Below are 56505 nucleotides of genomic sequence, written 5' to 3'. Positions count from 1 at the left end.
CTGGGGCAGCAGCACGTTCCAGTAGATCTGCGGCAGTTTGAAACCCATGGCGCGAGCGGCGGCTTCCTGGCCACGAGGCAGCGCCTGGATGCCGGTACGCACTTGTTCGCATACACGAGCAGCGGTGAACAGGCCCAGGCAAACGACGACGCTGAGGAAAGCCGAGGTGGTCGGGTTCAGGTCCTGTTTGTACCAGTCCTGCAGGTTTTGCGGCAGCAGATCGGGCACCAGGAAGTACCAGATGAACAGCTGAACCAGCAGCGGCACATTACGGAAGAGTTCGACGTAGCAGGTCGCGATGCCCGATACGATGCGATTCGGCACGGTGCGCATGACACCCAGAATCGAGCCCAACAGCAGCGCGATGATCCAGGCGGCGACGGCGATGGCAATGGTCCAGCCCAAACCGGAGAGGTACCAGTCGAGATAAATCTCACTGCCCACGCCGGTGGACTTGAAGAACACGCTCCAGTCCCAGTTGTAATTCATTAGGGTCTCCCCTCAGATCGTTCGATGTACAAGTGCCCGCCTGGGGAAGCTCCGTTCCCGCCCGACTCTGGTGGTCAGGCACACACGAGCGGCTCGACAACCACCGGTTCGAGTGTTTCCAGAAATGCCAGCAGGGAGTGACTATCCCCTGAAAGGGCAGTGGCCCTCTCAGGAGATAAGGTTAGTCAGAATTCAGGACTTTTTTTCTACAGGCTTGTCGTCAGCCGCTTTATCGGTCGGATTGGCGATCAGGGCCTTGAGCTCGTCGCTCATCGGGAAGTTCAGGTTCAGGCCTTTAGGCGGGATTGGCTGCATGAACCATTTTTCGTAGATCTTGTTGATCTCGCCCGAAGCGTAGGTTGCCTTGATGGCGTCATCCACCGCCTTCTTGAACGGCTCGTCGCCTTTGCGAACCATGCAGCCGTAGATCTCGTAGGACTGTGGAGTACCGGTCACGGCCCAGTCATCCGCCTTCTTGGCTTTGGCTGCTTCACCGGCCAGCAAGGCGTCGTCCATCATGAAAGCCACGGCGCGGCCGGTTTCCAGCATCTGGAAGGATTCGCCATGGTCTTTGGCGGAGATGACGTTCATGCCCATCTGCTTGTCGGCGTTCATCGACTTGAGGATGCGCTCGGACGTGGTGCCCGCGGTAGTCACGACATTTTTGCCTTTCAGGTCGCCGAAGTCCTTGTACGCGGAGTCTTTCTTGGAGAGAAGACGCGTACCGATTTCGAAAATGCCGACGGAGAAGGCAACTTGCTGCTGACGTTCCACGTTGTTGGTGGTGGAACCGCACTCGACGTCCACGGTGCCGTTCTGCACCAGCGGGATACGGGTTTGCGAGGTCACGAGGTTGTATTTGACCTGGAGGTTGGGCATGTCCAGGTCTTTCTTGATGGCTTCGACGATTTTCAGCTGGATATCGTGGGAGTAGCCGACCGGTTTGCCGGAAGCATCAGCGATATAGGAAAACGGGATGGAAGCGTCACGATGCCCGAGGGTGATCACACCGGACTCTTTGATCTTCTTCAGTGTGCCGGTGAGTTCGGCAGCGAAAACTGGAGTGCTAATCAGAGCGGCAGCAATGGCTGCGCCCAGGATATGGGGAACGATGCGCATCAAATTTTCCTCGACATTGTTTTTTTTATGGAGCCAGTTCATCGGCCCTTTTGTGCTTCGAATGCCTGACGGCTCCTGAAGTGGGTGCACAAGAGACATTCGTCCAAGAGTGTAGAGCATGACTCGTGCCAGGCCAGGTGAGTCAAGTTAACTTATTGATTTAGAAAGGGATTAAATATTTATGGCGTTCTTTTTTTGTGAAGGATAATCCGGTTAACCGAATCGACCGACAGGTCGTGTTCGGAAAACCGAATAGTGTTTGGGGCTGCCAGCTGATTATCGAAAATCAACTTTCCTGGCTTAGCGGCGTTTCATGCAGGTAGATCCACTGGGCGTTGTGGTGATGCAGGCCAATGATCGCCACCGAAACCCTTGAGCTTTCGCGCTGGTCGAGGCGATGGGTTTCCTTGTAGCGGATCGCCACGCTGTGGCCTTCCTGCCAGACCGTTTGCAGGTCGCTGATGATGATCTCCAGACCTGGCTTGGCGCCGATTGCACCTTTGAACATCTGTTCGACCGTCGCCCGGCTGACGATGGCGGCCGAGGTGGTGACCATGCTGAAGTGCTCGGCGAATGCCGACATCAGCGGCTCGAGCATGGCCTGTCCCTGACCGTTTGCATCGGAGAACAGGGTTTGAATCAACTCGTGCACGTGATGAACGCTGTGGTGCGCCTGTTCAACTATTTTGTTGTGCATGACAGTCCTTTTGAGTGTTCAACTGACTCAGTTGAAAGAGTGGAAACAGACCCGCCAGCGCGGCGATGGCGAAGGTCGCGTGATAGGCCTGGGTGGTATCGAAGTGCTTCAAGAGCAGGTTGAAAACCATCAGGAACAGGGCGGCACCGATGCTGAATGACATCTGTCGGTTGATGTTCCAGATGACACTGGCCTTGTGCGTGTCATTGCCCTCGAAGTCCATCAGCGATGTGGTTTGTGCGGTGTTGGCACCGATGCCACCGCCAATCCCCATCAAGCTGTAGGCGATGACTATTACCCAGAGGTCCGAGGGATCGTTGACCAATAACAGGGTGGCGATGCCGGCGCTGTGCAACAGCATGCCGAGGGCAAACAACCGCTTGGCGCCCATCCGGTTGTAGGTCCGGCCACAGATCAGCATCGCGATGAACGCGCCGATGGCGTAGAGGATCATGAACATCCCTGTCAGTCGGGCGCTGAAGTGCAGGGTGTTTTGCAGGAAGAAGATGCTCATCAGGTTGACCCCCGTGAACACACCGGGAATCGCGTAATAGATAAAGATGGAGGTGCTGAGTTTTTTGCTTTTGAGCAGGCTCAGTTCAATGATCGGGTTTTTGCAGCGGCGGTAGTGCAGCCCGTACAGCAGGACAAACGTAACGCCGGCCGTGACGAAGAGGGCGGCCACCCAGGCCGGAGCGTCGCCGCCATACAACGACATGCCCATCAACAGGCTGCCGAGTGCGGCGCTGACCAGCAGCAAACCCTTGATGTCGGGCCGGGGCAAACTTGTCGGCCGCGCTTCATTGATCCAGAACCAGGACAGCAAAGCCGCGATCAGCGAGAACGGGATGTTGCTGTAGAACACCCAGCGCCAGGAACTGCTGTCGACGATGATGCCGCCGATGGTCGGTGAAATGGCGGGCGCTATCAGGGCAACAGCCATGACCAACGTGGATATTTTCGCCCGCTGCTCACCCTTGAACAGGTTGAATGTCAGTGCCTGGCCGACTGGAATCAACAGACCGCCGCCCATCCCCTGGACGAAGCGCCAGATCACCAGCTCGTTGAAACTGTCGGCCAGCCCGCACATCCACACGGAGGCTGTGAACACGATCATCGAGGCGGTGAGGATTTCCCGACTGCCAAAACGACCGGCCAGCCAAGTGCTGACCGGGATGATCAGTGTCAGCCCCAGAATATAAGCGTTAGCCACCCAGGCAACGTCTGAAGTACTAACGTGCAGCGCCGCCGATAGAGTCGGTAGTGCGACCGCCGATATAAAGATGTTAATGCAGTCTATAAAAAAGCCGATGAGAAATATCAGTGCAACTTTGTAGCGATAGGTCATGTTGTTTCCCCTTTGTCGCACAGCATAGGGGCGATGGACTTGAACTGTCGATACGACTATCCTTGAAACAATGTTTGACGGGATTGAACAGTGAACTCAATTGCTATGCACACTCATCTTAATCGGGTACAGACATTTCTGGCGGTGGTCGATTTTGGTTCTTACACCAAGGCCGCCAATTACCTGAATATCAGCAAGGCCATGGCCAGCCTGCATGTCAAGGCGCTGGAGGATGTGCTGTCCGCGACGTTGTTGATTCGAAATACCCGAAATATCTCCCTCACGGAAATAGGTCAGGATTTTTATGAATCGTTCAAAGGTATTGTCGCGGACATCGATAGTGCCTTCGATAATGTATTGAAAGGTCATAACCGTGTCACCGGCAAGTTGCGGTTCAGTTCCACCATAGAATACGGCGAGGCTTATATCCTTCCGTTGATGCCGCAATTTATAGAGCGCTATCCGGAAATAAAACTCTGCTATGACTTTAACTCTTCACTCAATGATCTGGTGGCGGAAAAGTTAGACCTGGTTATTCGTCTGGGCAACTTGGCAGACTCGGCTTTCAAGAGCCGTAAGCTGGCGGATTATGAAATTGTCCTGGTGGCTACGCAGACGTTTCTTGCCCGTCACCCGGTGCAAACGCCTCAGGACCTGAACTCGGTGCCGTGGATCGCCAACAGCAACCTGCAGGCACCGACCCAGTGGACGTTGCGTCATCCGCAATCAGGGGCTGTCGAGATCAACGGGATCAATCAGTTTGAATCCAACTCTTCCACGGCCATTCGCTCCATGACGTTGTCGTCGCTGGGCGTCTCGGTGCTGCCCGCCTGGGTGGTCAAGGACGACATCGCCAGCGAGCGGCTGATTCGCCTGTTGCCCGACTATTCGCTGCCTTCGCAGTCCGTCAACGTGGTGTTTCCCAACAGCCCGCATTTGCCCCACAAAACGAGGGCGTTCATTGATTTCCTGTTGCTGCATCTGGCGCAATGAGCGCCTGCAAAAAAGCCCCTGAATCGTCGGATTCAGGGGCTTTCATTTAAACGGATGGCGATCAGGCCGCTTCGATCTTGCTGCGGTTCTGCTCGACCTTGCTCAGGTAATCCACCAGTTTCTGCTGTTCCGCCGGGGTAGTGAACAAGCCCAATTTGCTGCGGCGCCACAGAATGTCATGGGCGGTGGTTGCCCACTCTTCGCTGCACAGGTAATCGACTTCGCGGGTGTAGAGACCGCCGCCGATGTGGTCGCCCAGGTCGTTGAGGTTCTGCACGCCTTCCATCATGCGCCAGGTGCGGCTGCCATAGGTGGTTGCCCAGCGGCGTGAGATTTCAGTCGGAACCCAGTCGAACTTGTCGCGAATCAGCGAGCTCAGCGCCTGCGGGGTGGTCATGTCTTCGCCGCCCGGCAGGGTGGCGCTGGCAGTCCAGCTTGGCTTGATGTGCGTGAAGTACGGCGCCAATTGTGCCAGCGCCGACTCGGCCAGTTTGCGGTAGGTGGTCAACTTGCCGCCGAACACCGACAGCAACGGCGCTTCTTCGCCAGTGCCCGAGAGCGCCAGGGTGTAGTCGCGGGTGACGGCTGACGGGTTGTCGGATTCGTCGTTGCACAGCGGACGGACGCCGGAATAGCTGTGCAGGATATCGTCGCGGCTGATCTGCTTCTTGAAGTGGGCGTTGACCACTTTCAGCAGGTAATCGGTTTCGCTTTCGGTGATCGCCACTTTGGCCGGATCGCCGGTGTACTCGCGGTCGGTGGTGCCGATCAGGGTGAAGTGATTGAGGTACGGAATGGTGAAGACGATGCGCTGATCTTCGTTTTGCAGAATGTGCGCGTGTTCGCCTTCATACAGTTTTGGCACGATCAGGTGGCTGCCCTGAATCAGGCGAATGCCGTAGGGCGATTCCATCTTCAGGTCATCACGAATGAACTTGGCGACCCAAGGGCCGGCGGCGTTCACCAGCGCTTTGGCGCGGATCGAAAACAGGCTGCCGTCGGCGCGCTCCAGGTGCAGATGCCACAGGCCCTTGGTACGACGGGCACTGACGCAGCGGGTCTGGGTGTGAACGTGGGCGCCTTTCTCGCGGGCGGCCATGGCGTTCAGCACCACCAGGCGCGCATCGTCGACCCAGCAATCGGAGTATTCGAAGCCTTTGGTGATTTCGCTTTTCAGCGGGCTGTCCGGACCGAACTTCAGGCTTTTCGAGCCTTCGAGTTTTTCCCGCTTGCCGAGGTTGTCATACAGGAACAGGCCGGCGCGGATCATCCAGGCTGGACGCAGGTGCGGACGGTGCGGCAACACGAAGCGCATTTGCTTGACGATGTGCGGCGCCTTGGCCAGCAGCACTTCGCGTTCGGCGAGGGCTTCGCGTACCAGGCGGAATTCGTAATGTTCGAGGTAGCGCAAGCCGCCGTGGATCAGCTTGCTGCTGGCCGACGAAGTGTGGCTGGCCAGGTCATCTTTTTCGCAAAGGAACACCGAAAGGCCGCGACCGGCGGCATCCGCTGCGATCCCAACGCCATTGATCCCACCACCGATGACGGCGATGTCGTAGACCTCAGCGAGAGGGGGCGTAGGCAAGGTAGAAGTGGGCATCGGCTGGCCTCGGGCTCTTTTGATTTTCTGTATTGGAATTCGAACATTAATGTTCATTTGCGAAAATGGTAGCCCATAAAGCCGCCCACAGCCAGTCAACTTCGATTGAAAATACTGATCGAAGGACCGAAAAAGGAAAATATACGAACATTAAATGAGGGGGGGTGGAGGCTTTTGTGGCGAGGGAGCTTGCTCAGCAGACGCAAATCAGTCGACACGCTCTTCCTGAAATACAACGATTACCGGTTTCAGGGCTGCTTCGCAGCCCACCGGGAGCAAGCTCCCTCGCCACAAGGGAGCGCGCTGTTTGGAGAGGGTTAAACGACTTCCAGCCGAATCTTGTGCTGACTCAGCAGTTGCGCCAGCGCCGGCGAAGGTTGTTGGTCGGTGACCAGGCAATCAATCAGGCTGATCGGCCCAAGGCGAATCATGGCGTTGCGCCCGAATTTGCTGGAGTCAGCCGCCAGAATGACCTTCCGGGCGTTGGCGATGATCGCCTGTGATACCCGCACTTCCTGATAATCGAAGTCCAGCAGGCTGCCGTCTTCATCGATACCGCTGATGCCGACCAAGGCAAAGTCGACTTTGAACTGGTTGATGAAATCGACACTCGCCTGGCCGACCACGCCACCGTCGCGCCGCACATTGCCGCCCGTCAGCAGAACGTCGAAGTCGTCCTTGGCGCTGAGCATCGAGGCCACGTGCAGGTTGTTGGTGATGATTTTCAAGTGGTTGTGGTTGAGCAGCGCCCGGGCAATCGATTCGGTGGTAGTACCGATATTGATGAACAGCGAGGCGTGATCCGGGATCTGAGCCGCAATGGCTTCACCGATACGCTGCTTCTCATCGCGCATCTGGTCGGCGCGCATGGCGTAGGCGGTGTTCTCGACACTGGAATCGTAGGCTGCGCCGCCATGGTAGCGACGCAACAAATTGGCTTCCGCGAGCTGATTGATATCGCGGCGGATGGTTTGCGGTGTAACGACGAACAGCGTAGCCATTTCCTCGATGCTGACATAGCCGCGTTCGCGGACCAGTTCGAGGATTTGCTGCTGACGGGGAGGCAGATTCATGGGGCTTCCTTTGGCTGCCGTGCAAAATTTGCCCATGATGCCGCAGGAATCTGCTCCCTACCAGTTACATACCGATACGAGTACTCAGGTTGGCTTATTCAGCGCCTTCATGTGGTTCCCAGTCGCGGGTGCGGCTGACGGCTTTTTTCCAGCCGGCGTAGAGTTTTTCCTTGGCGGTTTCGTCCAGGGTCGGTTCGAATTCGCGTTCGATCACCGCCTTGCCGCGCAGCTCATCCAGGCTGCCCCAGAAGCCACACGCCAGGCCGGCCAGGTAAGCGGCGCCCAGTGCAGTGGTTTCGCGCATTTGCGGACGCTCGACCTGAGTGCCGAGGATGTCGGCCTGGAACTGCATCAGGAAGTTGTTCGCAACCGCGCCGCCGTCCACGCGCAGGGATTTCAGACGTTCGCCGGAATCCTGTTGCATGGCGTCCAGCACGTCGCGGGTCTGGTAGGCAATCGACTCCAGGGCTGCACGAATAATGTGATCCACACGCACGCCGCGGGTCAGACCGAACAGGGCGCCACGGGCATACGGGTCCCAGTAAGGCGCGCCGAGGCCGGTGAAGGCTGGCACCAGGTACACGCCGTTGCTGTCCTTGACCTTGTTGGCGAAGTATTCGGTGTCGTGGGCGTCGTTGATGATCTTCAGTTCGTCACGCAACCACTGAACGGTCGAACCACCGTTGAACACTGCGCCTTCGAGCGCGTAAGCCACTTCGCCACGTGGGCCGCAGGCGATGGTGGTGAGCATGCCGTGCTTGGACTTCACGGCTTTGTCGCCCGTGTTCATCAGCAGGAAGCAGCCGGTGCCGTAGGTGTTTTTCGCCTGGCCCGGCTCGACGCACATCTGGCCGAACAGGGCGGCCTGCTGGTCGCCAGCGATGCCGCCGATGGCGATGCCGCTTTTGGTGTGGCCGTAGATTTCGGACGAAGATTTAACTTCCGGCAGCATCTCGCGCGGAATATCCAGTATCTCCAGCATCTTCGTGTCCCACTCAAGCGTGTGGATGTTGAAGAGCATGGTGCGCGAGGCGTTGGTGTAGTCGGTGACGTGGACCTTGCCGCCGGTAAATTTCCAGATCAGCCAGCTGTCGACGGTGCCGAACAGCAGTTCGCCGTTGCGCGCACGCTCGCGGCTGCCTTCGACGTTGTCGAGGATCCACTTGAGCTTGGTGCCGGAGAAGTACGGGTCGGTGACCAGGCCGGTGGTCTCGCTGATGTATTGCTCGTGGCCGTCGCGTTTGAGCTGCTGGCAAATCTCGGTGCTGCGGCGGCACTGCCAGACGATCGCGTTGTAGATCGGGCGGCCGGTGGTCTTGTCCCAGACCACGGTGGTTTCGCGCTGGTTGGTGATGCCGATGGCCGCGACCTGGTCGTGATGCAGGCCGGCTTGAGCCAGGGCTTCGACCATCACGGCGCTTTGGGTGGCGAAGATTTCCATCGGGTCGTGTTCGACCCAACCGGCTTGCGGGTAATGCTGGACGAATTCGCGCTGGGCGGTGCAGACCACGTTCGCGTCGCGGTCGAAAATGATCGCGCGGGAGCTGGTCGTACCCTGATCGAGGGCAATGATGTAGTTCTTATTCTGAATGTCGGTCATGTCGATTGCCTTGGACGAAAAAAGGAAGAGAGGTCCGGCGCGTGATCTTATGGGCAGGATCACGCGCCTACGGTATCAAGAAGTTCTTGGTTTGCCGTCAATGGCCGGTGTTGCGTCCTGTGTAGCAGGTGTGGCGCTGGGCAGATGACGGGCAATCAGCCCGCGATACGCGGCAGCGCCGAGGCAGGCACCGACAATCGGTGCAAAAATCGGAATCAGGAAATACGGGATATCGCGGCCGCCGGTGAGGGAAATTTCACCCCAGCCGGTGAAGAAAGTCATCAGCTTCGGACCGAAATCACGCGCCGGGTTCATCGCGAAACCGGTCAGCGGGCCCATCGAGCTGCCAATCACGGCGATCAGCAAGCCAATCAGCAGCGGTGCCAGCGGCCCTTTTGGCAGGCCATTGTTGTCATCGGTCAGGGACATGATCACGCCCATCAGGATGGCGGTGATGATGACTTCAACCAGGAAAGCCTGGGCGGTGGACAGGGCCGGGTTAGGGAAGGTGGAGAACACCGACGCCAATTCGAGGCTCGCCTGGGTGCCACGGACCATATGGTGAGTTTGTTCGAAATCGAAGAATAGATTGCTGTACAGCGTGTAGACCAAAAATGCGCCGCAGAACGCGCCAGCAATTTGAGCGAGGATATAGAACGGCAGTTTGCGTTTTTCGAAGTCGGCGAAAATGCTCAGTGCGATGCTCACGGCGGGATTGAGGTGAGCTCCGGAAACCCCGGCGGTCAGGTAGATCGCCATGCTCACGCCGACGCCCCAGATGATGCTGATTTCCCACAGGCCAAAGCTGGCACCCGCGACCTTGAGAGCGGCAACACAACCGGTGCCGAAAAAGATAAGCAGTGCAGTGCCCAGAAACTCGGCCATGCATTGGCTTGAGAGCGACGGTTGTTGTAAAGCAGTTGTCATTGAAAACCTCGTTTTTGTTGTTGTCTGGCGCTTCTTTCATCATGGCCAAAGCGCGTTTTCCACCGAGGCAGAATCCCCATCCTGTTCTCGGCCTGCTACTGGGGTGCTGCGATGACACATTCGTACAGTATTCAGATTCGAAAAAATATAGACAAGAAACGCTGCTGTCAAAGGTCGAAAGTGAACTGTCGGTCACAATTCAACTATTAGTCATGTGAATGATCGTATTGTTCACGCGACCGGCCAGGCACGGACGAACGGTAGCCTGTGCCGTCAAGCCGCTGAAACAGTGGCGCAATAGAGCCTTTTGCCGACCAATGTCCTAGAATCCAGCGCAGGATTTTTCTACTGCCGCCCACTCTGGAGCTGCCATGACCCCCGCATTGGATTTGTTGAAAAAAGTTCGAGCCGAACATCGCGTGCACAGTTATGAACATGATCCAAAGGCTGCGTCCTATGGGCTGGAGGCCGCGGAGAAACTGGGGCTGAACCCGGCGCAGGTGTTCAAGACATTGCTGGCAGCCAGTGAGAAAGGTGAGTTGCTGGTAGCGGTGGTGCCGGTCGTCGGAACTTTGGACTTGAAGCATCTGGCTCACGCGGCGGGCGTGAAAAAAGCCGAAATGGCCGATCCTGCCGCTGCGCAACGCGCGACGGGTTATCTGTTGGGCGGGATCAGTCCGTTAGGGCAGAAGAAGCGCTTGCGCACGTTTATCGATAACTCCGCTCAGCCCTTTGCGACCATCTTCGTCAGCGCCGGCCGGCGCGGTCTTGAGGTTGAATTGGCGCCGGCGGTGCTGGCCGAACACACTCAGGCCAAGTTTGCCGATATCGGCCGCGCCTGAATCAGGGAGAAGGTTATGCAGCTTGAATTTCATCAAGTCGATGCGTTCAGTGATCGTCCGTTCAGTGGTAACCCGGCCATGGTGTATCGGCTCGAGGCGTGGCTAGCCGATGAGTTGATGCAGAAGATTGCCGCCGAACATAACCTCGCCGAAACCGCCTTCGTGGTGCGTGAAGGGCAGGGTTGGCACATTCGCTGGTTTACCCCGACGACCGAAGTGCCATTGTGCGGCCATGCGACCCTGGCCAGCGCGCATGTGTTGTTTGACATCTATAAGGAGCCGGTCGAGCGCCTGGACTTCATCTGCAAGTCCGGCCCGTTGAGCGTAAGCCGCGAGGACGGGCGCTTGTGGCTGGATTTTCCGGCCGTCGTGCCATCTGAAGTGGGCGTGACCCTGGATGTCGAGCGCGCCTTGGGCGTCGAAGTGGTCGATGTTCTGGGTTCCAACGAGTTGTTCGTGGTGTTGGAGTCCGAGCAGGCCGTGCTCAACTGCCAGCCAGACATGATCGCCCTGGCCAAGCTGCCGTGGCCGGGTGCAATCGTCACCGCCAAGGGGAGTCAGCATGATTTCGTGTCCCGGTACTTTGCCCCGGCAATCGGCATCAATGAAGACCCGGTGACCGGTTCGACCCATTGCAGCTTGATTCCATATTGGTCGAAGCGGTTGGGCAAGACGAGTCTCAGCGCTTATCAGTGCTCGAAGCGAGGCGGGGCGTTGTTCTGCCGACTGGAAGGGGACCGGGTGAAGATTGGCGGGAATGCGACGCTGGTTGCGAGCGGAACACTCATTCTCGGTTAACCCAAATTTGATGTGGGAGTGAGCAGCCACGCTCCCACATTTTTTGTCCGTGTGTATTAGCTGGCGGTGCTGTAGCGCCGGACACCGGACTCTACCACCGGAATCTGCGCAGCCGTGCTGCCCGATGCCTGGAACAGCACCAGGTGTTCAGCCGCGACTCGAATACCCACTTCGGCACCGACTTGATGATCGGCATGGCTCGGGAAAATCGACTCCAGTTGCGCCCCGGTCGGCAGCTGCAAACGGTACAACGTCGAGGCCCCCTGGAACGACTTGCCGACAATCCGCGCCTTTAAGCCGCTGTCGGGTGCATAAACGATATCGTCCGGACGCAGCAACACATCCACCGCACCGCCCACGGGCCAGGTGTAGGCCCGATTGCCGCGCAACTCACCCAATTCGGTCTGCACCGACTCGGGGCTGCTCAGCTGGCCGCGAATGAAATAACCCTGGCCAATGAAGCTGGCCACAAACGGCGTCAGTGGCTCGTGGTACAGGTTGTAGGGCGTGTCCCATTGTTCCAGCCGACCTTCCTTGAACACCCCGACATGATCGCTCACCGCGAAGGCTTCTTCCTGGTCGTGGGTCACCAGAATCGCGCTGGTGCCACGGGCCTTGAGAATGTCGCGCACCTCATGGCTGAGCTTGCGTCGCAGTTCGCCATCGAGGTTGGAGAATGGTTCGTCGAGCAACAGCAATTGCGGTTCCGGTGCCAGTGCGCGGGCCAGTGCGACACGCTGCTGCTGACCACCGGACAACTCGTGCGGAAAGCGCTTGCCGAGGTTTTTCAGGTTGACCAGCTCCAGCAACTCTTCGGTGACACGATCCTTTTGCGGGTGCTTGCGGATCCCGAAGGCGATGTTCTCGGCCACGCTCAAATGCGGAAACAGCGCGTAGTCCTGGAACACCATGCCGATCCGGCGTTTCTCCGGGGCAAGGGTGAAGCCGGCGCGGGAGATGGTCTCGCCTGCGAGGGTTATTTCACCTTCCTGCACCGGTTCGAAACCGGCAATCGCCCGTAGCGTGGTGGTCTTGCCGCAGCCCGAGGAGCCCAACAGGCAACCGATGTCACCGGCATTCAAATGCAAGTTGAGGTTCTGCACGACGCGCTGGTCTTGATAGCCGCAGGCGAGGTTGCGCAGGTTAAGCAGTAATGGAGGGCTCATGCGTGGTGATACGCCGGCTCGACGAGGAACTCGAGCAGGGCCTTTTGTGCGTGAAGGCGGTTTTCCGCCTGGTCCCAGGCGACCGAGCGCTTGTCATCGAGCACGTCGAGGCTGATTTCCTCGCCGCGGTGGGCCGGCAGGCAGTGCATGAACAGCACATCCTCGGCCGCCAGGTCGAGCAGGGCGCGAGTCACCTGGAACGGCGCGAACAGCTTCAGGCGCTTGGCGGTTTCTTCTTCCTGGCCCATGGAGGTCCAGACATCGGTGCTCACCAGGTGGGCGCCGCGCACGGCATCCTTCGGATCGCGGACGATGGTCACGCGATCGCCGGCCATGGCCACGAACTGCGGGTTGGGTTCAAACCCTTCAGGGCAGGCGATGCGCAACTGGAAGTCGAACTGGATCGCCGCTTCTATATAGCTGTTGCACATGTTGTTGCCGTCGCCGATCCAGGCCACGGTCTTACCCTGAATCGAGCCGCGATGTTCGAGGAACGTCTGCATGTCGGCCAGCAACTGGCACGGATGCAGGTCATCGGACAGGCCGTTGATCACGGGAACGCGGGAATTGGCGGCGAATTCGGTCAGGGTGCTGTGGGCAAAGGTGCGGATCATCACGGCGTCGAGCATGCTCGACATCACGATGGCGCAGTCGCCGATCGGCTCGCCACGGCCCAGTTGCGTGTCGCGCGGCGACAGGAAGATGGCCTGGCCGCCGAGCTGGATCATGCCGGCTTCGAACGAAATACGGGTACGGGTCGAGGACTTCTCGAAAATCATCCCGAGCACGCGGTTTTTCAGAGGCTCGAACAGTACGCCGCGGTTACGCAGGTCTTTGAGCTCAACGCCTCGACGGATCACGCTGACCAGCTCTTCGGGCGTGCAATCCATCAGGGAGAGAAAGTGCCTTGCGCTCATCATTGACTACCTTTTTGCAACAGACCGCAGATACTCAAAGCCTTGTTTAACTGAAAAACGGGCGAGACCTGCGGCGTAAGCCGCACGGGGCGACGAAATAGGGGGAGGCGCGATATTGACATTAAATGTCGCGTTTTTCCAATAGGAGGCTTTTTTTACGGTTTCCAACATGTTTCAAGCGATACAACGCGATCCGCGTTGCGAGTTTGTGAGCAGCATTTGTACACGGTGCCGAAGCTCGATTGCAATAACTGCCGTGATCTGGCTCGATATCCGGCGAAGAATGGAAGACCCGCTGAACAGCGCCCTCCGGGCCCCTTACAAGCTCGCGGAGTTGTTTGCTGTTACGTTTTCAGGTGCCGGGTTTCGGATTGCGCTCAGGTATTATCCGCCTCATTGCGGATTCTCGACTGCGTAAAGTCAAACACTCCCAGGGAGGGAGCGCTGTATGGCGATCAATAAACCCGGACACACTGGTCTGACGCGCCTTCGTCGTGTTTCGCCGGCCTTCGATATGGCTGTCATTTCTACGGTCATGGGCTTCGCGATTATCGCAAGCACGATTTATCCAGGCGTTCCGAGCGCAGTGGTGGGCGCCATCGTCGGCGCTTTTATCGGCGTGAAGAATTTCAGGGATGACGCGATTGCAGATTGATTCGACCCAGTTTTTGGTAGTGGGAGGATTGGTCGCAATTGGAATCTACCTGGGAGCTTCGCTACTCGCGCGATCAACGCCGGACCTGAAGCATGGAGCTGCCCTGGTGGTCGCGTGGTTCACAGTGGTGAGCGTCATTGATATCGCGTTGCAGGTCTATCAAGCCGAGCCTCATCAGCTGGGCATCCTGGCAAACCAGAAAGCTATCATCCTGATCGGGTCCGGCGTGATGCTTTGGCTGGCGGTCGGCGGAATCTGGACGGCCTTGGCCTCACCGCTCAAAAAGAAGGCGTCGAAGATTTCTCAGCCTCAGTGAGCCTGTCTGTGTGGTCGAACGCAGGTTTTGACGAGGTCGTTTCGTGTCTTGTCTGTTGTTCAAGGCACCGGTTGTCACCGTGTTCTGGATGAAACGTTTGCTAATACAAAGTGCTGGGTTATAACTAACTCACGAGTGACGCAGGAAGCCTTCGGAATGGAATCGAAAGAACAGCTTTTAATGGATTTACTCGGCCTCACGGCCCGCTCCTTGACCCACCTCACCGCTTCCATGACGTCGATGTCCTTCGAATTGATGCGCAGTGAAGACGAAGTGACCAAAGCGGCCGGTCGACGCATGATCGATCGCATGGCAACCATTAGTACCGGGCTCGACGAACACTGGCGACTGATCGGCGAGCTCACCGGCGTACATATCGCCCAGGAACAGATCGAAACCATTCAGGAGATCCAGTTGCAGGCGCCGCCGCCCAGGTTGCCGCCGAATTGATCGTGCACGGCCATCGGCTAGCCTGATGGTCGTCGATTCACAAGACGAACGTCGCTGGCGCAGTCGCGGGTCAGGCGCCATAGTTTTGTTCCCGCGGCTGATATTGCCCGCCCAGAACAAAACAGAGACTGGCCATGACCAAGACTCTCCATCACCGTGCCTGCCACCTGTGTGAAGCCATCTGCGGCCTGACCATCGAGACCTCCGAGGTCGAAGGCAATGGCGTGCAGATCACCTCAATCAAGGGTGACCCGCTGGATACGTTCAGTCGTGGGCACATCTGCCCCAAGGCGGTTGCCCTGCAAGACATTCAGAACGATCCGGATCGCCTGCGTCAGCCGATGTTGCGAGTGGGCAGCGAATGGCAGCCTATCGAGTGGCAAGACGCTTTCAGCCTGGTCGCCGAACGCCTGGCGGCGATTCAGGAGCATCACGGGCAGAATGCGGTGGCGGTTTATCAAGGCAACCCCAGCGTGCACAACTATGGCTTGATGACCCACAGCAATTATTTCCTGGGCCTGCTGAAAACCCGCAACCGGTTTTCCGCGACCTCGGTCGATCAGTTGCCTCATCACTTGACCAGCCATTTGATGTACGGCCATGGCTTGCTGCTGCCGATTCCGGACATCGACCACACCGATTTCATGTTGATCCTCGGGGGCAATCCCCTGGCCTCCAACGGCAGCATCATGACCGTGCCGGATGTGGAGAAGCGTCTGAAGGCGATTCAGGCCAGGGGCGGCAAAGTGGTGGTGGTCGATCCGCGCCGCAGCGAAACGGCAGCGATAGCCGATCAGCATCTGTTCGTGCGCCCCGGTGGCGATGCGGCGCTGTTGTTCGGGTTGCTCAATACCTTGTTCGCAGAAGGTCTGACTCGCGACAGCCATTTGCCGGTCGACGGTCTGGATGAAGTCCGTCAGGCGATCAGCACATTCACTGCCGACACGATGAGCCCCTTGTGCGCGGTGCCGGCAGAACAGATTCGTCAGTTGGCCCGGGATTTCGCGGCGGCGCCGACAGCGGTCTGCTATGGCCGGATGGGCGTCTCGACCCAAGCCTTCGGCACGCTGTGTCATTGGCTGGTGCAACTGATCAACCTGGTCACCGGCAACCTCGACCGCGTCGGCGGTGCCTTGTGCACTGAACCTGCGGTGGATCTGGTGGCTTCGACGTCGGGTGGGCATTTCAATCTGTGGCAGAGCCGGGTGTCCGGGCGTCCCGAGTACGGCGGTGAGTTGCCGGTGTCGGCCCTGGCGGAAGAGATGCTGACGGGCGGGGAAGGGCAGGTTCGTGCGCTGATCACCGTGGCCGGCAATCCGGTGCTGTCCACACCCAATGGCCGGCAACTGGAACAGGCGCTGGACGGTCTGGAGTTCATGGTCAGCATCGACCTGTACATCAATGAAACCACGCGCTATGCCGACCTGATCCTGCCGTCGACTTCCGCACTGGAAAACGATCACTACGACACCACGTTCAACATGTTCGCTGTGCGCAACGTCACCCGTTTCAACCGGGCGATCCTGGGCAAGCCCGAAGGTGCATTGCATGACTGGGAGATCTTTGTCGGCCTGGCCCAGGCTTTTGCGGCGAAGACCGGCAAGGAGCTGAAACCGACCATTGCACCGGCGCAGATGATCGATCGTGGGCTGCGGATGGGGCTTTATGGCGATGCCTCGGCGCACAAGCTTTCGTTGGCGACGCTGTTCGATCACCCGCACGGCGTCGATCTGGGCGCGCTCAAATCGAACCTGGCGCCACGCCTGAAAACCGCCAACCAGCGAGTCCAGGCCGCGCCGGCTGCGATTCTCGCTGACCTTGCCCGTTTCGCCGCGCTGCAAGCACCGGCTGCCGACGAATTGCTGATGATTGGTCGTCGCCATGTGCGCAGCAACAACTCGTGGATGCACAACTATCACCGTCTGGTGAAGGGCAAGCCGCGCCATCAATTGTTGATGCACCCGGATGACCTGGCCAGTCGTGGACTCGGTGACGGGCAGCGCGTGCGGGTCAGTTCGCGGGTCGGTGTGATCGAAGTGGAAGTGCTCGCCAGCCTGGACATGATGAAAGGCGTGGTCAGCCTTCCTCACGGTTGGGGGCATGCACGGCCCGGCGTGCAGATGACGATCGCCAGTAGTCAACCGGGCTCCAGCGCCAACGACCTGACCGATGAATGTCAGCTCGACGAGTTGTCGGGGAATGCTGCGTTGAACGGTGTTCCGGTGACAGTGGCGGCGGCTTGATTGTGTCTGTCGGGGAGACCGAGCATGGCGCTCGGGTTTCCGTTACAATGCGCCACCGTGCCGACCTCTGAGTCGGAAAGTTCAGCCGAGGTGCTCCATGGATATCATCGAAACGATTAAAGAGCAGATTGCTAACAACACCATTCTGCTTTACATGAAAGGTTCGCCGAATGCCCCGCAGTGTGGCTTCTCCGCGAAAGCCGCGCAGGCCGTGATGGCATGTGGTGAAAAGTTTGCTTACGTGGACATCCTGCAGAACCCGGAAATCCGCGCCAACCTGCCAAAATACGCCAACTGGCCAACCTTCCCGCAACTGTGGGTCGGTGGTGAGCTGGTCGGCGGTAGCGACATCATGACTGAAATGTCGGCTGATGGTTCGCTGCAGGCCACGATCAAGGCTGCCGTTGAAGCGGCTGCTGCGAACAAGACCGAAGCCTGACCCGGTACCTGTAGGCGCGAAGCTTGCTCGCGAAAGCGGTACAACATTCAGCACATAAGTTGACTGGACTACCGCTTTCGCGAGCAAGCTTCGCTCCTGCAGATGTTTCGTCCTGAAACAGGTGCAAACCTTGTTCAGGACGAGACAAAGGGCATTAAAAAGCCCCGCCTCTATAAAAGAGTGCGGGGCTTTTTATTGTCTCGAGTTTAGCGGGCGCTAACTTACTCTTCGCCCATCTGCGATTGCAGATAGTTCTCAAGACCGATTTTATCGATCAGGCCCAGTTGAGTTTCCAGCCAGTCGATGTGTTCTTCTTCGGACTCAAGGATATCTTCGAGCAATTCACGGCTACCGAAGTCACCCACGGTTTCGCAATGAGCGATGGCAACCTTGAGGTCGGCATGACCAGTTTTCTCAATACGCAGGTCGCATTCGAGCATCTCCTGGGTGTGTTCGCCGATCTGCAGCTTGCCCAGGTCCTGGACGTTCGGCAGGCCTTCGAGGAACAGGATGCGCTTGATCAGCTTGTCCGCGTGTTTCATCTCGTCGATGGATTCGTGGTATTCGTGCTTGCCGAGCTTGTTCAGACCCCAATCTTCGTACATGCGCGCATGCAGAAAATATTGATTGATCGCGACCAGCTCATTGGCAAGGATCTTGTTGAGATGCTGGATGACTGTAATGTCGCCTTTCATGATGGGGTCCTGCCCTGTATTAGCTGTCAATAAGGCGGAGTTTGAGCCGCACAACTAAGAGTGTCAAACCTAAGTTATTGAAACTTAAATGAAAATTAATCGGAATAAGAATGTTTGTGTTCCGCGTCTAGAGCGTAAGCAGTTGATTTTCAGACATAAAAAAACCGGACATCAAGTCCGGTTCTTTGGAATAGGGTAGTTACGCGGCAGTAAATTCTACAGGGAAAGGAATCGCAGCCTGGGCCGATTGCAATTTGGTCAGGGTTTCACGCACCACTTCCTTGGCAAGGCAGGCGCATTTACCGCATTGGCTGGCTACGCCAGTGGCCTGGCGGACTTCTTTGTAGCTGCAGCAACCTTCATAGATTGCATCGCGGATTTGACCGTCGGTGACGCCAGTGCAGAGGCAGACATACATAAGCTAAGAACCGTCGCTGGTGGTGACTCAGTTGCGATGGATCTTAATGTTAACGAGAATGATTGTCAAAGTGCTTTCTGAAAGCTTCGCGTTATAAGCGAGTATGACTGACGAACGGTTTTCATCCGGGCTTCTGCCATCACCTGTCGCGACGACCAATTTGACGCGCGGTTGAAAAACCGTTGAGGACAGCCCAAAAACGCCGTGTATGATGGTCGGTCCTTGCGAAGGGGGGCGTGTCACAGGGCTGTCGCCTGAGGGTGGCAGGCTGACACGAACCCAGTTCTTCACGATATATAGACCAGGAGATATTCAATGAGCGTACTCGTAGGTAAACAAGCCCCGGACTTCACCGTACCTGCCGTCCTCGGCAATGGCGAAATCGTTGACAGCTACACCTTGTCCTCGGCCATCAAAGGCAAATACGGCCTGGTGTTCTTCTACCCACTGGACTTCACCTTCGTTTGCCCGTCCGAGCTGATCGCTCTGGACAACCGCATGGCTGACTTCAAGGCGCGCAACGTTGAAGTGGTCGCGGTGTCGATCGATTCGCACTTCACCCACAACGCATGGCGCAACACCCCGGTGAACAATGGCGGTATCGGCCAGGTTCGTTACACCATGGCTGCCGACATGAAGCACGAAATCGCCAAGGCCTACGACGTTGAGTCCGAAGGCGGCGTGGCTTTCCGTGGCGCGTTCCTGATCGACGACAAAGGCGTTGTCCGTTCGCAGATCATCAACGACCTGCCGCTGGGCCGTAACATGGAAGAGCTGATCCGTCTGGTCGACGCGCTGCAATTCCACGAAGAGCACGGCGAAGTCTGCCCTGCCAACTGGAAAAAAGGCGACAAAGGCATGACTGCTTCGACCGAAGGCGTCGCGGCTTACCTGACCGAGAACGCTGCTGCGCTGTAAGGCACGTTCGAGGCATAAAAAAACCGGCCACTGAGGCCGGTTTTTTTATGGTCGGGAGAAATTCAGCGACCGGGATCAGTCGTTGAAGTCTTCCCAGCCGCCCATTTGTTTCCAGCGATTGACGATGCCGCAGAACAGCTCGGCCGTCTTCTCGGTGTCGTAGCGCGCCGAGTGAGCCTCACGACCGTCGAAGTCGATGTCCGCCGCCTGGCAAGCCTTGGCCAGTACGGTTTGACCGTAAGCCAGGCCAGCGAGGGTCGCGGTATCGAAACTGGAGAATGGGTGAAACGGGTTACGTTTCATGTCCAGGCGTGCGACAGCGGCGTTGAGGAAACCCAGGTCAAAGCTGCTGTTGTGCCCAACCAGAATTGCCCGTTTGCAGCCGTTGGCTTTCAGGGCCTTGCGGATACCACGGAAGATATCGGTCAGGGCCGTTTCTTCGCTCACCGCCATACGCAGCGGGTGATCGAGTTTGATCCCGGTGAATTCCAGCGCCGCGGCTTCAATGTTCGCGCCTTCAAAAGGTTCGACGCGGAAGAAATAGGTGTGATCGGGATACACAAAGCCTTTTTCATCCATGGCGATCGTGGTCGCGGCGATTTCCAGCAGGGCGTCAGTGGCAGAGTTGAAACCACCGGTTTCAACGTCGACAACAACTGGCAGGTACCCACGGAAGCGCTCAGCCATGGGGTGGCGCGAACCACCTCCGCCGCCTTGACCGTCCTGTTCGTCGTCGAAATGGTCTTCACTCACGCGTGTTCCTCCAGCAGGCGCCAGCGCAGTTTTTCACCGGCGCGCAGCGGGATTACGGTCAGCTCGCCAAATGGCAGGCTGGTTGGGGCGGTCCACTCATCGCGGACCAGGGTGATGCGATCGGTGTTCACCGGCAGGCCATAGAAGCGCGGGCCGTTGAGGCTGGCGAAGGCTTCAAGCTTGTCCAGCGCGTTGCGTTGTTCAAAGGCTTCGGCGTACATCTCGATCGCCGCATAAGCGGTGTAGCAACCGGCACAGCCGCAGGCCGCTTCTTTGGCGTGCTGGGCGTGAGGCGCCGAGTCGGTGCCGAGGAAGAACTTGTTGCTGCCGCTGGTGGCGGCGTCGAGCAGGGCTTCCTGGTGGGTGTTGCGCTTGAGGATCGGCAGGCAATAGAAGTGTGGCCGAATCCCGCCCACCAGCATGTGATTGCGGTTGTACAGCAGGTGATGCACGGTGATGGTCGCGCCAACGTTGGCCGAAGCCTCGTTGACGAACTGCACGGCGTCCGCGGTGGTGATGTGTTCAAACACCACTTTGAGCGTCGGGAAACGCTCGACCACACGACGCATATGCTCATCGATGAAGATTTTTTCGCGGTCGAACACATCGACATCGCCGCGGGTGACTTCACCGTGAATCAGCAAGGGCATCCCGACGTCGGCCATGGCCTCAAGTGCAGGGAAGATCTTGTCGATACTGGTGACACCCGAGTCCGAGTTGGTGGTCGCGCCGGCCGGGTACAGCTTGGCGGCGTAAACGAAACCGCTGGCCTTGGCCTCGCGAATTTCGTCGGGCTGGGTGCGGTCTGTCAGGTACAGCACCATCAACGGTTCGAAACGACTGCCGGCCGGACGTGCAGCGAGAATCCGCTGGCGATAGCCGTCGGCTTCAGCGGCGTTACGCACCGGAGGTACCAGGTTGGGCATGATGATGGCGCGACCAAAGGTGCGCGCGACATCCGCAACGGTATTGGTCAACACAGCACCATCGCGAAGATGAATATGCCAGTCGTCGGGACGCAGCAGGGTCAGGCGGTCGGACATGAGGGGATTCCAGGCGGGTCAAACTCTGGGGAATGCTACCGGAAAAGACTCTCTCAGGCACTCGCTATCAAGTTTTGCAGGAAGCTTCCGATATCCAACAGGTATGCCGTAAATATGTGTGTCGGTCTTTTTGTTGTAGAAGCCAGTGGAGCCTCCCGTGCGCCAGCGTTATTTAGCCTTGCTCAGTGTGTTTGCCAGCCTCCCTGCGATGGCGCTCACTTTCCAGACACGTCTGGAGAGCATCGAGTGGACGGTCGAAGGTGACAAGTTCGAATGCCGCCTGACTCAACCGATTACCGATTTCGGTTCGGGTGAATTCGTGCGCCGCGCCGGCGAGCAGGCGACGTTTCGTCTGAAAGCCTACAACGCGATGATCGGTGGCGGTTCAGCAACCCTGCTGGCGGCGGCTGCGCCGTGGCAACCGGGACGTGGCGACATCAATCTGGGATCGGTGAGAATCGGCAGCGGCAACGTGTTGTTCAACAGTTCGCAAGTTCAGGCCGGTCGCCTGATCAGCGGGTTGATGGACGGCCGCAGTCCGGTCATCCGGCATTCCTCTGGTGATGGCCGCGTCTCTGAAGTGCGCCTGTTGCCGGTCAAGTTCAGCAAGGCCTTCAACGAATACCAGGGTTGCGTGGCGAAACTGCTGCCGAAGAATTTCGAGCAGGTCAAACAGTCCGAGATCGGTTTCCCGGGTGAAGGCGTTGATCTTGATTCGCAAGCCAAGGCGCAGTTGCAGGTGATGCTGGAGTTCATGAAAGCGGATCCGACGGTCAATCACATCGAACTCGACGGGCACTCCGACAACAGCGGCAATCGCCTGACCAACCGCGAGCTGTCACGCCGCCGGGCGTTGGCGGTGATGGACTATTTCAAGGCCAATGGCATCCAGGAATCGCAGATCACCCTGCGTTTCCACGGTGAGCGCTACCCTGTGGCGCCGAACACCAGCGCCGCCAACCGCGCGAAGAATCGCCGGGTCGCGGTGCGCCTGGAGCGGGTGGCACCGACCGAGAAAGTCGCGCCTCAAACCACGACGCCGGGAAGCTCTTCGGCGACATCCTGAGTTTGCTGAATTCGTCGCTCGCTCGACAGAATCTGTCGCTTCGTCGTCATAAGCTGTCGCGCCTCTGTAAATTATTCCGTATGACCGGTAGACTTCACGGCTTTCCGTAGAACCCCGTGGAGTGATGGCATGGCGGACGTAAACAAGGTCGTTCTGGCGTATTCCGGCGGCCTGGACACTTCGGTGATCCTCAAGTGGCTGCAGGATACTTATAACTGTGAAGTGGTGACCTTTACCGCTGACCTGGGTCAGGGCGAAGAGGTTGAACCTGCACGCGCCAAGGCTCAGGCCATGGGCGTGAAAGAGATCTACATCGACGATCTGCGCGAAGAATTCGTGCGCGATTTCGTTTTCCCGATGTTCCGCGCCAACACCGTTTACGAAGGCGAGTACCTGCTGGGTACTTCCATCGCTCGCCCGTTGATCGCCAAACGCCTGATCGAAATCGCCAACGAAACCGGCGCTGACGCCATTTCCCACGGCGCCACCGGCAAGGGTAACGACCAGGTTCGTTTCGAACTGGGCGCCTACGCACTGAAGCCTGGCGTGAAAGTGATCGCCCCTTGGCGCGAATGGGACCTGCTCTCCCGTGAAAAGCTGATGGATTATGCTGAAAAGCACAGTATCCCGATCGAGCGTCACGGCAAGAAAAAGTCCCCGTACTCGATGGATGCCAACCTGCTGCACATTTCCTATGAAGGCGGCGTGCTGGAAGACACCTGGACCGAGCACGAAGAAGACATGTGGAAATGGACCGTCTCCCCGGAGAAGGCTCCTGACAAGGCGCAGTACCTGGAACTGACCTACCGCAACGGCGACATCGTGGCACTGGACGGCGTCGAAATGACCCCGGCCACCGTGCTGGCGACCCTGAACCGTATCGGTGGCGAACACGGTATCGGCCGTCTCGACATCGTCGAGAACCGTTACGTGGGCATGAAGTCCCGTGGTTGCTACGAAACTCCTGGCGGCACCATCATGCTGCGCGCTCACCGTGCGATCGAATCGATCACTCTGGACCGCGAAGTGGCTCACCTCAAAGACGAGCTGATGCCTAAATACGCCAGCCTGATCTACACCGGTTACTGGTGGAGCCCTGAGCGTCTGATGCTGCAGCAGATGATCGATGCGTCCCAGGCACACGTGAACGGCGTTGTGCGCCTGAAGCTGTACAAGGGCAATGTGATCGTCACCGGTCGCAAGTCCGACGAATCGTTGTTCGATGCCAACATCGCGACCTTCGAAGAAGACGGCGGCGCCTATAACCAGGCCGACGCGGCGGGCTTCATCAAGCTCAACGCCTTGCGCATGCGCATTGCTGCGAACAAAGGCCGGAAGCTTTTCTGAGATCTTTGAAGCTGCAACGACGGTAATGGAAATGTGGCCTTGTCAGTGACAAGGCCACATTTCTGAAAGAGGGATTTTTCCTGCCGGGTATCATGTATCAACTTTCTTGTTGTTGTTACAAATAAGCTTTCGTCTGCTTTACTCTCCGACTGCCCGTCGCAATCGGTCTTCTGCTATTGGTGCTCAAGCCATCGTCGTCATGCCATGTGAGCTCAAATTGTAGGCAACCCAGAACGTAGTGCTGTTGCGTTTCTTTGTTTGTTTCGAATGCTTGTGTGCGCCTTCCTTCAGTAACGCCTCTGAATCAGTACAGGTTAGGAACACGATCACGCGCGCAGGGTTTTCCTGTGGTTGCTGGATCTTTTCCATCAAAGTGTTGAAGTCCATTTTGTTGCTCATCCATCGTGCATCGACGATGTGCAGATCCTTTAGCAACACCGATGAGCGTAAGGGGTGCTCAATCAAATGCTCGGGTGTATTGAATTGCGCGTGATCGGCATCGGTCATGGCCTTGATGAAATGCTTGCCTTTCTCAAAATCAGAGGGCGCGTAAAGCGATCGATAGTTGAAGTTGAGTGTGGCGAAGAATAGGAAGAGCAAATAAAAGGGAAAGCTGATAAGGAACCAGATATAGATCTCTCGTTCCTTATTGTCGAGAAATGGAAGAGAGATAGCAGCCGAAGTTTCAGACAGTGTTGCAAATATTGCAATGATTGTCATGGGGTTGGAAATTCTTATTTTGAGTTTGTTCATGTTGTTTGCTCATGGAAGATTGTCTGTTCTCGATCAATTTATGGAGAGGTTTCGGGTGTTGGTAAGTTGTCGGAGTCGGGAAGGCGGTCTGCTGTTTTGGTGGTGTCCTTTTAGTGGGTTTGTTAACGGGAGTCATAGTAGCTGTATTATTTGCGCCTCGGGTATTTTTGTTATTGTTGTTTTGGTAAGTGTGGCGTTTATTGCTGTTTCTGAAGTGTTGCCTGGTGTAAGGGTTGTTGTAAGTTGATTAGTGGTCACGTCTTGATTTTTAACGAGCGAGTGTGAATGTTCGCCTGAAAATATCGGTTGTTTTTTAGCGTAGCTCAATCGTCAGCGTCTGTCGGATCCTTCGGTCAACCTCTGGTTTCTTTGATTTCCTGATGTAAATCGATACAAAAACAATTTTGAAAGCACCGTGCCGCCGGGGCGATAAAATTTAAGACACACAGTATTCGTCTGATTTTTGTAAGACATGTCCTGCTTGTTTGTAGGGAATGTCTTTCGCTGCGGGTGGCCGAGGGGGGCGGCATGCCACGGATGAAACGACTAGGCTATTGTGCGGGCTCTAAAAATTCGAACAGCGAAATTGGACTTGCCCATGAATAAAGTGCTGATCGTGGATGATCACCCCGTCATTCGTCTTGCGGTACGTATGCTGATGGAACGTCATGGCTACGAAGTCATTGCAGAAACAGATAACGGTGTGGATGCGTTACAACTTGCCCGCGAACTTATGCCGGATATTGTCATTCTGGATATTGGGATACCGAAGCTGGACGGGCTGGAAGTCATTGCGCGTCTGACCACAACAGCGATGCCTCTTAAAGTGCTGATCCTGACCTCTCAGGCCCCCGGACATTTTTCCATGCGTTGCATGCAGTCGGGGGCCGCCGGGTATGTCTGCAAACAACAGGATCTCACTGAATTGCTCAGTGCGATAAAGGCCGTGCTTTCGGGCTACAGCTACTTTCCGAATCAAGCGCTGCATACCGTTCGTTCCAGTCTCGGGAATGCCAGTGAAGCCGATATGGTGGATCGCCTGTCCGGGCGCGAAATGATGGTGTTGCAACAGTTGGCTCGAGGAAAGACAAACAAGGAGATTGCCGATGGCATGTTCCTCAGCAATAAAACGGTCAGTACTTACAAGACACGCCTGTTGTTGAAGCTCAATGCTCGCTCATTGGTTGATCTGATCGAACTCGCTCAACGTAATGGACTGGTATGAGCGCACTGGCGATTGACGAGGCGTGATGAAAGGGCGTTCATCGGGGGGCGGGCAGCACCCAGTAAAAAGCCTCCGTTTCGGGAGGCTTTCAGGTGTCAAAGGTCAAAATCGTAATCGGCCAACTGCTTTTGCAGTCGACGCTCCTCCAGCAGATTGTCAATGGTGCGGCGTTTGCTCAGGTTGGTCTTCGCCACTTCAACCACCGGTTCAGCGTCATCGGTCTCAACAGGTGTGAAGTCGTCTTCTACGTCCAATTGCTCTTTGCCAGTGCTCATAAGGTTAACTCCAGGCTAAGACTGCCTTTGGCGCTCCTTATATCGACAAACTCCCGGCGGGTAAAAAAGATTTTTTCAATCGATGGATCAATAAAACTAATACTGCCTCAATCGTCCGAGGTCTTTTGCTTGTATTCGCACAGGTCTTCGATCCGGCAGCTCCCGCAACGAGGCTTGCGGGCCAGGCAAACGTAGCGTCCATGAAGGATCAGCCAGTGGTGTGAATCGAGCAGGTATTGCTTGGGGACAAACTTCATCAGCTTCATCTCCACCTCGACCACGTTTTTGCCCGGTGCAATGCCCGTGCGGTTGCTGACTCGGAAAATGTGGGTATCCACGGCCATAGTCAGTTGCCGGAAAGCGGTATTGAGCACCACGTTGGCGGTCTTGCGGCCTACGCCGGGCAGCGCCTCCAGTTCCTCTCGGGTGTGCGGAACCTCGCCACCATGGCGCTCAACCAGCAAACGACAGGTTTCGATCACGTTTTTCGCTTTGCTGTTGAACAGGCCGATGGTCTTGATGTATTCCGACAGCCCTTCGACGCCCAAGGCATAGATCGCCGCCGGCGTGTTGGCCACCGGATAGAGTCTGGCGGTGGCCTTGTTCACACCAACATCGGTCGACTGGGCGGACAGAATGACCGCAATCAGCAATTCGAACGGCGAGGAATAGGCCAGTTCGGTCTTCGGTTCCGGGTTGTCTTCGTGAAACCTGCGGAAAATTTCCAGACGTTTTGCGGCATTCATGGACAGTGCGTTTCCTCGAAGTCGGTCAGTGTGAGGGAGTCGGTCGGTGCCAGGCCTGCCAGGCGGCGATCAGCAGTCCCAAGAGAATGAATCCGCCAGGGACCAGCGTGGCCAGGTGCAGACCGCCGTTGCCGATCACCTCGCGCAGCAGGCCTAGCCCCACCAATAGCGCGCCAAACAGGCCACACAAACGCAGGCGATCAAGCCGCGGTTCCTGGAAAAAACCATTGTGCTCCAGCACCACACATTGCAAGGCGATCAATCCTGCATAGATCCCCGTGTGCTGATGCCATTGAAGTGACCCGACCTGCGAGGCCAGTTCCGCGCAACTGGTCAACGTGGCGGCCAACAGGATGCTGGCAAGCAAGCGGGTGGACGGGATCAGCCGTGATCGCAAGGCGGCCATGCTGAGGTCATATGCATTGATCACTACGAAGAACATCAGCCACAGGCCGAGAGCGGTCGGCCAGGCCTGCGTAGCGCCGATCAGAGGCGCAAGCATCAGAGAGTTGCGCAGTGTCGATGTCTTATTCATGCGCACTGCTCCCGATTAGCTGTTGCGGGTGTTCGTCGAAGAAACGCAACGCGTCATGAACGGCGCTGATTACCGCCCGTGAAGTAATGGTCGCGCCCGCTATCTGATCGAATTGACCCTGGTCTTTTCTCAAGGCCCAGCCGGTGTCGCCGGGGTCGTTTCGCGACTTGCCGGTAAACACCTGAAGCCAGGTATTGGGCCAGTCGGCGATCTTGCCGCCCAGGGCAGGGGTTTCCGATTGCTTGAGGGTCTTGACCCCCAGCAACTTGCCGTTGGCGCCGATGGCGATCAGCAGCTCGATGGAGCCCTCGTAGCCCAAGGTCTGGCTGCGCAGCAACACCGCGCTCGGTTGGCTGGCCTTGGTCGCCAAATAGCCGCCCAGCAGCGTGCTGTTGGACAGCCGGATGTTTTCGAGGGCGAGTGGCTGGTCCAACGGCTGATTGTCGTAGCTGTCTGGCGGTAGCAGGTCCAGCAGGTTGCGGCTGTCGATCAAGCGCTGTTGCGCACTGATGCGCGGTTCGCTGGCGTGCTGCACGACGTACGTCACGCCAATTCCCAACCCGGCCAGCAGCACCAGCATCACAACGCTCGTCGCTCGGTTCATGGGGCCATCTGCTCCTGCCTGGACGCGACTAACCGCTCCAGCGCCGGGACGCCAAGGTTCATCAACAACACGGCAAACGCTACACCGTCGGGGTATCCGCCCCAAGTACGAATCAGGTAAGTAAGTATTCCCACGCCGGCACCGAACAACAATCGGGCACCGGGGCTCTTCGCGCCGGACACCGGCTCGGTGGCAATAAAAAACGCGCCCAGCATGGTCGCGCCGGTGAGCAAGTGAAACAGCGGCGAGCCATGGGAGTCGGAGCCCGAACCGTTCCAGCACAACAGGCTGATGATGAACAGACTGGCAAGCATGCCGACCGGTGCATGCCAGGTGAACACCCGCCGTTGCAGAAGAAACACGCCGCCAGCGAGAAAGGTCAGGTTGACCCATTCCACACCGCGTCCGCCGAAATGGCCGAACGCCGGATTGCTCGCGAAGAGTTCATCCATGGTCAGGCTTTTGTTGATTCGCAGGCTGTCCAGCGCCGTGGCCTGGGCCCAGGCATCTGGCGCCTGGCCGAAGCCGAAGACCTGTTGCAAGCCACCGAGCAGACTCATGCCGTGGGCCGATGGCCAGAGGGTCATCTGTTGGGGAAAGGTCACCAGCACCAGGGCAAAACCAAGCATCGCCGGGTTGAACGGATTTTTGCCAACCCCGCCATAAAGGTGTTTACCGAGCAGGGCGAATGCCGCCGCACTGACCGTCAGCCACCACGGGCAATAAGGCGGCAAGGCCAAGGCCAGTAACGTCGCGCTGACGAGCGCGCTGCCGTCGCTCAGCGTTGGCTTGATCGATTGCTTGCGCAGGTGCAGCACCGCAGCTTCAACCGCCAATGCGGTAACAGCCGTCAAAATCAGGTTGATCAACACGCCCCAGCCATACAACCAGAACAACGCCAGCATGCCCGGCACCGTGGCCAGCAACACCAGCTTCATGGCCTGCTGAAGGCGTTCGTCCACCGATTCAAGGGGCGACATAGGCATCCACCTGATGCTCGGCGTCCATCACAGCGCGTTCCAGCGCTGCAATCTGTTCAGCTGCGGCTTCGCCGGTTCGCGCCTTGTTGAGTTCGGCGCGGCGCATGGCCAGCTGGATCTTCGCCCGTTTCAGCTCGGCATCCTTCGCTGGCGCGGCGGGTGCCGGTGCGGGGATGGGCGGCGCGCTGCTTTCCAGCTTGGCCAAGGCTTGCTCTGCCATCTCGAATTGCTGTTGCAGCACGATCAATTGCGACTGCTGCTCGAAGGTGGGCGGATGCCCGAACGCCTTGAGCGACTTGTTCAGTTGCGCACGACTCATCGCCAGGTCGATCTTGGCTTTTTTCAACGCCGCATCGGCGTTTGCCGCTTTCTGCGCACGCACCCGCTCAAGCGCAGCCTGAACCGGGTCGAGCGTCGGCACTTCGTTTTGCGGCGTGGCGCGTTGAGCGCGGGCCTGACGTTCGGCGAGTTTCTGCTCTTCCTCGCGGCGCAAACGGGCGTTGCGCTGTTCGAAGCGACGCCGCGCATGATTGCGTTTGGCGGTGCGCGCCCGTTGTTCCTCAAGGCTGAACGCCAGGCCACCAACAATCGGCAGCACCGTGGCCAAAGGCAGTGGCCGCATTTCGATGCAATCCACCGGGCACGGCGCGACACACAGGTCGCAACCGGTGCATTCGTCGATGATCACCGTGTGCATCAATTTGGCGGCACCGACGATGGCATCCACCGGACACGCCTGGATGCATTTGGTGCAACCGATGCATTCGGCTTCGCGGATGTAAGCGATCTGCGCCGGTGCCGAGCCGCGGCTGACGTCCAGTTCCAGCACCGGCACTTGCAGCAACTCGGCCAGCGCCGAGATGGTTTCGCTGCCCCCTGGCGGGCACTTGTTGATCGGCTCGCCGCTGGCGATGCCTTCGGCGTAAGGCTTGCATCCGGGGTGGCCGCACTTGCCGCATTGGGTCTGCGGCAAGAGGGCGTCGATGCGTTGAATCAGACTCATGTTTTGATCAGCCCGCTGAATCCGAGAAAAGCCACTGCGATCAGTCCGGCGCCGATCAGTTCGATCGGCAGGCCGCGAAAGGGCAGGGGAATATCATTTTCGATTGTGCGCTGGCGCAAGTCGCTGAACAGGCTGAGCGCCAGCCAGAACCCCAGTCCTGCACCGAGGCACAGGGCGGTGGCGTGGAAGAATCCTTTGTCGTCCTGAGCGTTGAGCAATGCCAGCCCCAGCACACCCGCGTTGCCCAGCAGCAACGGCCAGAGGCCATCAAACGCAAGCTTTGGAAGTAACCGGGAAAGCGCTTTCAGCAGCGGACCGATCAGCAATACGCTCAATGGCAGGAACACGAAAAGACGCAGCGAAGTCAGTTCCAGCGGCACCAGCAGCCAGTGATAAGCCGGGTAGCCCAGTATGCCGACCATCAGCATCAGACACGTCGTCGCAATGCCCAATGCATGAACCTGATCGCGCTCGCTGCCCAGCAGCGGATCGACGCCCAGCGGCCAGTGCAACACGAGGTTGTTGATCAGGGCGGCGCTGATAAGCGTAAGCAGCATCTCGGTCATGATTGTGCCGGTAGAAAGAGGGCTTTTTAACAGAGCGTTCTAAAAAGCTTAGGCATTATCCGGGAAGGACGGAGGGTGGGGCCTGATATGAAAATCCCACAGTCGCGCCAGGCACGACTGTGGGATCGATTTAGCGCAGAAACTTACTTGATGCGCTGACCCGGCTTGGCGCCGCTGTCGGGGCTGAGCAGGTAGATTTCTTCTCCACCAGGGCCGGCTGCCATCACCATGCCTTCGGAGATGCCGAACTTCATTTTCCGTGGCTTGAGGTTGGCGATCATCATGGTCAGACGGCCATTGAGCTTGGACGGATCCGGGTAAGCGCTCTTGATCCCGGAGAACACGTTGCGTTGCTCGTCACCGATGTCGAGGGTCAGGCGCAGCAGCTTGTCGGCACCTTCCACGTGTTCAGCCTTGACGATCAAGGCAACGCGCAGGTCGATCGCGGCGAAGGCGTCGAAATCGATTTCGGGCGACAGCGGATCCTTGGCCAGTTCGCCATTGCCGGCAGGCGCGGCATTGCCGGTGTCGGTTGCGCTGGCGGTCAGGTCTTCTTTCGAGGCGTCGCTCATGGCTTGGACTTTTACCGGGTCGATACGGGTCATCAACGGCTTGAACTCGTTCAGTTGATGGTTGCTGAGCAAGGTCGCGTGGTCATTCCAGGTCAGCGGCGCGACGTTGAGGAACGCCTCGGCGTCGGCGGCGAGCAGCGGCAGCACCGGTTTGAGGAAGATCACCAGTTGGCGGAACAGGTTCACGCCCAGGGCGCAGATGGCCTGGACTTCGTCCTGCTTGCCTTCCTGTTTGTTCAGCGACCACGGTGCCTTGTCGGCGATCCAGGCGTTGGCACGGTCGGCCAGGCCCATGATCTCGCGCATGGCACGGGCGAAGTCGCGCGCCTCGTAGGCCTCGGCAATGCTTGGCGCTGCGGCCAGGAACGCTTCGGTCAATTCCGGTGCGGCGTTGCCGGACACCAGCACACCGCCGTTGCCCTTGTGGATAAAACCGGCGCAACGGCTGGCGATGTTGACGACTTTGCCGACCAGGTCGGAGTTGACCTTCTGCACGAAATCTTCGAGGTTCAGGTCCAGGTCATCGACGCCACGGCTCAGCTTCGCAGCGTAGTAGTAGCGCAGGTATTCCGGCGACAGGTGGTCCAGGTAAGTCCGGGCTTTGATAAAAGTGCCGCGGGACTTGGACATTTTCTGACCATTGACGGTCAGGTAGCCGTGCACGTTGATGCCGGTCGGCTTGCGGAAACCGGCGCCTTCGAGCATCGCTGGCCAGAACAGGGCGTGGAAGTTGACGATGTCCTTGCCGATGAAGTGGTACAGCTCGGCGGTGGAGTCCTTACCCCAGAACGCGTCGAAATCCAATTCCGGACGGCGGGCGCAGAGGTTCTTGAAGCTGGCCATATAGCCGATCGGCGCGTCCAGCCAGACGTAGAAGTATTTGCCTGGCTCGTCGGGGATCTCGAAGCCGAAGTACGGCGCATCGCGGGAGATGTCCCACTGTTGCAGGCCGGCATCCAGCCATTCGGCGATCTTGTTCGCCACGGCTTCTTGCAGGGTGCCGCTGCGGGTCCAGGCTTGCAGCATTTCCTGGAAATCCGGCAGCTTGAAGAAGAAGTGCTGGGAATCCTTGAGCACCGGAGTGGCACCAGAGATCGCCGACTTCGGATCCTTCAGGTCGGTGGGTGCGTAGGTTGCACCGCATTTTTCGCAGTTGTCGCCGTACTGGTCTTCAGTGCCGCATTTCGGGCAGGTGCCCTTGATGAAGCGGTCGGCCAGGAACATTTTCTTTTCCGGGTCGAAGTACTGAGTGATCGAGCGCTGGGCGATGTGCCCGGCGTCGCGCAGCTTGAGGTAGATCTGGCTCGACAGCTCACGGTTTTCTTCGGCGTGAGTGGAGTGGAAGTTGTCGAAGTCCACCAGGAACTCGGCAAAGTCGGCGCTGTGTTCAGCCTGGACGTTGGCGATCAGTTGTTCCGGGGTGATGCCTTCCTTTTCCGCGCGCAGCATGATGGCCGAACCATGGGCGTCGTCGGCGCAGACATAAATGCATTGGTTGCCGCGGTGCTTCTGGAAGCGCACCCACATATCGGTCTGGATGTATTCCAGCATGTGGCCAAGATGGATCGAACCATTGGCATAGGGCAGGGCGCTGGTGACGAGGATCTTGCGTGGCTCGGACATGGGGCTCGGCTACTTGATGAAACGGAGGTCGGCCACTATAAAGCGCTGGCGCATATTTTTCACCCCGTCAGCCTGTTTCCGGTTGCATCGAATGCCCAAACCTATGCACCGGCAGTATGAGCGTGAAAATGCTTCTGTGGCGAGGGAGCTTGCTCCCGCTGGGTGGCGAAGCCGCCCCAAACCCTCCAACCCGTTTTCGGCGCAAGGAGTGCGTCTGCCTGATTGCGACTGCTTCGCAGCCGAGCGGGAGCAAGCTCCCTCGCCACAAATGTATGTCCGGCGTAGGATACCCCCCTGATTTTCCAGTCTTGCTATCGGAGTTGCCCATGAGCGCCGTCAATCGCGCAGCGGTGGAAGCCGTCCTTCGCCAATACACCGACCCTTATCTGAACCAGGACCCGGTCAGCGCCGGGTGTGTGCGCAGCATCGACATCCAGGGCGATCGCGTCAGCGTGCAACTGGAACTGGGCTACGCCGCCGGTCTGTTCAAGAGTGGCTGGTCGCAAATGTTGCAAATGGCGATCGAAGGCCTCGACGGCGTGACGAGCGCGCGCGTTGACATCACCAGCGTGATCGCCGCGCACAAGGCCCAGGCGCAAATCCCGGGCCTGGCCAACGTCAAGAACGTGGTCGCCGTGGCGTCCGGCAAGGGCGGCGTGGGCAAGTCCACCACCGCCGCCAACCTCGCGCTGGCCCTGGCCCGTGAAGGCGCCAAGGTCGGGATTCTCGACGCGGACATCTACGGTCCGAGCCAGGGCATCATGTTCGGCATCCCCGAAGGCACCCGACCGAAGGTCAAGGATCAGAAATGGTTCGTGCCGATTGAATCCCATGGCGTTGAAGTGATGTCGATGGCGTTCCTGACCGACGACAACACGCCGATGGTCTGGCGTGGGCCGATGGTTTCCGGCGCATTGTTGCAACTGGTCACGCAAACCGCCTGGGGCGATCTGGATTACCTAGTCATCGACATGCCACCAGGCACCGGTGATATCCAGCTGACTCTGGCGCAGAAAGTCCCGGTGGCTGGTGCGGTGATCGTTACCACGCCGCAAGATCTGGCATTGCTGGACGCACGCAAGGGCGTGGAGATGTTCCGCAAGGTCAACATCCCGGTGCTCGGTGTGGTGGAAAACATGGCCGTGCACATCTGCTCCAACTGCGGGCATGCCGAGCATCTGTTTGGTGAGGGCGGAGGGGTGAAGCTGGCCAACCAGTATGGCGTCGAACTGCTGGCGTCGTTGCCGCTGGCAATGGCTATCCGTGAACAGGCCGATGGCGGCAAGCCAACGGTGATCGCCGAACCTGACAGCCCGATTGCCCTGGTGTACCAGGAACTCGCCCGCCACGTCGGCGCGCGAATTGTGTTGCAGGAAGCGGTGTCGCCGGCGATGCCGAACATCACCATCAGCGACGATTGATGGCCTGAAACACAACTAACTGTGGGAGCTAGCCTGCTAGCGATAGCGGATTCACATTCAACAAATAAGTTGGCTGAACCCGCTCAATCGCTAGCAGGCTAGCGCCCACATTGATCTATGAGGCCTTAGATCCGCAGCCCGCCATCCATTTCCAGAATCCGGCCGGTGTAGTAGTCGTTCTCGAAAATGTACGCCGCCGAATGGGCGATCTCTTCCGGTTTGCCCATGCGCTTGAGCGGGATCCCGGCCGTCATCTTCTCCAGCGCTTCAGGCTTCATGCCCAACGTCATCTCGGTTTCGATAAAGCCCGGTGCAATGCCAGCCACGCGAATGCCATAACGCGCCAGTTCCTTGGCCCAGGTCACAGTTGCCGCGGCCACGCCAGCCTTGGCGGCGGAGTAGTTGGTCTGGCCGACGTTGCCGGCGCGGGAGATCGAGGAGATATTGATGATCGCGCCGCTGTTGTTCAGCTCGACCATTTTTGCCGCGACTTCACGGGTGCACAGGAACACGCCGGTCAGGTTGACGTCGATGACCGCCTGCCATTGGGCCAGGCTCATCTTGGTCATTTCGCCATCCTTGACCTTCAGCAGCAGGCCGTCGCGCAGGATGCCGGCGTTGTTGATCAATCCATGAATCGCGCCGAAATCTTCGGCCACCTGGGCGACCATATGCGTCACTTGCTCTTCGTTGGCAACGTTGCACAGGTAAGCCCGAGCTTCTACGCCCTTGGCTTTGCACGCCGCGACGGTGTCGTCGAGCTTTTCCTGGTTCAGGTCCACCAGCGCCAGCTTCGCGCCTTTACCCGCGAAATACTCGGCCATGGAACGGCCTAAACCCTGGCAACCGCCAGTGATAATGATTACTTTGTCAGTGAGTTGCATTCGCATGCCCCAATAGCAGGTTCAGAGTGGTTTCCTTCCTAGAGGGCCTCTCGATCTGCACCTGATGTGGCCTGGTTGCACATGAGAACTGCCCCGATGGCGTACTGGAACTTATCCCCAGGCGCCTGTCCGTTTTTTCGACGGATTCTATATAAGGAGTCATAAATTGAGCGTTGAAGCGGCCAAGAATGCCCGAGAATTGCTTCTCAAGGAATACCGCGGGGTGCTGTCGACGCACTCCAAGTCGATGCCCGGTTTCCCATTTGGCTCCGTGGTTCCGTATTGCCTGGACGAGCAGGGCCGGCCGCTGATCCTTATCAGCCGCATCGCCCAGCACACCCATAACCTGCAGAAAGATCCGAAATGCTCGCTTTTTGTGGGCGAACGTGAGGCCGACGATGTGCAAGCCGTTGGTCGCCTGACTTATCTCGCCGAAGCAGAAAAGCTCGAAGACGAGGCCGCGATCGAAGCGGCGGCCGAGCGTTACTACCGCTATTTCCCGGAGTCGCAGAGCTACCACAAGGCCCACGATTTCGATTTCTGGGTGCTCAAGCCTGTACGTCACCGTTACATCGGCGGTTTCGGTGCGATTCACTGGGTCGACCAACTGACCCTGGCCAATCCGTTCGCCGGCAAAGCCGAACTGAGCATGGTCGAGCACATGAACGCCGATCACGCCAAAGCCATCGCCCACTACGTCGATTTGGCGGGGCTGCCGAAAACCGAGCCGGCGCAACTGGCGGGTATCGACAGCGAAGGCATGCACCTACGCATTGGCCAGGCCCTGTACTGGCTGCCGTTCCAGGCAACTTGTAATACGCCGACACAAGTGCGCGAAGCCTTGGTTTTCCTGGCTCACGCCGAGCATTGGCCGAAAAATGAAGTGGCTGACGCTTGAATTCACGAAACGGCGACGTCATCTAGGGAAGACTGGCAAGGCATTCTTGCGTTGAGGAACCATTTGATGCGCCCTTTTTTATTGCTCTTTGTACTGTTTCCGGTGTTGGAGCTGTTCGTATTCGTCAAGGTCAGCGGGGCCATCGGGTTTTTCCCGGCCCTGCTGCTGATCATTCTCGGCTCGATGCTCGGCGTGTTCGTGCTGCGCATCGCCGGTCTGGCCACTGCGTTGCGTGCGCGTGAAAGCCTGAACCGCGGCGAGTTGCCGGCCCAGACCATGCTTGAAGGCTTGATGCTGGCCCTGGCGGGCGGTCTGTTGATTCTGCCGGGCTTCGTCACGGACGTGCTGGGTCTGATCATGCTGCTGCCGATCTCCCGTCGACTGCTGGCCAATAAAATGCGCCAGCGCGCTGAAGAGGCAGCGATCCGCCAGCGGGCGTTTGCCGATGATCTTCAACCACGTGGCGGTCCTGCTCCGCAGCAGCCGCTGGGCCGCGAGCCGAACGTAATCGAAGGCGAGTTCGAACACCGCGATTCCAAGTAAAGCGTTTCAGCTGCACGGCACCTTCGGGTGCCGTGTTCGTTTTCGGGGCATTGATGCAAAAAAATTTCGATCCCCGCCCTTGTAATAAGCTTATGCGCCCTTATGTAACGGTCACCGCAAGGTTTCTGGCGATCACGCCAGACAGACTTCCGCGGTTCGCTTGACGAACCGCACCCGGCACCGCCGGATTTGTTAAACCCGCCGGGAATACACCGGCCGATGAAAACCACAATTAGGAGAGATCGACAATGAAGCTTCGTCCTCTGCATGACCGCGTCGTCGTCCGTCGCAGCGAAGAAGAAAAGAAAACCGCTGGCGGTATCGTCCTGCCAGGTTCGGCTGCTGAAAAGCCAAACCAGGGCGAAGTCCTCGCTGTAGGCCCGGGCAAAGTCCTGGACAACGGTGAAGTGCGTGCGCTGTCCGTGAAAGTGGGTGACAAGGTTGTGTTCGGCCCTTACTCCGGCAGCAACACTGTGAAAGTTGACGGCGAAGACCTGCTGGTCATCGGCGAGAGCGAAATCCTCGCTGTCGTCGAAGGCTGATTCCCCGCTCATTTTCCCGTTACTACAAAGTATTTAAGGAATATCGATCATGGCTGCTAAAGAAGTTAAATTCGGCGATTCCGCCCGCAAGAAAATGCTCGCCGGTGTCAACGTCCTGGCTGACGCAGTAAAAGCGACCCTGGGCCCTAAAGGCCGTAACGTGATCATCGAGAAGAGCTTCGGCGCTCCGACCATCACCAAGGACGGCGTGTCCGTTGCCAAAGAAATCGAGCTGAAAGATCGCTTCGAAAACATGGGCGCGCAGCTGGTCAAAGACGTTGCCTCCCGTGCCAACGATGACGCAGGCGACGGCACCACCACCGCTACCGTTCTGGCTCAGTCTATCGTCAACGAAGGCCTGAAAGCCGTCGCTGCCGGCATGAACCCGATGGACCTGAAACGCGGCATCGACAAAGCGACCATCGCTATCGTCAAAGAGCTGAAAGCCCTGTCCAAGCCTTGCGCTGACACCAAGGCCATCGCTCAGGTCGGCACCATCTCGGCCAACTCCGACAGCTCCATCGGCGACATCATTGCCGAAGCCATGGAAAAAGTCGGTAAAGAAGGCGTGATCACCGTTGAAGAAGGCTCGGGCCTGGAAAACGAACTGTCGGTTGTTGAAGGCATGCAGTTCGACCGTGGCTACCTGTCCCCGTACTTCGTCAACAAGCCAGAGACCATGACTGCCGAGCTGGACGGTCCGCTGATCCTGCTGGTCGACAAAAAGATCTCCAACATCCGCGAAATGCTGCCAGTCCTGGAAGCCGTTGCCAAAGCCGGCCGTCCACTGCTGATCGTGGCCGAAGACGTTGAAGGCGAAGCCCTGGCGACTCTGGTTGTGAACAACATGCGTGGCATCGTCAAAGTTGCAGCCGTCAAGGCTCCAGGCTTCGGCGACCGTCGCAAGGCCATGCTGCAGGACATCGCTGTTCTGACTGGCGGTACCGTTATCTCCGAAGAGATCGGCCTGAGCCTGGAAAGCACTACCCTGGAACACCTGGGTAATGCCAAGCGCGTGATCCTGTCCAAAGAAAACACCACCGTGATCGACGGCGCCGGCGTTGAAGCTGACATCCAGGCTCGCGTTCTGCAGATCCGTCAGCAAGTGGCTGACACTTCGTCCGACTACGACCGTGAAAAACTGCAAGAGCGTCTGGCCAAGCTGTCCGGCGGCGTTGCAGTGATCAAGGTTGGCGCTGGTTCCGAAGTTGAAATGAAAGAGAAGAAAGCCCGCGTTGAAGACGCCCTGCACGCTACCCGTGCAGCCGTTGAAGAAGGCGTGGTACCTGGCGGCGGCGTGGCACTGGTTCGCGCTCTGCAGGCAATCTCCGAGCTCAAAGGCGACAACGATGACCAGAACGTTGGCATCCAGTTGCTGCGTCGCGCTGTAGAAGCGCCACTGCGCCAGATCGTTGCCAACTCCGGCGACGAGCCAAGCGTTGTGGTCGACAAGGTCAAGCAAGGTTCGGGTAACTACGGTTACAACGCTGCGACCGGCGAATACGGCGACATGATCGAAATGGGTATCCTGGACCCGGCTAAAGTGACTCGTTCGGCTCTGCAAGCGGCTTCGTCGATTGCCAGCCTGATGATCACTACCGAAGCCATGATCGCTGAGATCAAGGAAGACGGCCCAGCGGGTGGCGGCATGCCAGACATGGGCGGTATGGGCGGCATGGGCGGCATGATGTAAGCCAGCCTTACCCCGTACATGAAAACCCCGCCGGTGATGAACCGGCGGGGTTTTTTATTGCCCGGCATAAAGTTGTGTGGTTTTTAAGGGCCTCTTCGCGGGCAAGCCTCGCTCCTACAGGTCCAGCGAAATCCCTGTAGGAGCGAGGCTTGCCCGCGAAGGCGTCAGTTCATACGCTAACCGGTTCTGCTTCGGACGCTTTCTCAGCCTTGGACGCCGGTCGATACAGGATGTAGTAGTAAGACCCCAGACAGATCAGCCAGCAAAAAATCGCCGTCCACACGTTATGCGAAAAGAAGTGCGCCCCCTGCATCATCCGGCTCACGGAAAACACCGTCCCCAGTGCAAATGCAAACACAAACGCTTGGCGCGCGAGTCGCGGACGACGGTCTCGCAGTACAAAGAACAGCGCAAACAGCGTAAACCCGGTGGCCGCATGACCCCCAGGCCAGCAACGCCCAGGCTTGTCGGTTTGCGGACGCGGGCTGAGCAGTTCGCTGTAGGTTTCGTGGCCGCCGAATTGCTCGAGGCTCCACGGGCATTGCACGGCCGTCACCGCTTTCACTGGGGTCACGAACGAGGTCGCCAGCGCCAGCGACATCACCAGGCAACCCAGTTCGCGTTTGAACGGCTTGAGCCTGGCGATGAAAAACGAGCCGATAAAGCCGATGATCGCAAACACCGAAAAGGCGATGACCAATTGCTTGGCTCGGTCATGCAGGATGTCTTCAAGGAAGTAACTGTGGCGTCCGATGAATTCCCCGGCGACCGGGTCGTAGAACAGTTTGGCCAGGTTCATGTCCAGAGACGTCAGCTCAAGCAGCACCAAACTGATCGCTGTGATAGCGGGCACACCCAGACACACCCAAAAGTTGAGCGGTCTGGAAGCGGGGCGGGCAGCGGTCGAAGCCATGGCAGTTCCTTGGTCGGTGAAGGGGTATGTAGTGCGCATCCGCGCGGAGTCTGAGCCCGGCGCTGTCATTGGCGTGTGAATCGATAGTGAAAAACTTGTTAAGCCTTCATCGGTTTTTCTATCGGATTGACAACTGCACGCAGTCCTAGCCCTGAGCCACACTTGGCCTTAAGCTGCGCGGGCCATGACGGCCGTTACTGTGTGCGGAGGAGGTGCCCATGCGAATTCTATTGGTTGAAGACAACCGCGATATCCTGGCCAATCTGGCCGATTACCTGGGGCTCAAAGGCTACACCGTGGATTGCGCGCAGGACGGTTTGTCAGGCCTGCACCTGGCGGCCACCGAGCACTATGACTTGATCGTGCTCGACATCATGTTGCCCGGCATTGACGGCTATACGCTGTGCAAACGCCTGCGCGAAGACGCCCGCCGCGACACGCCGGTGATCATGCTCACCGCGCGCGATCAGCTGGATGACCGGCTGCAGGGCTTCAAGTCCGGTGCCGATGACTACCTGATCAAACCGTTCGCCCTGTCCGAACTGGCGGCGCGTATCGAAGCGGTCATGCGTCGTGCCCAGGGTGGCGGTCGACGCGCCTTGCAGGTGGGTGATCTGAGCTACGACCTCGATACCCTGGAGGTGACCCGCGAAGGTCGCCTGCTCAAGCTCAACCCGGTCGGCCTCAAGTTGCTGGCCGTGCTGATGCAGAAAAGCCCGCATGTTCTGCGCCGCGAAATTCTCGAAGAAGCCCTCTGGGGTGATGACTGCCCGGACAGCGACAGCCTGCGCAGCCACGTCCATCAACTGCGCCAGGTGATCGACAAGCCCTTCGCCAAGCCCTTGCTGCAAACTGTGCACGGTGTGGGTTATCGCTTGGCCGAGAGTCGCGATGGAGTTTAAGCAGAGCCTCGCTCAACGGATCATCATCGCCTTTGCGCTGATGAGTGCATTGGTGGCAGGCGCCTTCGCCATGGGCATTGTGGCGACCGTGCACCTGGTGGAAGAAAAGTTGATTTCAGCCGGGCTGGGTGGCGATCTTCAACGGCTCCTGCTGATGGACAGCGTCTCTGACTGGAGCCATCGCCCCGAGCCGGACCAGCTGTTCTATTTCAGCGGTGGGCCGGGGGACTTCGAGTTGCCCAAGGATTTACGGCATCTGGAGCCCGGTTTCCACGAGGTCTTTCGCGAGCAGCTGTCGTATCACGCGATGGTTGAAGTGGTCGATGGCCGGCATTACGTACTGCTGCAGGATCAAAGCGATTTCGAAGAGCGTGAGCGAGTGCTGTTTGCCGTGGTGCTGGTGGGCTTCGTACTGAGCCTGGCGCTGGCAGTCTTTCTCGGTTGGGTCCTGGCGCGCAAAGTGATGGCGCCGGTGGTGCGACTCGCCCGCCAGGTGCGTCATCGCGATCAATTGCTGGGGCTGGCGCCACCCTTGGCACCCGATTATGCCGCTGACGAAGTGGGCGAGCTCGCGGTTGCCTTCGACGCCACCCTTGGTCGGCTGCGCCAGGCATTGACCCGTGAGCGATTGTTTACCAGTGACGTCAGCCACGAACTGCGCACGCCTTTGATGGTACTTGCCAGTTCCTGTGAGCTGCTGTTGGAAAACCCCGGTATCGACCAGCGCGGTCATGCGCAGGTCGAGCGAATTGCCCGCGCGTGCGCCGAGATGCGCGAGCTGGTGCAAACGTTCCTGATGTTGGCCCGGGCCCAGCGAGAAGACGCGAGCATCTCGCCGCAGCAGACGTTGAGCCAGGTCGCCGACGGGCTGCTCAACCAGTGGCGCGAGCCGATTGAAGCCAAGGGGCTGAGCCTGATCTTCGAACCGGGTAATCCACTGGACACCTGTTACAACGCAACCCTCTTGCACGCCGTCATGGGCAACCTGTTGCGTAACGCGCTGCATTACACCGAGCGCGGGTTCATCCGTTTGACCCTCACGGCCACAGGTTTCACGGTCGAGGACAGCGGTGTGGGCATTCCCGAGGAAAAACGCGAGGCAATGTTCGAACCTTTCGTTCGCGGCAGTGAAAAGCGCGGCGAAGGCCTGGGACTGGGGTTATCGCTGGTGCAGCGGATTTGCGAGAACCAGGGCTGGAGCGTCAGCTTGACCAATATGGAACCTAATGGCTGTCGTTTTCAGGTGCAATTGAGCCAAAGCTAGCGGTTGCTTGAGCAGTCGGGGCTCCGAGCCATGGTGGTCAACTTGAAAAATCTTGTAATGATTCAACATTTCCTTAACAATTTTTTCACAAAGGTATGACCTGACACCGACACTACGCTACCTAAGGTGGGCGTCATCAGAAGTTCAGGAGACCTTAATGATGGACGGCCCGATCAAACTCGATTTTTCCGAGAAGTACGACGATCAACATGCACAAAGGTATTTGCAGAAGCACCAGGATGGTCTTGGTCGTAAGCTATCCCACTGGCGTGACGTGCAGTTGGCGCGAAAGGCGCTGAAGCTGGTCGGTGAGCCAGGGCTGGTCCTCGATTTGCCGTGCGGGGCAGGGCGTTTTTGGCCAATGCTGGCGGAGAAAGCCAATCGAGCGATCATCGGGGCCGACAACTCCGAGTCAATGTTGAAGATTGCAACCCAGGCGCAACCGGCTGACGTGGTGAAACGGGTACAACCCTTGCACACTTCCGCATTCGACATTGCTTTGCCCGACAACGCTGTCGACAGCATTTTCTGCATGCGTTTGCTGCATCACATCGGTGAAGCCGAGCATCGACTGGCCATTCTGCGCGAATTTGAACGAGTCACGCGTGACAGCGTGATCCTTTCGTTGTGGGTGGACGGCAATTTCAAGGCCTGGAAACGCAAGCGCTCAGAGAAACGGCGTGGGCAGGAAGGTTACCAAAACCGGTTTGTGTTACCGGCGGCCACGGTAGAAAAAGAGTTTGAACAAGCGGGGTTCCGTATTCAGGAACGATTGGACTTTTTACCGCTCTATGCCATGTGGCGAGTTTACGTATTACGCAAGAGGTAACAGGATGGCAGTGCAATGTGCAGCAGAGACGGACGTCGCCTCTCAGGACCGCTTCGACTATTTCTGGAATCAGCGCGGTGAATGGGTAGAAGAACCTAACGTCCGTCGCGGTGGAGAAAGTGGCGTGCAGCGGGTCATGGGCAACGATGGTCAGCTGCTCTACGCCAAGCGACAGACCGGGCATATCTATCGCAGCTGGTTGCACCCCTTCGGTCGTCCGACCGTGTTGCGCGAGCGTGATGCGCTCATTGGCCTGCGCGCGCTTGGGGTGGGAGTTCCGGAAATCGTTTTCTGCGGCGCACAGCGCGACCCCGTGCACAAATGGCGCGCATTGCTGGTGACCAAGTCGCTGGACGGCTTCGAGGAAATCGAACACTGGTACGCCGGCGGCGGTCGCGAGCGTCACGGCGAGGCGGTGCATGACCGAGTCTTGAAGGACCTGGCCGAAAACCTGGCCCGCATGCACAAGGGCCGTTGGCAGCACAGTTGCATTTACATCAAGCACGTATTCGTACGGGTGACCGGTGAAGGCGAGTCGGCCAAGGTCGAAATCGCCTTGATCGACCTGGAGAAATGCCGGCAGCGCTTGACCGCCTATCGGGCGGCGGCTCACGACATGAAGCAGCTGCGTCGCCACTCGTCGTTCAGCACGGCGGACTGGCGCAAACTCGTCTACTTTTATGAGACGGCGTTTGGCAGCGCTATCAAAGGTTTATAGCAATGAAACTAGAAATTGCACGAGGTGTGTTTCTGATAGGAGCCTTGGCAGTTGCTTCATTGGCGGTGGCGGCGTGGGAGCAGCCCCGCACGCAAGTTCTCAGTTCAGTGAACGGTGACGCGCACTGTCCGTTGCCACGGGTTGCCAAGGCATCTGTGGCATCTCAACCCGATCATGATTTATTGCTGTTCATGTTCGGACTTTCTCAAGGAATGAGGCCGCAGAGTTGAACAGATTGAAGCCAAAATAAAAGGCCTCGCCAATGCGAGGCCTTTTTTTGTGCCGAATTTCAAGCCGTGCATGGCCCAAGGTGGGATGGAGCCTGCTCGCGATGACGGCGGCATAGTCAACATTGAGATGCCTGACACACCGCCATCGCGAGCAGGCTCGCTCCCAAATGGATTATGAGTGTTCTTTTGCGTCGGGTTTGGCCAGCAGGGTGTAGATGCACGGCAACACGAACAGCGTAAATAACGTCCCGATCGACATTCCGGTTGCGATCACCATGCCGATATCAAACCGGCTGACCGCGCCCGCGCCCGTGGCGATGATCAATGGCACCATGCCGAATACCATCGCCGCCGTGGTCATCAACACCGGGCGCAGCCGGATTGCAGCAGCTTCTTCCACAGCTTCGCGAGGTGTCAGGCCTTTCTCTCTGCGCAGCTGGTTGGCGAACTCGACGATCAGGATCCCGTGCTTGGTGATCAGGCCGATCAAGGTCACCAGGCCCACTTGGGTATAAATGTTCATGCTCGACCAACCCAGGAACAGTGGAATCAACGCGCCACAGATCGACAGCGGCACTGTCACCAGAATCACCAGCGGGTCACGGAAGCTCTCGAACTGGGCCGCGAGGACCAGGAAAATGATCGCCAGCGCCAGGGCGAAGGTCACCCACAGCGCGCTGCCTTCCTGGACATATTGGCGCGAGGCGCCGGCGTAATCCATGGCAAAACCGGCCGGCGCTTCTTCCAGCGTAATCTGGCGCACGACATCGATGGCTTCGCCCATGCTGACCAGCGGCACACCTGACAGGATGGCCGAGTTGAGCTGCTGGAACTGGTTCAACTGCCGTGGACGCGCCCGATCGCTGACGGTGATCAGGGTCGACAGGGCCAGCAGTTGGCCTTGGTTGTTTTTCACGTAGTAGTTGTTCAACCAGTCCGGGTTGTCGCGGAACGGTCGTTCGACCTGAGCGATGACCTTGTAGCTACGACCCTCAATGGTGAAGCGGTTGATTTCCGCCTGTCCCAGCAATGTGGCCAGTGTTCCGCCCAGGTCCTGCATGGACACGCCCATCTGCGCGGCCTTGGCGCGATCGATGTCCACGACGACTTCGGGTTTGTCGAAGGCCAGGTCGACATCGACAAAGGCGAACTTGCCGGACTCCATCGCCCGTTTTTTCACCCGGTCCATCACTTGCAGCAGCGCTTCGTAATCGTTGGCCGTGTTGATGACGAACTGAAACGGCAACCCTTCACCCGTGCCGGGCAACGAGGGCAGGTTGAAGCCGAAGACCTGCAGTCCGGCAATGCCCTCCAGTTTGCGCTGGACCTCGGGCAGGATGGCCATCTGCGTGCGGTCGCGTTCATTCCACGGTTTGAGCAGGAAACCGCCAATCCCCGATTGCACGCCGTTGAATCCATTGATCTGGAACGAAGAGTAGTACTCGGGAAACTCCTTGAAGATCGTGATGAATTCGTCAGTGTAAGTGTTCAGGTAATCGAGGTTGGCCGGTTGCGGGGCGTTGGCCAGCATGAAAATGATGCCCTGATCTTCGTCGGGCGCCAGTTCCGACTTGGTGAACTTGAGCAGCACCGGAATCAGGCACAGCACAATCACCGCAAACACCAGGACCACCGGCCGGGTGTTGAGGGTGCCGTGGAGCATGCTTTGGTATCGGCGCTTGAGGCCTTCAAAAATCAGGTCCAGGCGGTGCGCGAGGCCGCTGGGATTTTCGTCGTGGCGCAGGAGCAAGGCACACATCATCGGCGACAGGGTCAACGCGACCACGCCGGAAATCACCACCGCACCGGCCAGCGTCAGGGCGAACTCCTTGAACAGCGCCCCCGTGAGCCCGGTCAGAAAACCGATGGGCGCATAGACTGCCGCCAGGGTGATGGTCATCGAGACCACCGGCATGGCGATTTCCCGGGCGCCTTCGATGGCCGCATCCAGCGGCTTCTTGCCTTCCTCGATGTGTCGGTGAATGTTCTCCACCACCACAATGGCATCGTCCACCACCAACCCGATCGCCAGCACCATCGCCAGCAGTGTCAGCAGGTTGATCGAGTAGCCCATCATCTGCATGAAGAACATCACGCCGATCATCGACAGCGGAATGGTGACCACCGGGATCACCACCGAACGCAGCGCCCCGAGAAACAGAAACACCACCACGATCACGATCAGCACGGCTTCGAAGAGGGTTTTCACCACTTCATCGATTGAGGCCTGGATGAACAGCGTGGCGTCGTAAGCGATTTCTCCTTTGAGGTTCGGCGGCAACTGGGCTTCCAGCTCCGGCATGATCTTGCGCACTTCCTTGATCACGTCCAGCGGGTTGGCGCCCGGCGTGGCCTTGATGCCGATGTACACCGAGGGAGTGCCACCGAACGAACTGATCGAGTCGTAGTTTTCCGCGCCCATCTCAACCCGCGCCACATCGCTGAGCAGCACCCGGCTGTCACCCTCGACCTTGAGCGGAATCGCAGCGAACGCTTCAGCGGACTTGAGTTCGGTGTTGGCATTGATGCTGGTGACGACGTACTCGCCTTTCACTTCACCGGCCGCAGAGAGGAAGTTGTACTGGCGCACCGCGTTGGTCACATCGCTGGCGGCCAGGCCGAAACCGGCCAGCTTTACCGGGTCCAGCCACAGGCGCATGGCGAATACTTGATTGCCAAGAATCTCGGCTTCGGCCATGCCCGGCAGGGTCGCCAGTTTTGGCTGGATGACCCGCGACAGGTAATCGGTAATCTGCGGGTTGCTCAGCTCCTTGCTGAAGAAACTGATGTACATGAGGGCCGAGGCGTCGGCGGCTTCCTTGCTCAGCACCGGGTCTTCGGCGTCTTGGGGCAGCCGGTTCTTCACCTCGTTTGCCTTGGCCAGCAGCTCGGTGAACAGGCGGTCGCTGTTGGAGCCGATGCGCGCGTAGATCGAGATCACCGAGAAGTTCTGGCGACTGACCGAGGTCATGTAGTCGATGCCCTCGGCGCTGGCCAGGCTTTGCTGCATCGGTTGGGTGATGTAGCCCTGGATGGTTTCGGCGTTGGCCCCGGGGTACGCCGTGGTGACCGTGATCAGGGCGTTTTCCATTTGCGGGTATTGGCGCAGCGGCAGCTTGCTCCAGGCCTGGAAGCCCAGCAGCACAATCAACAGGCTGACCACGGTGGCGAGCACCGGGCGGCGGATGAACGGATCGGTAAAAGCCATGAGGATTCCTTGATCAGTCAGTACGTGGCTGACTGTTCTTATCGGTCAGGGTCTTGTCGTCGCTGATGGCAATGTGTGCGCCGTTGTCCAGTTTGATCTGACCGGCCGTGACCACTTTTTCGCCGTTCTGCAAGCCTTTGGTAATCACCACCAGCCCGTCGCGGCGCTCGCCGGTTTCGATGAAACGCCGTTCGGCGATCAGGATCGGCTGGCCCTTGTCGTCTTTTTCGAGGCTGCCGTCTTCGGCTTTTTTCTGCGCGACGACGTAGAGCGAGTTGCCGTACAGCGTGTACGTGATCGCGCTTTGCGGCACGACGATGCGCGGCTGCGGGTCGGGCAGCATCACCTGCAGGCTGGCGTACATGCCCGGCAGCAGATTGCCGTCGGGGTTGGCCAGGGTCGCGCGGACCTGAACATTGCGGGTGCTGTTTTCGACTTTCGGGTTGATCGCGCTGATGGTGCCGGGGAAGGTCTGTGTCGGGTAGGCCGAGACAATGATCTGCACCGACTGGCCGACGCCGATCTTCGGCACCGACTGCTCGGGCACGAAAAAGTCGACGTAGAGGCTGCTGAGGTCTTGCAGGGTGGCGATCATGGTGCCGCTGGCGAGATAGTCACCGATGTCCACCTGACGAATACCGATGGTCCCGCTGAACGGTGCGAGCAAGCGTTTTTTGGCCAGCGCCGCCTTGAGCTGATTCACCGTGGCCCGGCTCTTTTTCAATATCGCCGAGAGCCGGTCAAACTCGCCTTTGGAAATGGCCTGGCTGCCCACCAATTGGCTGCCGCGACCGTAATCGAGCTGCGCCAGCCCCAGGTCGGCTTGAGCGGTTTCGAGCAGGGCGGTTTCTACCACGCTATCAAGCAGAAGCAGCGGTTGGCCGGCCTTGACCTTCTGGCCTGACTCGAACTGCAAATCGATGACGGTGCCGTCGGTCTCCAGGCTCAGGTCCACGCCTTGCAGCGCCTTGAGGGTGCCGACGCTTGGCAGGCGAGCTTGCCACGGACGTTCCACGGCAGTGGTCGCGGCGACACTGATCGGCGGTTTCGGCGCGGAAAAGCCTTGAATCATCGTGTAGATGGAGAAGGCTTTATAACCGGCCAGGATCAGCACGATCAGCAGAACAACACCCAACATGATCAGCATGCGGCGACGCAGCATATTTCCACTTCCTTGGAGAAAATCAGGTGAGACAGTGGGGCACATTATCTGAGTCGCAGGGTGATTCCAACTGGAAGAAATTACAGGCGAGGCCTTCGAGCGCCTGTCACTCAAGGGGACTAACGAACGATGAATAACCTGTGGCGAGGGAGCTTGCTCCCGCTGGACTGCGCAGCAGTCCCATTTTGGGGCCGCTTCGCAGCCCAGCGGGAGCAAGCTCCCTCGCCACAGGAAACGGGCTCAGATGAGGTGAAGGTGGTTATCCCAAAGCCCCGCCGGAAGCTCCAATGGTTTTGCAACCAGCGTTGTCTGACGGCAATCGTAATACCGGCAGCGGCCCTGACCCGAGGTCACGACAAACCCGTCGGCGACGGCGCCAACCCCGGCGCAATCGGGAAGCGGCGCATCCAGGCGCACTTCACCGCTGTCCAGGTCCCAGATGAAAAAGCGGTTGCCGCGCGGCGCAGTCAACGCGACCAATCGCAAGTCACTGTGGACCGCCACGCTGGCGGTGTAATGCCCCATCGCCTGCAACTGATGTTCAGGCACCGCAAACGCCACGAACGGTTGGCCCGGACGCTTGATCGCCAGCAACTCTGAGGACTCGTGGGACGGCCCCATGAATTGCTGGCCGGCGACGATGGTGCCATCGCTGGCGATCCCCAGGTGACGCACGCTGTTCATCTGCTGGGCGAGGGTTTCCTTGCTCAGCAGGGTGCCGTCGCGTTGCATCAATACCAGGCTCGGCTCCATGGCGTTGAGGTTCATCTCGACCCGGCTTTCAGCCTCGGTGCGAATGCCGCCGTTGGCCACCACCAGCGTCTCGCCGTCTGGCATCCACGACACCTGATGGGGGCCGATGCCATGGGTGGAAATCTCGCCGCTGTGCACCAGCCGTTCACCTTCGAACTTATACACACCCAACAGTCCGCGACCCGGATCGGAGGTGTCGTTTTCGGTGGCGTACAGCCAGTCGCCGCTCTTGTGAATCACCGCGTGCCCGTAGAAGTGCCGGTTGGGCAGCGAGGCCACGGTTTGCAGCAGCGCGCCGTTGCGCAGGTCGATCAGATAGCTTTCGGTGCCCGGACGTCGTGCGACGAACAGCGCAATCGGCAGCGTCGGGTGGTTGATGATGTCGTGGCAACGCTGCCCGACCTGGGTGGCGAACACCCGGGTGCCGTCCAGCCGATAACCGACGGCGTAATGCTTGCCGTCGCCATCGTCCCGCGCCGAAAGCAGCAGTGGGCTCTTGTCCTTTTGTTTGAACAGCGTCCAGCCGCCCAGTGTCACTGCTCCCAGCAGCAAACTACCTAAAGTCAGAGCCTGACGTCGCAGCATGGCACTCGCCCTCATCAGTCACCGTCGTTGGCGTTGAAGCCCAGTTGGATGCCCAGCGCCTTGGCCAGTTCGCCTTCGTGCAGGCGATGGACGACGTTGAGGCTGTCGTAGATATCGTTGAGTTGCTGGCGGCCGGCATCGTCGTTGAGCATCTCGGTCAGCGAACGCTGGTTGCTGGCGAACAGTTTCAGGGACGCGGCGTAAGCGGCGTCGATCTTGTCGGCCAACGGTTTTTGCTCACTCGGCAAAAGGCCGCGCAGGCCTTTGTTGTCGACGCCTTCCCACACGGTTTTGGCGGCGGCGAGACTGGCTTCAAGGCCGGCCAGGGACGACTGGCTGCGCCAGGCATCGGCCTGGAACGGTTGCGGCACGCCCTTGCTCTGGCGGCCCATCGGCGTACCGAGTTTTTTCTTCAAGGTGTCGAGGGCGGTGACCTGGACGCGCAGCAGGTCGGCGATGGCTTCGTGGGAGTCGGCGTAGCGCTGGTTCGGGAACTTGCTCATCTGCGCGAGCATGCCGTCGGTGTTGTTCCAGCTTTGCAGAATCTCTTCGGCCAGCAGTTTTTGACGCTCGCCAATCGCCTTCAACAGTGGGCAGTACTTGGCTTTTTGCGCGTCGTTGGCCACGTCCGGCTTGCTGTCGAACAGGATGTATTCATAGGCCGAGAGGCCTTGAACCACGACGCTGGATTTGGCCAGGGCGGCGGCATCGATCTGCGGCTGCGCGGTGACCAATTGCTCGACCTGACGGCCGACCAGGTTTTTCTTGTCCGGCCAGAACTGCACCTGCCAGGCGCGATTGCCTTCGGCCAGCGGCCCGATCAGCAGCGGTTGCAGCTCGGCCCAGGCTTTCTGCGCGTGCAGGAAGTCGGCACGGGCGGTGTCGAGGTTTTCCTTGCCTTCGCAGTAGGCGAGGGCGCTGACGGCCAATTGGCGGTCGGCTTCAACCCAGCGGGTGTACGTTGGCAGAATCACCGATTTGGCGATGGCGGCCGAGGTGACGGCTTGCGGGTCCTGTGGCGAGCAAGCGCCGAGGGCGAGTGCTGCGAGGCTGGTGAACAACAATTTGGGACGGAACATGTCGGGCTCCCGCTATGGAATACGTATTAAAGGGAATTCAAAAACGCCAGCAACGCAGCGCGCTGCTCGGCATTGAAAGACAAAACCTGTTGCTGGGCCGCTTTCGCTTCGCCGCCATGCCAGAGCACGGCTTCGAGCAGATTGCGCGCGCGGCCGTCATGCAAGAACTGGGTGTGGCCACTGACCGCTTGCGTCAGGCCGATGCCCCACAACGGCGGGGTGCGCCAGTCGCGGCCACTGGCCTGGAATTCGCTGCGGTTGTCGGCCAGGCCGTCGCCCATGTCGTGCAGCAGCAGATCGCTGTAAGGGCGAATCACTTGATTGGCCAGTTCAGGTTCGGCGGCGTTGGCGGCGGTGGTGTATTTCGGTGTGTGACAGGACTGGCATCCGGCCTGGAAAAACAGGTTCTTGCCGGCCAGCACTTCGGGCGCATTGACGTCGCGACGAGCCGGTACAGCCAGGTTGCGGCTGTAAAACAGCACCAGGCGCAGGATGTTATCGCTGACTTCCGGCTCGCCATTCGGGCCGTTGCCGGTCGGCGCCTGTTTGCAGGCTGTTTGCGCCTCGGTGCAGTCGTCGAAGGGGCGCAGGCTGGTGGTCAGGCCCATGTCACCGGAGAACGCGTGAACGTTCTGTTGATTGAGGTTCGGTTGCCCGGCCTTCCAGCCAAAGCGGCCGAGAACGGTCTTCTGCTGCACGTCGTCCCAGACCCGGTTCGGTCGCCCGGCGATGCCGTTTTTGTCCTTGGCCTGAGCCTCGGCGTTGGCCAGGATCGCTTCGTCGGGGATGGCTTCGAGCAAGCCCAGGCCAATCATTGGCGGGGCAACGCGTGCCGAGAAACGGGTGTCGGGGTGCATCGGGCCGTAACCCAGTTGGGTGATGTTCAGGCTGGGCTTGCGCAACTCAATTTCGGTGCCGTCCTTGAAGTGGACCGGAACGGGGGTGTAATCGACCCGCACTTTGCCCTCCGGGGTCACGCCGGGTATGGCCATGTCCTGGAACTGGCCGCCGTAGACCGGCTCCGGGACCACGCCGAGCTGCTCGATGACGTTGGCATAGGCCGGTGCATTCGGGATCGACAGGCGCACCAGCATCGATACCGCGTTCGCCGCATCGGGCGTCGGCGGATGACCGCGACCGTCCTTGATGTGACAGCCCTGACAGGCGTTGGTATTGAACAGCGGGCCGAGGCCGTCCCGGGCGGTGGTGGTCGAAGGGGCGATCACCCAAGGGTTGCGGAAGAAACTGTTGCCGACGCTGAAATCCACGCGCCGTGACGGCGACAGGTTCGCGGAGGGCAGGGAGAACGCATTTTGATCGGTCTTGCGCACGGTCGCCGCGCCACCGGACCGGGCTTCACCGGGTTCGGCCTTGGTAAAACGCGGGGCGTCATCGCAGGCACTCAGGCCCAGGGCCAGAAACAGTGCGGACAAGCGAAGAAGCAGCGAGGGCATCAGACATCCTGCAAGACGAGCAAAACAAGGGCGCAAAGTCTAACAGGGCAAGGGAGTTTGAATAAGAGGAATTATCGTTTGGTTGATGTGGGGCAGGTTTTCACAGGGGACCGAGGCGCCGCCATCGCAATCAGCCTCGCTCCCACGGGTTCAGCGCAGCCCCTGTAGGAGCGAGGCTTGCCCGCGAAGGCGGTATTGAATTCAACATGGAGGGTGACTGACACGGCGCCATCACAAGCAGGCTCGCTCCCACAGGTTCAGCGCAGACCCTGTAGGAGCGAGGCTTGCCCGCGAAGGCGGTATTGAATTCAACATGGAGGGTGACTGACACGGCGCCTTCGCAAGCAGGCTCGCTCCCACGGGTTCAGCGCAGACCCTGTAGGAGCGAGGCTTGCCCGCGAAGGCGGTATTGAATTCAACATGGAGGGTGACTGACACGGCGCCATCACAAGCAGGCTCGCTCCTACAGTGGTCCGTGTCTGGCAGGCATGAAAAAGGCGACCCGAAGGTCGCCTCTTTAGTCACTCAGCCAGCGTTGATCAGAATTCGTGATCAGCGTTGTCCGGGTTCAGGTCGCTGATACCCAGTTTGCCAGCGGCGGCTTCGATCGAACCGGTCTGCTTGACCAGGGCGGCGATGGCGTCGCGCACGATCTGGTTGCCAGTGGTATTACCGGCGGCGATCAGCTGGTCGTAGTGCTCACCCTTGTTGGCGTGATCGACGATGACCTGCATCTTGGCTTCGGTTGCAGCCAGGTCGGCTTTCAGCGCGGTGTCGGCAGCCGGGTCGGCTTTGGCCACCAGGGACGACAGGCTGGCGCCGGTCATTTTGGTGCCGTCTGCGCGGGTGTATTCGCCCAGGTACACGTTGCGGATACCCTTGGCATCGTAGAACTGCGAGTTATGGGTGTTGTCGCTGAAGCAATCGTGTTCGTCTTCAGGGGAGTTGGCTTCCAGGGAAACCTTCATGCGCTCGCCCGCCAGTTCGCCCAGGGACAGGCTGCCCATGCCGAACAGCATTTTGCGCAGGCCCGAATCAACCGGTTCCGCTTCCAGGGTGGCGCGGTAGTTGTCGGCCACGTTCGGCTTCCAGTTACCGACCATTTCTTCCAGGTCGCTGACCAGCAGCTGGGTCACGGACTTCAGGTAAGCGCGGCGACGATCGTTGTGACCGCCAGTGGCGCCTTTGCCTTCCAGGTAGTCGGAGGCTGGACGGTTGCCGGCGCCAGGGCCGGTGCCGTTCAGGTCCTGGCCCCAAAGCAGGAATTCGATGGCGTGGTAGCCGGTGGCGACGTTGGCCTCCGAACCGCCCAGTTCGTTCAGGCTGGCGAGTTTTTCCGGGGTGATGTCTTTGACGTCGATCTTGTCTTCGCCGACCTGCACCTGAGTGTTGGCGATGATGTTGGCTGTGGCGCCCGGGTTACCCAGTGCGTGTTCGTAGGATTTGTCGACGTAGTCGATCAGGCCTTCGTCCAGTGGCCAGGCGTTCACCTGACCTTCCCAGTCGTCGATGATGGTGTTGCCGAAGCGGAACACTTCGCTCTGCAGATAAGGAACGCGGGCAGCCACCCAGGCAGCCTTGGCGGCTTTCAGGGTGTCGGCGTTCGGCTTGGCGAGGAAGGCGTCGACGGCGGTTTGCAGGGTTTTCGCGGTGGATTCGGCATCGCTGTAAACGGCGTAGACGATGTCGGCGTAGTGCGCGACAACGGCTTTGGCGGCGGCTTCGTCGACTTTGCTGGTAGCGGCCGGGGCGGCAGCTGGAGCCGCAGCGGTGCTGGCGGCCGGCGTCGGCGTAGCGGCGTTCTTGTCTTTACCTTCGCCACAACCGGCGAGGGAAATAGCGATGGCCAACAGACTGGCGGTAGCCAGAGGCATACGAATCATGGCGAACATCCTGCTTCGAGAGGGGGGTATGGCGCAGCGGGTGCGCAAAACTGCGACATAATGCAAATCTTTCGCATTATCTGTAAAGGGTTGTAGCTGGAAATATTTCTTATTCGTACAAGCGTTGTGTCGTGGATCAAAAACATCGCAGCCCCGTTTCACTCGACAGCGGCTACAAGCACACGGACCCGTAGCAGCTGTTGAGTGGAACGAGGCTGCGATTGTTTGATCTCTACAAAATGGCTGCGTTACTGCGCTGCGCCTGTTTCAGGTAGGCGCTCAATTCCCGTGCCGGCAGCGGTTTGCTGTAGTGGTAGCCCTGACCTTCGTGGCAGCCTTCGGAGATGATGTAGGCCTCTTGCTCGGCGGTTTCCACGCCTTCGGCAATCACCTGCATGCCCAGGCTCTTGCCCAGCTGGATGATCGCCCGAACGATGGTGGCATCGTCGTCGTCATCGAGCAGGTCCTGCACGAAGCTCTTGTCGATCTTGATCTTGTCCAGCGGCAGGCTTTTCAGGTAGCTCAAGGACGAATAACCCGTGCCGAAATCGTCGATCGCAATCAATGCGCCGGAGCGGCGCAGGCTCAACAGATGCTGGGCGGCGGTGCTGATGTCTTCCATCAGGCCGGTTTCGGTGACTTCCAGCTCCAGGCTGCGAGGGGGAAGGCGGTACATCTGCAGCAGGTTGTTGACCACTCGCGGCAATTCGGCGTGGTGCAGTTGCACGGTCGACAGGTTCACCGCCATGCGCAGATCCGGGAAACCCTGATCGTGCCATTCGCGCAATTGCTTGCAGGCTTGATCCAGTACCCATTCGCCAATGGCGATGATGGTGCCGTTCTGCTCGGCGAGCGGGATGAACAGGTCCGGCGGCACCAGACCGTGTTCGGGATGCTGCCAGCGAATCAGTGCCTCGACACCCACCACCCGGTGATCGCGGTAGCTGATCTGCGGTTGGTAGACGAGGTAGAACTGGTCCCGCCGCAGGGCGTCACGCAGGTCTTTTTCCAGTTCCCGACGGCGACGCATCTCGGTGTCGACGCTGGCGATGTAAAACTGATAACGGTTGCGCGAGCGGGTTTTCGCCAGCGTCATGGTCTGCTCGGCTTTTTGCAGCAGTTTCTCGGTGCTGTCGCCATCCTCGGGAAACAGGGTGATGCCGATGGTCGCGCGCAGGCGGATTTCCTGATGATCGAGGGCAAACGCCGCTTCCAGATCATCGAGAATGCTTTGCGCCAGTTCGGCGGCTTCGTAAGGTTGTTCGATATCGGCCTGGACCAGGGCGAACTGGTCACCACCGAGACGAGCGAGGGCGCCGAGGCGACCGCTGTGAGCGCGCAGACGATCGGCCAGGGCCAGCAGCAATTGGTCGCCGGTCTGATAGCTGAACTGTTCGTTGATGCCTTTGAAGTCGTCCAGGCCCACCACCAGCACCGCAACCCGGCGTTGCAACTTGCCGGCGTCAACCAGGATCTTGTCCAGTTGTTGCTGCAATTGCTGACGGTTCGGCAGACCGGTTAGGAAGTCGTACTGGGCCATGCGCAGCAGGCTGTTTTCCGCTTCGTGGCGCAGGTGGGTGTTGCGTTCGATGGATTCGAGCAACTGGTTGGCGGTGTTGATCCAGATCCCCAGTTCGTTCTTTTCGTGACCCTTGAGCAGTGGAATCTTGTGTTCGCTGGGGCGGTCCGGATTGATTTCGGTCAGGTGTTCGATGATGCGCGACAGAGGTTTGGTCAGCAGCCAGTGGTAGACCAGGTACAACACCAGGCCCATGGCGAGGGCGCGCAATACGCCGGAAATGAAGATGATCACCGAGTTGACGATGAAACCCTGCCCGTAGGTGGCGGTGTCGAGGGTGATGCTCAGATCGCCGTAATACTCGCTGTAGGGGCCGCGGCCGACCAGTTGGGTGGTGAAGGTGCGTTCCTTGCCAAGAATGAGATCGGTCAGCCAGCGGCTGTTTGAATGGTGCAACTCACGAGATTTTTGCGCGAGCATGGCTTCGTTGGGATGGCCGATGGAGGCCTGGCGCACGGCTTCGTCCTGGAACAGGCCTTCGATGACCTGCATGCCCATTTCCCGATCCAGGCTGTAGACGGCCTGGGTGGAGGGGTCGCGGAACATGTCGAGGATGCGTTGTGCATCGTTGGCCACGGCCTGGCGTGTTTTATAGGCATCGAAAACGATCTGCGCGCAGCTCAAGACTACGCCGACGATCAATGCCGACAGGAGCACGACCCGGAGCAACTTCACCGACAAGCTGTTCTTGAGTTCCAGCTTCAAAGGGTTATTCCTTGTTCCGTGCGGGTAGCATCAAGTTGCCATGAGTATTGGCAATCCCGTGATGGCAGTCAAAGGGACATTCAATCTCATGGTTTTTTGCCTGCAGCTTGGCAGAAAATGCTGTTGTTTTGAGTATTTGCCCTATTAGTACTGTGTCGGTAGTTGGGTCCTTCAACTTGAGGGGGATTGGGACTATTTTTCCTTTTGTTGATGTTAGCCTGCTGTGGCGGGGGGGCAAGGGGCTGAATGCTGGTTTCATTGTCGGAGATTGGCTTGGGTTCTGCGGGTGTCCGCATTTCAACTGTGGGAGTGAGCCTGCTCGCAATGACGGCCTGACAGCCGACCAGTCTCCCGCTGGTGTACATATCCATTTGTGCGGTAACGGCCACTTATGGTTTCGCCCTTACGGCGAGTCCCTTTTGTCAAACGCCACAAAAGGAACCAAAAAGTCTCGCCCCAAGCGTCC

54 protein-coding genes (1 of these 54 only partly in view) are annotated in these 56505 nt (G+C 58.6%); 22 read left to right on the top strand and 32 right to left on the bottom strand.

The window, feature by feature from the left end:
- The 4 genes from FHL16_RS27895 to FHL16_RS27880 form a co-directional block, all read right to left on the bottom strand.
- Positions 1-489: the 5' portion of an amino acid ABC transporter permease gene (locus tag FHL16_RS27895; RefSeq protein ID WP_010457703.1), read on the bottom strand. Its footprint begins 258 nt before the window's first position; 489 of the gene's 747 nt are visible here — the first part of the coding sequence; its start codon is at positions 487-489; its stop codon lies off the left edge, out of view.
- 192 nt (positions 490-681) lie between these two features.
- Positions 682-1608 carry a glutamate/aspartate ABC transporter substrate-binding protein gene (locus FHL16_RS27890; protein WP_042933025.1) on the bottom strand — a complete coding sequence of 309 codons (927 nt, stop codon included), beginning with the start codon at positions 1606-1608 and terminating at the stop codon, positions 682-684.
- Positions 1609-1894: 286 nt separating this feature from the next.
- A complete protein-coding gene (locus tag FHL16_RS27885) occupies positions 1895-2305 on the bottom strand; it encodes a DUF4440 domain-containing protein (protein WP_077749904.1) in 411 nt (136 codons plus the stop codon).
- Positions 2286-3653: a DHA2 family efflux MFS transporter permease subunit gene (locus FHL16_RS27880; protein ID WP_077749903.1), complete on the bottom strand. Its 1368-nt coding sequence runs from the start codon at positions 3651-3653 to the stop codon at positions 2286-2288. The genes FHL16_RS27885 and FHL16_RS27880 overlap by 20 nt, the downstream gene beginning before the upstream one ends.
- A gap of 105 nt (positions 3654-3758) precedes the next feature.
- Between FHL16_RS27880 and FHL16_RS27875 the strand changes: the two genes are divergently transcribed.
- On the top strand, positions 3759-4646 hold the full coding sequence (locus tag FHL16_RS27875) for a LysR family transcriptional regulator (RefSeq protein ID WP_077749902.1): 888 nt from the start codon (positions 3759-3761) through the stop codon (positions 4644-4646).
- 61 nt (positions 4647-4707) lie between these two features.
- On the opposite strand, the gene glpD is transcribed toward FHL16_RS27875, so the two are convergent.
- The 4 genes from glpD to FHL16_RS27855 form a co-directional block, all read right to left on the bottom strand.
- On the bottom strand, positions 4708-6246 hold the full coding sequence (gene glpD / locus FHL16_RS27870; RefSeq protein ID WP_077749901.1) for a glycerol-3-phosphate dehydrogenase: 1539 nt from the start codon (positions 6244-6246) through the stop codon (positions 4708-4710).
- Positions 6247-6563: 317 nt separating this feature from the next.
- Positions 6564-7319 carry a DeoR/GlpR family transcriptional regulator gene (locus tag FHL16_RS27865; protein WP_010457697.1) on the bottom strand — a complete coding sequence of 252 codons (756 nt, stop codon included), beginning with the start codon at positions 7317-7319 and terminating at the stop codon, positions 6564-6566.
- Between the two features lie 94 nt (positions 7320-7413).
- Positions 7414-8919, bottom strand: a complete 1506-nt coding sequence (gene glpK / locus FHL16_RS27860) for a glycerol kinase GlpK (protein ID WP_077749900.1) — start codon at positions 8917-8919, stop codon at positions 7414-7416.
- A gap of 75 nt (positions 8920-8994) precedes the next feature.
- Positions 8995-9846, bottom strand: coding sequence for an MIP/aquaporin family protein (locus FHL16_RS27855; protein ID WP_077749899.1), 852 nt, complete (start codon positions 9844-9846; stop codon positions 8995-8997).
- Between the two features lie 371 nt (positions 9847-10217).
- Between FHL16_RS27855 and ybaK the strand changes: the two genes are divergently transcribed.
- The gene (gene ybaK, locus FHL16_RS27850) at positions 10218-10688 is read left to right on the top strand and encodes a Cys-tRNA(Pro) deacylase (protein ID WP_077749898.1); all 471 of its coding nucleotides are present in this window, start codon (positions 10218-10220) and stop codon (positions 10686-10688) included.
- Between the two features lie 15 nt (positions 10689-10703).
- A complete protein-coding gene (locus tag FHL16_RS27845; RefSeq protein WP_010457693.1) occupies positions 10704-11486 on the top strand; it encodes a PhzF family phenazine biosynthesis protein in 783 nt (260 codons plus the stop codon).
- 56 nt (positions 11487-11542) lie between these two features.
- Here the strand turns inward: FHL16_RS27845 and FHL16_RS27840 are convergent, their stop codons facing one another.
- Together FHL16_RS27840 and argF are read right to left on the bottom strand one after the other, a co-directional pair.
- Complete coding sequence (locus FHL16_RS27840) at positions 11543-12652, bottom strand: ABC transporter ATP-binding protein (RefSeq protein ID WP_010457692.1); 1110 nt, start codon at positions 12650-12652, stop codon at positions 11543-11545.
- A complete protein-coding gene (argF, locus tag FHL16_RS27835; protein WP_010457691.1) occupies positions 12649-13569 on the bottom strand; it encodes an ornithine carbamoyltransferase in 921 nt (306 codons plus the stop codon). The genes FHL16_RS27840 and argF overlap by 4 nt, the downstream gene beginning before the upstream one ends.
- Positions 13570-14017: 448 nt before the next feature.
- Here argF and FHL16_RS27830 point away from each other — a divergent pair, with 448 nt between their 5' ends.
- The 5 genes from FHL16_RS27830 to grxD all read left to right on the top strand — a co-directional run bounded on the left by FHL16_RS27830 (position 14018) and on the right by grxD (position 17672).
- Positions 14018-14224: a hypothetical protein gene (locus FHL16_RS27830; protein ID WP_010457690.1), complete on the top strand. Its 207-nt coding sequence runs from the start codon at positions 14018-14020 to the stop codon at positions 14222-14224.
- Positions 14205-14540: a hypothetical protein gene (locus tag FHL16_RS27825; RefSeq protein WP_138739082.1), complete on the top strand. Its 336-nt coding sequence runs from the start codon at positions 14205-14207 to the stop codon at positions 14538-14540. The genes FHL16_RS27830 and FHL16_RS27825 overlap by 20 nt, the downstream gene beginning before the upstream one ends.
- Positions 14541-14696: 156 nt before the next feature.
- Positions 14697-14990 carry a hypothetical protein gene (locus FHL16_RS27820; protein ID WP_077749897.1) on the top strand — a complete coding sequence of 98 codons (294 nt, stop codon included), beginning with the start codon at positions 14697-14699 and terminating at the stop codon, positions 14988-14990.
- A gap of 134 nt (positions 14991-15124) precedes the next feature.
- Positions 15125-17233, top strand: coding sequence for a molybdopterin oxidoreductase family protein (locus tag FHL16_RS27815; protein ID WP_077749896.1), 2109 nt, complete (start codon positions 15125-15127; stop codon positions 17231-17233).
- A 97-nt stretch (positions 17234-17330) separates the two neighbouring features.
- Complete coding sequence (gene grxD / locus FHL16_RS27810) at positions 17331-17672, top strand: Grx4 family monothiol glutaredoxin (RefSeq protein ID WP_010457686.1); 342 nt, start codon at positions 17331-17333, stop codon at positions 17670-17672.
- Positions 17673-17893: 221 nt separating this feature from the next.
- Here the strand turns inward: grxD and bfr are convergent, their stop codons facing one another.
- Both bfr and FHL16_RS27800 read right to left on the bottom strand, forming a co-directional pair.
- The gene (gene bfr / locus FHL16_RS27805) at positions 17894-18367 is read right to left on the bottom strand and encodes a bacterioferritin (protein ID WP_010457685.1); all 474 of its coding nucleotides are present in this window, start codon (positions 18365-18367) and stop codon (positions 17894-17896) included.
- Between the two features lie 199 nt (positions 18368-18566).
- Positions 18567-18785 carry a bacterioferritin-associated ferredoxin gene (locus FHL16_RS27800; protein WP_007943567.1) on the bottom strand — a complete coding sequence of 73 codons (219 nt, stop codon included), beginning with the start codon at positions 18783-18785 and terminating at the stop codon, positions 18567-18569.
- Positions 18786-19100: 315 nt separating this feature from the next.
- Here FHL16_RS27800 and FHL16_RS27795 point away from each other — a divergent pair, with 315 nt between their 5' ends.
- Complete coding sequence (locus FHL16_RS27795; RefSeq protein ID WP_010457682.1) at positions 19101-19703, top strand: peroxiredoxin; 603 nt, start codon at positions 19101-19103, stop codon at positions 19701-19703.
- Positions 19704-19778: 75 nt separating this feature from the next.
- Here FHL16_RS27795 and rnt read toward each other — a convergent pair whose 3' ends face one another.
- Both rnt and pyrC read right to left on the bottom strand, forming a co-directional pair.
- The gene (rnt, locus tag FHL16_RS27790; protein ID WP_008155580.1) at positions 19779-20456 is read right to left on the bottom strand and encodes a ribonuclease T; all 678 of its coding nucleotides are present in this window, start codon (positions 20454-20456) and stop codon (positions 19779-19781) included.
- Entirely contained in the window at positions 20453-21499 is a 1047-nt protein-coding gene (gene pyrC / locus FHL16_RS27785) for a dihydroorotase (protein WP_010457678.1), read from the bottom strand. Before pyrC ends, rnt begins: the two co-directional genes overlap by 4 nt.
- Positions 21500-21656: 157 nt before the next feature.
- On the opposite strand from pyrC, the gene FHL16_RS27780 reads away from it, so the two are divergent.
- Positions 21657-22565: a flagellar protein MotY gene (locus FHL16_RS27780; RefSeq protein ID WP_077749895.1), complete on the top strand. Its 909-nt coding sequence runs from the start codon at positions 21657-21659 to the stop codon at positions 22563-22565.
- Positions 22566-22694: 129 nt separating this feature from the next.
- Complete coding sequence (locus FHL16_RS27775; RefSeq protein ID WP_077749894.1) at positions 22695-23912, top strand: argininosuccinate synthase; 1218 nt, start codon at positions 22695-22697, stop codon at positions 23910-23912.
- Positions 23913-24095: 183 nt separating this feature from the next.
- Here FHL16_RS27775 and FHL16_RS27770 read toward each other — a convergent pair whose 3' ends face one another.
- Positions 24096-24665, bottom strand: a complete 570-nt coding sequence (locus FHL16_RS27770; protein ID WP_077749893.1) for a hypothetical protein — start codon at positions 24663-24665, stop codon at positions 24096-24098.
- Between the two features lie 598 nt (positions 24666-25263).
- Between FHL16_RS27770 and FHL16_RS27765 the strand changes: the two genes are divergently transcribed.
- Positions 25264-25890, top strand: coding sequence for a response regulator transcription factor (locus FHL16_RS27765; RefSeq protein WP_010457667.1), 627 nt, complete (start codon positions 25264-25266; stop codon positions 25888-25890).
- A 95-nt stretch (positions 25891-25985) separates the two neighbouring features.
- On the opposite strand, the gene FHL16_RS27760 is transcribed toward FHL16_RS27765, so the two are convergent.
- From FHL16_RS27760 to metG, 8 genes are all read right to left on the bottom strand, one after another.
- Positions 25986-26165 (bottom strand): PA3496 family putative envelope integrity protein, encoded by a 180-nt coding sequence (locus tag FHL16_RS27760; RefSeq protein WP_010457665.1) that lies wholly within the window; start codon positions 26163-26165, stop codon positions 25986-25988.
- A gap of 107 nt (positions 26166-26272) precedes the next feature.
- On the bottom strand, positions 26273-26911 hold the full coding sequence (gene nth, locus FHL16_RS27755; protein WP_010457663.1) for an endonuclease III: 639 nt from the start codon (positions 26909-26911) through the stop codon (positions 26273-26275).
- Between the two features lie 25 nt (positions 26912-26936).
- On the bottom strand, positions 26937-27446 hold the full coding sequence (locus FHL16_RS27750; protein ID WP_077749892.1) for an Rnf-Nqr domain containing protein: 510 nt from the start codon (positions 27444-27446) through the stop codon (positions 26937-26939).
- Positions 27439-28050, bottom strand: a complete 612-nt coding sequence (locus FHL16_RS27745; protein WP_077749891.1) for an RnfABCDGE type electron transport complex subunit G — start codon at positions 28048-28050, stop codon at positions 27439-27441. The genes FHL16_RS27750 and FHL16_RS27745 overlap by 8 nt, the downstream gene beginning before the upstream one ends.
- Complete coding sequence (locus FHL16_RS27740) at positions 28047-29030, bottom strand: RnfABCDGE type electron transport complex subunit D (RefSeq protein WP_077749890.1); 984 nt, start codon at positions 29028-29030, stop codon at positions 28047-28049. The genes FHL16_RS27745 and FHL16_RS27740 overlap by 4 nt, the downstream gene beginning before the upstream one ends.
- Positions 29017-30033 (bottom strand): electron transport complex subunit RsxB, encoded by a 1017-nt coding sequence (gene rsxB, locus FHL16_RS27735; RefSeq protein WP_077749889.1) that lies wholly within the window; start codon positions 30031-30033, stop codon positions 29017-29019. Before rsxB ends, FHL16_RS27740 begins: the two co-directional genes overlap by 14 nt.
- Entirely contained in the window at positions 30030-30599 is a 570-nt protein-coding gene (locus FHL16_RS27730) for an electron transport complex protein RnfA (RefSeq protein WP_077749888.1), read from the bottom strand. The genes rsxB and FHL16_RS27730 overlap by 4 nt, the downstream gene beginning before the upstream one ends.
- A 143-nt stretch (positions 30600-30742) precedes the next feature.
- The gene (metG, locus tag FHL16_RS27725; protein ID WP_077749887.1) at positions 30743-32794 is read right to left on the bottom strand and encodes a methionine--tRNA ligase; all 2052 of its coding nucleotides are present in this window, start codon (positions 32792-32794) and stop codon (positions 30743-30745) included.
- Positions 32795-33120: 326 nt separating this feature from the next.
- Here metG and apbC point away from each other — a divergent pair, with 326 nt between their 5' ends.
- Positions 33121-34215 (top strand): iron-sulfur cluster carrier protein ApbC, encoded by a 1095-nt coding sequence (gene apbC, locus FHL16_RS27720; protein WP_010457651.1) that lies wholly within the window; start codon positions 33121-33123, stop codon positions 34213-34215.
- Positions 34216-34340: 125 nt separating this feature from the next.
- Here apbC and FHL16_RS27715 read toward each other — a convergent pair whose 3' ends face one another.
- Complete coding sequence (locus FHL16_RS27715) at positions 34341-35099, bottom strand: SDR family oxidoreductase (protein WP_077749886.1); 759 nt, start codon at positions 35097-35099, stop codon at positions 34341-34343.
- Positions 35100-35265: 166 nt separating this feature from the next.
- On the opposite strand from FHL16_RS27715, the gene FHL16_RS27710 reads away from it, so the two are divergent.
- The 4 genes from FHL16_RS27710 to groL all read left to right on the top strand — a co-directional run bounded on the left by FHL16_RS27710 (position 35266) and on the right by groL (position 38775).
- A complete protein-coding gene (locus tag FHL16_RS27710; RefSeq protein WP_010457648.1) occupies positions 35266-35997 on the top strand; it encodes a HugZ family pyridoxamine 5'-phosphate oxidase in 732 nt (243 codons plus the stop codon).
- 66 nt (positions 35998-36063) lie between these two features.
- Positions 36064-36540: an FxsA family protein gene (locus FHL16_RS27705; RefSeq protein WP_010457646.1), complete on the top strand. Its 477-nt coding sequence runs from the start codon at positions 36064-36066 to the stop codon at positions 36538-36540.
- A 248-nt stretch (positions 36541-36788) separates the two neighbouring features.
- Positions 36789-37082: a co-chaperone GroES gene (locus FHL16_RS27700; protein ID WP_007948593.1), complete on the top strand. Its 294-nt coding sequence runs from the start codon at positions 36789-36791 to the stop codon at positions 37080-37082.
- Positions 37083-37131: 49 nt separating this feature from the next.
- Entirely contained in the window at positions 37132-38775 is a 1644-nt protein-coding gene (groL, locus tag FHL16_RS27695) for a chaperonin GroEL (RefSeq protein WP_008155543.1), read from the top strand.
- A 169-nt stretch (positions 38776-38944) separates the two neighbouring features.
- On the opposite strand, the gene FHL16_RS27690 is transcribed toward groL, so the two are convergent.
- Positions 38945-39688: a phosphatase PAP2 family protein gene (locus FHL16_RS27690; RefSeq protein ID WP_077749885.1), complete on the bottom strand. Its 744-nt coding sequence runs from the start codon at positions 39686-39688 to the stop codon at positions 38945-38947.
- A 218-nt stretch (positions 39689-39906) separates the two neighbouring features.
- On the opposite strand from FHL16_RS27690, the gene colR reads away from it, so the two are divergent.
- From colR to FHL16_RS27665, 5 genes are all read left to right on the top strand, one after another.
- Positions 39907-40590 carry a two-component system response regulator ColR gene (colR, locus tag FHL16_RS27685; RefSeq protein ID WP_010457636.1) on the top strand — a complete coding sequence of 228 codons (684 nt, stop codon included), beginning with the start codon at positions 39907-39909 and terminating at the stop codon, positions 40588-40590.
- Positions 40580-41854, top strand: coding sequence for a sensor histidine kinase (locus tag FHL16_RS27680; protein ID WP_077749884.1), 1275 nt, complete (start codon positions 40580-40582; stop codon positions 41852-41854). The genes colR and FHL16_RS27680 overlap by 11 nt, the downstream gene beginning before the upstream one ends.
- A gap of 160 nt (positions 41855-42014) precedes the next feature.
- Complete coding sequence (locus tag FHL16_RS27675) at positions 42015-42683, top strand: class I SAM-dependent methyltransferase (RefSeq protein WP_077749907.1); 669 nt, start codon at positions 42015-42017, stop codon at positions 42681-42683.
- A 4-nt stretch (positions 42684-42687) separates the two neighbouring features.
- The gene (locus FHL16_RS27670) at positions 42688-43401 is read left to right on the top strand and encodes a lipopolysaccharide kinase InaA family protein (protein WP_077749883.1); all 714 of its coding nucleotides are present in this window, start codon (positions 42688-42690) and stop codon (positions 43399-43401) included.
- 2 nt (positions 43402-43403) lie between these two features.
- Positions 43404-43631 (top strand): hypothetical protein, encoded by a 228-nt coding sequence (locus FHL16_RS27665; RefSeq protein ID WP_077749882.1) that lies wholly within the window; start codon positions 43404-43406, stop codon positions 43629-43631.
- Positions 43632-43803: 172 nt separating this feature from the next.
- On the opposite strand, the gene FHL16_RS27660 is transcribed toward FHL16_RS27665, so the two are convergent.
- From FHL16_RS27660 to FHL16_RS27625, 7 genes are all read right to left on the bottom strand, one after another.
- Complete coding sequence (locus FHL16_RS27660) at positions 43804-46839, bottom strand: multidrug efflux RND transporter permease subunit (RefSeq protein WP_010457628.1); 3036 nt, start codon at positions 46837-46839, stop codon at positions 43804-43806.
- 13 nt (positions 46840-46852) lie between these two features.
- Positions 46853-48001 (bottom strand): efflux RND transporter periplasmic adaptor subunit, encoded by a 1149-nt coding sequence (locus FHL16_RS27655; RefSeq protein ID WP_010457626.1) that lies wholly within the window; start codon positions 47999-48001, stop codon positions 46853-46855.
- Positions 48002-48241: 240 nt separating this feature from the next.
- Positions 48242-49339, bottom strand: coding sequence for a DUF1513 domain-containing protein (locus FHL16_RS27645; protein ID WP_077749881.1), 1098 nt, complete (start codon positions 49337-49339; stop codon positions 48242-48244).
- Between the two features lie 14 nt (positions 49340-49353).
- Complete coding sequence (locus FHL16_RS27640; RefSeq protein WP_077749880.1) at positions 49354-50418, bottom strand: imelysin family protein; 1065 nt, start codon at positions 50416-50418, stop codon at positions 49354-49356.
- A 26-nt stretch (positions 50419-50444) separates the two neighbouring features.
- The gene (locus FHL16_RS27635) at positions 50445-51872 is read right to left on the bottom strand and encodes a di-heme oxidoreductase family protein (RefSeq protein ID WP_077749879.1); all 1428 of its coding nucleotides are present in this window, start codon (positions 51870-51872) and stop codon (positions 50445-50447) included.
- A gap of 539 nt (positions 51873-52411) precedes the next feature.
- A complete protein-coding gene (locus FHL16_RS27630; protein ID WP_077749878.1) occupies positions 52412-53755 on the bottom strand; it encodes an imelysin family protein in 1344 nt (447 codons plus the stop codon).
- Between the two features lie 232 nt (positions 53756-53987).
- The gene (locus FHL16_RS27625; RefSeq protein WP_010457618.1) at positions 53988-56039 is read right to left on the bottom strand and encodes a putative bifunctional diguanylate cyclase/phosphodiesterase; all 2052 of its coding nucleotides are present in this window, start codon (positions 56037-56039) and stop codon (positions 53988-53990) included.
- Positions 56040-56505 lie beyond the last annotated feature (466 nt).

Origin of the sequence: Pseudomonas sp. FSL W5-0299, from assembly GCF_005930655.1 — a bacterium.
Classification (GTDB): Bacteria; Pseudomonadota; Gammaproteobacteria; order Pseudomonadales; family Pseudomonadaceae; genus Aquipseudomonas; species Aquipseudomonas mandelii.
Note: the sequence above shows the minus strand (reverse complement) of the source record. Positions and strands in the feature narration are given on the sequence as shown.

Coding starts and splice junctions, on each gene's coding strand:
- FHL16_RS27890 (WP_042933025.1), bottom strand. CDS start 1,608: ATGCGCATCGTTCCCCATATCCTGGGCGCAGCCATTGCTGCCGCTCTG.
- FHL16_RS27885 (WP_077749904.1), bottom strand. CDS start 2,305: ATGCACAACAAAATAGTTGAACAGGCGCACCACAGCGTTCATCACGTG.
- FHL16_RS27880 (WP_077749903.1), bottom strand. CDS start 3,653: ATGACCTATCGCTACAAAGTTGCACTGATATTTCTCATCGGCTTTTTT.
- FHL16_RS27875 (WP_077749902.1), top strand. CDS start 3,759: ATGCACACTCATCTTAATCGGGTACAGACATTTCTGGCGGTGGTCGAT.
- glpD (WP_077749901.1), bottom strand. CDS start 6,246: ATGCCCACTTCTACCTTGCCTACGCCCCCTCTCGCTGAGGTCTACGAC.
- FHL16_RS27865 (WP_010457697.1), bottom strand. CDS start 7,319: ATGAATCTGCCTCCCCGTCAGCAGCAAATCCTCGAACTGGTCCGCGAA.
- glpK (WP_077749900.1), bottom strand. CDS start 8,919: ATGACCGACATTCAGAATAAGAACTACATCATTGCCCTCGATCAGGGT.
- FHL16_RS27855 (WP_077749899.1), bottom strand. CDS start 9,846: ATGACAACTGCTTTACAACAACCGTCGCTCTCAAGCCAATGCATGGCC.
- ybaK (WP_077749898.1), top strand. CDS start 10,218: ATGACCCCCGCATTGGATTTGTTGAAAAAAGTTCGAGCCGAACATCGC.
- FHL16_RS27845 (WP_010457693.1), top strand. CDS start 10,704: ATGCAGCTTGAATTTCATCAAGTCGATGCGTTCAGTGATCGTCCGTTC.
- FHL16_RS27840 (WP_010457692.1), bottom strand. CDS start 12,652: ATGAGCCCTCCATTACTGCTTAACCTGCGCAACCTCGCCTGCGGCTAT.
- argF (WP_010457691.1), bottom strand. CDS start 13,569: ATGAGCGCAAGGCACTTTCTCTCCCTGATGGATTGCACGCCCGAAGAG.
- FHL16_RS27830 (WP_010457690.1), top strand. CDS start 14,018: ATGGCGATCAATAAACCCGGACACACTGGTCTGACGCGCCTTCGTCGT.
- FHL16_RS27825 (WP_138739082.1), top strand. CDS start 14,205: ATGACGCGATTGCAGATTGATTCGACCCAGTTTTTGGTAGTGGGAGGA.
- FHL16_RS27820 (WP_077749897.1), top strand. CDS start 14,697: ATGGAATCGAAAGAACAGCTTTTAATGGATTTACTCGGCCTCACGGCC.
- FHL16_RS27815 (WP_077749896.1), top strand. CDS start 15,125: ATGACCAAGACTCTCCATCACCGTGCCTGCCACCTGTGTGAAGCCATC.
- grxD (WP_010457686.1), top strand. CDS start 17,331: ATGGATATCATCGAAACGATTAAAGAGCAGATTGCTAACAACACCATT.
- bfr (WP_010457685.1), bottom strand. CDS start 18,367: ATGAAAGGCGACATTACAGTCATCCAGCATCTCAACAAGATCCTTGCC.
- FHL16_RS27800 (WP_007943567.1), bottom strand. CDS start 18,785: ATGTATGTCTGCCTCTGCACTGGCGTCACCGACGGTCAAATCCGCGAT.
- FHL16_RS27795 (WP_010457682.1), top strand. CDS start 19,101: ATGAGCGTACTCGTAGGTAAACAAGCCCCGGACTTCACCGTACCTGCC.
- pyrC (WP_010457678.1), bottom strand. CDS start 21,499: ATGTCCGACCGCCTGACCCTGCTGCGTCCCGACGACTGGCATATTCAT.
- FHL16_RS27775 (WP_077749894.1), top strand. CDS start 22,695: ATGGCGGACGTAAACAAGGTCGTTCTGGCGTATTCCGGCGGCCTGGAC.
- FHL16_RS27770 (WP_077749893.1), bottom strand. CDS start 24,665: ATGAACAAACTCAAAATAAGAATTTCCAACCCCATGACAATCATTGCA.
- FHL16_RS27765 (WP_010457667.1), top strand. CDS start 25,264: ATGAATAAAGTGCTGATCGTGGATGATCACCCCGTCATTCGTCTTGCG.
- FHL16_RS27760 (WP_010457665.1), bottom strand. CDS start 26,165: ATGAGCACTGGCAAAGAGCAATTGGACGTAGAAGACGACTTCACACCT.
- nth (WP_010457663.1), bottom strand. CDS start 26,911: ATGAATGCCGCAAAACGTCTGGAAATTTTCCGCAGGTTTCACGAAGAC.
- FHL16_RS27750 (WP_077749892.1), bottom strand. CDS start 27,446: ATGAATAAGACATCGACACTGCGCAACTCTCTGATGCTTGCGCCTCTG.
- FHL16_RS27745 (WP_077749891.1), bottom strand. CDS start 28,050: ATGAACCGAGCGACGAGCGTTGTGATGCTGGTGCTGCTGGCCGGGTTG.
- FHL16_RS27740 (WP_077749890.1), bottom strand. CDS start 29,030: ATGTCGCCCCTTGAATCGGTGGACGAACGCCTTCAGCAGGCCATGAAG.
- rsxB (WP_077749889.1), bottom strand. CDS start 30,033: ATGAGTCTGATTCAACGCATCGACGCCCTCTTGCCGCAGACCCAATGC.
- FHL16_RS27730 (WP_077749888.1), bottom strand. CDS start 30,599: ATGACCGAGATGCTGCTTACGCTTATCAGCGCCGCCCTGATCAACAAC.
- metG (WP_077749887.1), bottom strand. CDS start 32,794: ATGTCCGAGCCACGCAAGATCCTCGTCACCAGCGCCCTGCCCTATGCC.
- apbC (WP_010457651.1), top strand. CDS start 33,121: ATGAGCGCCGTCAATCGCGCAGCGGTGGAAGCCGTCCTTCGCCAATAC.
- FHL16_RS27715 (WP_077749886.1), bottom strand. CDS start 35,099: ATGCAACTCACTGACAAAGTAATCATTATCACTGGCGGTTGCCAGGGT.
- FHL16_RS27705 (WP_010457646.1), top strand. CDS start 36,064: ATGCGCCCTTTTTTATTGCTCTTTGTACTGTTTCCGGTGTTGGAGCTG.
- FHL16_RS27700 (WP_007948593.1), top strand. CDS start 36,789: ATGAAGCTTCGTCCTCTGCATGACCGCGTCGTCGTCCGTCGCAGCGAA.
- groL (WP_008155543.1), top strand. CDS start 37,132: ATGGCTGCTAAAGAAGTTAAATTCGGCGATTCCGCCCGCAAGAAAATG.
- FHL16_RS27690 (WP_077749885.1), bottom strand. CDS start 39,688: ATGGCTTCGACCGCTGCCCGCCCCGCTTCCAGACCGCTCAACTTTTGG.
- colR (WP_010457636.1), top strand. CDS start 39,907: ATGCGAATTCTATTGGTTGAAGACAACCGCGATATCCTGGCCAATCTG.
- FHL16_RS27680 (WP_077749884.1), top strand. CDS start 40,580: ATGGAGTTTAAGCAGAGCCTCGCTCAACGGATCATCATCGCCTTTGCG.
- FHL16_RS27675 (WP_077749907.1), top strand. CDS start 42,015: ATGGACGGCCCGATCAAACTCGATTTTTCCGAGAAGTACGACGATCAA.
- FHL16_RS27670 (WP_077749883.1), top strand. CDS start 42,688: ATGGCAGTGCAATGTGCAGCAGAGACGGACGTCGCCTCTCAGGACCGC.
- FHL16_RS27665 (WP_077749882.1), top strand. CDS start 43,404: ATGAAACTAGAAATTGCACGAGGTGTGTTTCTGATAGGAGCCTTGGCA.
- FHL16_RS27660 (WP_010457628.1), bottom strand. CDS start 46,839: ATGGCTTTTACCGATCCGTTCATCCGCCGCCCGGTGCTCGCCACCGTG.
- FHL16_RS27655 (WP_010457626.1), bottom strand. CDS start 48,001: ATGCTGCGTCGCCGCATGCTGATCATGTTGGGTGTTGTTCTGCTGATC.
- FHL16_RS27645 (WP_077749881.1), bottom strand. CDS start 49,339: ATGCTGCGACGTCAGGCTCTGACTTTAGGTAGTTTGCTGCTGGGAGCA.
- FHL16_RS27640 (WP_077749880.1), bottom strand. CDS start 50,418: ATGTTCCGTCCCAAATTGTTGTTCACCAGCCTCGCAGCACTCGCCCTC.
- FHL16_RS27635 (WP_077749879.1), bottom strand. CDS start 51,872: ATGCCCTCGCTGCTTCTTCGCTTGTCCGCACTGTTTCTGGCCCTGGGC.
- FHL16_RS27630 (WP_077749878.1), bottom strand. CDS start 53,755: ATGATTCGTATGCCTCTGGCTACCGCCAGTCTGTTGGCCATCGCTATT.